Here is a 57,671-nt window from a genome sequence, read left to right on the forward strand (position 1 = left end):
TTTCCAGCTCAAAATTCCGGTAATTGTTTGGAATATCAATCCTCCCCATATTAGACAAGGTGATATCATGTCCTCCATTACTTGATTTTAGCATGCTGATCATTCGTTCAACAATCGGATGCATCTGCTCACCCATCCATAAAAGTTCGCGCGCTTCTATTTTGTCTATTTTCTCAAGAAGTTCTTTTTTAATATGCCCTGCCTGATCAAAGAGATCCTGTTTGTCTTTTTTTAAAGAAAGCTCCACCGTAGGCGCAAAAGCAAATACATGGTCTTGCTTAATTTCCGGAATAAAATGACGGACATCTACAGGGCTGATCACCTTTCTTTTGGCCTGTGCGCCCTGTATGTCCTGAAATGCCTGCATAAATGAAGCACACAACAGGGAATGTACAGAAACACCATGAGCTTTACACTGATCTGTAATATGTGCAGTGGTTTCCGGATTCAGCTTCCAGTGAATGACATAGTTTTTTCCAAGATTTCTTTTCCTGCTTTTTCGCTGCATTAAAAAAAAGAATCTGGCCATAAGCAGATAAAACCTTGCTTTACGCACCTTTTTTTTCGCATTAAAATCTACAGGAAGAAAATCGTCAACTGAACTGAACGCCTGATAAGAATCCAGCTCTAAAGCAGGATCATCCAACAGACTGAGCAGCTCCCGCATTAAGGTTACAAGTGAAGTCCCATCACAAATACAGTGAGGAAGCACCCAAAGGATCTCAGAAACATCGTCTCCTTTCACCCATACCAACTGTGCCAGCGGTTTTTTATGATCTTCAAACAATCGGAACCATTCTTTTTCGGATTCCGAAAGCCAATCTTCATCGGTTTGCCGCTGAACTATACGAAGCGGAATAGCTCCCATTTCTTTCTCTTCTATAAAAAAAGGATACTTTTCAGTATCGATATCAATCCTGGATCTGAGTAAAAAATGCTTCTGCTGAATTTTTTCTAAGGCAACTTTAAAGTTTTCTTCCTGAATCGTTCCCTTAATTTTTGCGGTAAATACACAGTTTAATGGCGTCTTGGAATCAACATACATGATTCTTTCCACCATCATTAGTTTTCGTTTCATCATGATACTGCTATATATTCCATTTTTTGTTTAATAGACTCAACGATTTCTTCACGAATAGCCAATGCCTCTGAATACTTTAAATATCCTTCGCTGCCAATGAACGCAAAATCCATTTCTCCATTGAATGTCGACACCACAAATCCAGTAGTTTGGCCTAAAGGACCCAGTGCTGAAGGACTAAAAACAGTATCCACCGTAAATTTACTATAGTCACGGGGAACCTGAATAAGTCCCAGATTGGAAAGCATACAATCGTTGGTCGACTTTCCATTCCTTAATATATTGGTGAAACTATCCAGCGCATAATGCCACGACTCGATTACCATCATCTTTGTGTAAGGATCTAGTTTCGCCGTTTTACGTTTTACGGTCTTTTGCATCAGACGGACGTTATCAATAAAACTCTTTTTTTCATTAATAGAAACTTCGACCATCAATCCGAACGCAAAAATATGATCCTGCTTGATTTGGGTTGTAAGACGGCGGATATCGACCGGACAACAAATTTTATTCAAAGCCGTTTTTCCTCTTATTTTTTTAAATGCCTTAAGAACGATTGCGCACAAAAAAGTATTAACCGTAAATTCATTAGACTTACAGTAAGAAATAAGCTGCTGTGTGGTTTCTCTATCAAATTTCCAGTGGATCATATAATCTCTCTCCCTCTCCACAGGCTTTTTACCTACAGGAGCATATTTGATTATGGTAGACGCCACCCTTCCTATAAATTTTGCTTTCAGTTTTTGTCTGCGACTGTTTAGAATAGCTGCCGGAACAATATCCTGAAGTCCCAAGATCGGTTTTTCAATACCAATATCAGCTAATGGATTATCCAAGACCTGTAAAAATTCATATAAAAGTGTCATAGCAGAACCACCATCACATAAACAATGGTGAAACGAGAAAAACATATCTGATAATTCTTCTCCTTTGATCCATACAAATCTGATCAGAGGAAGTTTTTTATGATCAAAAGGCATATACCATTCCCTCATAGATTCTTCCTGCCAATCATCCTCTCCTTTTCTCTGGACTTCTCTAATAGGAATTGGCACTACTTGTTCGGGAACTTCAAACCAGGGAATATTTTGTTCATCACGGACCACATGTGCCCCAAGCCATGGATGTTTATTCTGAAGCAGGGCAAGAGCCTGCCGGATCTCTTCCAATGTGAAGTGACCTCTTAATCTGAACGGGATAATACCATTAAAAGCCTCTGTTCCATCTCCTAATATCATACGTTCACCAAATAATAATTTTCTTCTCATGGTTATATTAAAATTAATTTTTGATTCTTATTATATAAAATTTTCCTGCCTATCCAATGATCTGATAAATCAATGATTTTAGCTTAAGGATGATACTGCCGTATATTCTGTTTTCAGGGTAATAGATTGAATTAATTCATCACGGATCGCCAGAGCCTCTGAATGAGGTAAATAGCCTTCGCTACCCATGAAAGAGAAATCCATTTCCCCTCTGTACGTTGAAGCCACCATTGTTGTAGTATTTCCTAAAGGACCAATCACGGAAGGACTAAAAATAGTATCTACTATAAACTGCCTATACTCGTGGGGGATCTGAATACGCCCAAGGTTCGAAAACATACAATCATTGACTGACTTGCCTTTTTTTAACAGCTTTGTGAAATTTTCCAATGCATCATGTCCCGATTCCATCACCATCATGGTCATATATGGATTGAGCCTGGAAGTATCACGGTCTACAGATTCCTGCATCAAAGGTAAATTATCCGAAAAACTCTTTTTTTCGTTGGATGAAATAGTAATCATCAGTCCGAAAGCAAAAATATGATCCTCTTTTATCTGCGTTGCAAACCGCCTAATATCTACCGGACAGGAAACTTTATTGAATGCTGCTGTTCCTCTTACTTTTTTAAACGCCTCAAGTAACGTTGCACTTAAAAAAGTATTAACAGTTACCCCCATTGATTTACAGTAAGAGATCAGTTGCTGAGTAGTTTGCTGATCGAACTTCCAATGGATCAGGTAATCATTTTGCCGGTCAATCGCTTTTTTTCTCATAGGAAAATATTTAATTGCCGTTGCTGCAATCCTTCCTATAAATTTCGCTTTCAACCGTTGTCTGCGGTTCGTTAAAATCGAAGATGGAACTACATCTTCAATTCCCAGTATTGGATTTTCAATACCTATATCTGCAACAGGGTTATCCAATACTTTCAAAAATTCATATAAAAATGCCATTGCAGAACCTCCATCACTTAAGCAATGGTGAAATGCAAAAAGCATATCTGATATTCCTTCACCCCTGATCCATACGAATCGGATCAGGGGAAGATTTTCATGATCAAAGATCGTTTGCCATTCTTTTCTGGACTCTTCCTGCCAGTCATCTTCTCCTTTTCGGGTGACTATCCGTACAGGAATAGGAACAGCCTGTTGAGGGACTTCAAACCAGGGTAAGTTTTTTTCGTCCCGGGTAATGAGTGCCCTTAACCATGGATGCTTTTCCTGAATCCGATTCAGAGCATGCCGGATGTCTTCTTCTTTGAAGTCACCTCTCAGCCTGAAGGCAATAACCGCATTGAAGGGTTCTGTTCCATCCCCCAGCAACATGCGTTCGCCAAATAACAATCTTCTTCTCATAAGTCTAAATGGAAACTACTACTGATTGTTCTTGTTGTACAAAATTTTCTAACAATTCCACAGCCTTATCATTACCCCCAGCTGTAAGGAAGGTGGTTTGAACCTCTTTGGCTGCCATCCGGTATGCCGGATCCTCAAGCAGTTCAAATACTGTTTCGCGAAGCGATTCTATGCGTAATCGTTTGTATCGGATACTTTTCCCACAACCTGCCTGCTCTATAAGTTTTGCAATATGGAAATGATCATAGGCAATAGGTGTAATCAGCATAGGCAATCCATTACGGAATGTATCATTAACTGTATTAAACCCTCCATGACAGATCACCATATCCATATGAGGCATTAGAGCTGACTGGGGTACAAAACTGTTGACGATAAAATTAGAAGGCCATTCTTCAAAGATATCCGGTGGAGTTGCCGCAACAATCGTTACAGGCTGATCCGCAAATGCAGCAATGATCTTTTCAAAGAAAGCTTTTCGGATATCTACTAATAATGTTCCTAATGATACAAATATTTTAGGTGTTGTAGAGGCATGCAAACGGTCCCAATCAAAAGGAACATCGTTTGGACGTCCCTTTACAGGACCTACAAATTTCATATGTGAAGGAACGGTTTCAAAACCGGCAAAAGCCTGTGATGTAAACACAAGATTCAATTTATGAGAGTGGATAAAAATACCCTCATCATCAATCCCTACTTCTTTCTGAAGGTCTTTGATCAGATTCTGTTGCCATTCAAATATTTTAGGGGCACTTTTCTCCGTATCTCCCATTACATCAGGAGGGACGGGTGTGGTCGTTACACAGGGAATATTATGTTTATGAGCAAAAAGCGCTCCTCCAAAACTGATACAGTCATTAACGATAACATCGGGCTTCCAGCTTTCTGTAAGACGGCTTAATCCCGGCATCATCATTTTAGCAAACGGAACATAAGTTTCTTCTAATGCCAGTTTCATCACTTCAGGCCCTGAACATGCAGGTCCGTCATCCTGTCTTTTCAAAATGCGTTTTATCTCATCCTGATAAGGAATAAGCTCTTCTTCAGGATAGAAATAAGACCCTCCTTCCGGAATATGTTCATCAGAAAGCGGGGTAATTCCAAACCATTTAACTTCATGGCCTCTTGCGATCAGACTTACTCCCACGCTTAATGTCGGACTGATATGCCCGAAAAACGGAGGGATAACAAATAAGAATTTTGAACCTTTCTTCACCAGTTGTGTTGCCGTAACAATAGCGTTTTCAAGCAAATTCGCAGCCGTCGCTGTACCTCCTGCATCAATGAAGGACTGACGAAGCTCTTCTGCAGCTACACGATAGTCAGGATTATTTAAGATCTGATGTACGGCTTCTTTTAAATGATTTGATTTAAACCGGTTAAAATTAAGACGTTCACCCGCTCCAGTCCGTACCACTCGTCCTGCTACATGCGACTGATCATAAGCAATCGGAATAACAACCAGCGGCAGACCATTCGAAAGTGTTTCGGATACGGTATTATGTCCTCCATGGCATACGACTCCATCCAGATGAGGTAATAAATCTAACTGGGGAACCTGTTGGTACACCATAAAGTTTTCCGGCCAGTTATCGAAGAGCTGAGGATCTGAAACCACTACAACGGTTAAATCTTCATCTCTGAATGCATCAACAACTTTTTGAAAAAAAGCCTTTTTATGGTCATGATCGAAGGTAGTCCCGATACTTACAAGAATCTTTTTCCCGGTACTGCTATTTAATCTGTCCCAATCAAATTCACATGAAATACGTCGTTCTGAAAGAACAGGACCTGTGAACTGATAATTGGATGGCAGGTCCATTTCACCAAAGAAATCCCTTGAGGTTAAGACCATGGTTAACAGATCCGAAGAAGCCAGGGAATGGTTTTCCGTTATCCCCAATTCTTTTTGAAGTTCAATGATTTTGTTTACTTCCCATTCATGAACCTTTGGCAATTCATCCATCATTTTAATTGCAGCCGGTGCTGTAACGGTGGTACTATAAGGAAGACCTAGTTTTTTTGCCGCAATAGCAGCGGAAAATAGCTGATGGTCACCGATTACAAGATCGGGTTTGAAACTAGTCAGTAACTGAACAATACCATTATAACAATGTCTGTTCAAAGGAATCAGCACATCATCGTAAAGAAATTTAATGCTGTCGATTCCATACACTACTTTTTTAGAAATAATATCGAGATATTGTTCACTTTCCTGTTTTTCTTCATCGGTTTGATCGTACTGAATAAGTAGTAGCTCTCCCCCGACAGGAAGTTTCGTATTTAAATTTTTGTCAAGACTGATCCATGCCACTTCATGCCCTCTTTCCAATAATTCGGCCCCGATACTCAGGGTTGGATTGACATGACCTGTCAATGGCGGAACAACAAATACAAATTTAGCCATGATTTTGTGTTAATGGTTTAGATTTAGATAATGATTGAGATAAAAAATTATTAATAGCCTCTGCGATCTGGGCAGGTTCCTGAATAGGAATATTATGATCTCCGGGAATAAGTTCAAGTTCTGCATTATTAATTTGTGACTGAAGCCATTCGCCAGTAGGTTTACAGTTGGACTGAGCACCATAAAGCAATAGCGTGGAAGTCTCTAAGCCTGTCAAATTAGTTTCTGTAAGGAAATCAGTTTCCCTGATCATATCGGCTTTAATGCTCGTCTGTTCAAATAGGAACTCATACATTCTATGGTTCTTTTCCATTTGCCTTTTCCCCATTTGAACTTTTGTCGTATCTGTAAAATTAGCAACATAATGTTCCAGAAATTCCTTACTGTATTGATCAATAATATCCCGGGTTTTATCATCCCTGGGATCAGGTGCTTCCATTACAACCAGCTGATCTACACGATCAGGAGCTTTCAGTGCCGTTTTCAGAGCAATAAGCCCTCCAAAACTATAACCGACCAGATGTACCTTCTTAAGTTCCAGAAAGTCTATTAATCCCAACAGATCAGAATACATGTTTTCCAGATCATAGCCTTCCAGAACACGTTCGCTCATGCCATGACTTTTTAAATCATACATCACCACATGGTAATGCTGTGCGAGAATAGGGGCAATATTAAAATAGTAAATAGATAGATTACTAAACATCCCATGGATAAGCACCACTGTTTGTTCAGCACCTTTATTGAGTTCCTGAATATGAACTTTCCTATTATTAATTGTAATTATTGGCATTCGTATATATAATTGATGATCATACGGAGATCTAAATTGATCAACTGGTCTAAGTCCATAGAAGATAACCAACCTGTAAAATCAATCTGATCACCAAAATGGGCTTTGATTTTCTCAGAAAAAGAAACGATTTCTATACTATCCATTTCTAAATCTTTGGTAAATGAACTGTCCGGAGTGATATCCATCTCTTCAACAAATTCTTCCCCTATAACTTCAGTAATAAAGCCTTTTAAAAGAGTAAACAGTTCTTCGTGATTCATTTTTAGTGTGTTGTTTATAGTGTCCATCCGATAATATAATTTTTATGTTTTATGATTTTAATTTCAGTTTGTTCGATCCACATACGATCTCCCTCTATTTTATTTACTTCAAAAGCTTTTGGATTTCCCTTCAGCCCTGTTCCAAGAAACTTTCCGTAAGCTTCCTTGGCTACCCAAAACCGGGTAGTCCATTCCGCCTGATCTCTGTTTTTTAATAATGCTAATTCAGCATCTGTAAATACCAGATCGTAAAATCCGGAGCTGCGCTCCTCTATGATTTCCATGTCTATTCCAACAGGGCTTCCTTGGCGTGCAATTGCTACAGCTTCTTTTCCTTTATGAGCTAACGAAATATGAATATCTTCAGTAATATCGCCGATGAGATAAGGCTTACCTACTTCATTCGAGCGTATTTCAAATGTAATAGGGAAACAAGCATGATCCTTTTGCTGGCGAAGAAGGTTTCTTACAGCGTCTTTTGCTGCTACCCTGCTGACCATCCAGTTTTTCTTCTTATTAGGCAATAGCTGCTGATGGTATTGTTTTTCAGTTTGGTTGAAATATCGTTTAAGAATAAAATCCCACGAAGCGACCCTTGTATAAGCCTGATGAAAGAAGAATACCTCAGGTGCAATTTCTTCTGAAAGACGGTTATGCAAAGGGGACATGGAAACACTCCATAATGCCGCATCGATTTCCAATCTCCTGTTCTGCCAACCGGTAATAGCACACCAGACTTTTCCATCTCTTTTTAGGATAATATCTGCGATGGCAAATTCATCGTTAAGCTCCGTAAGCAAACAGGTACATTCAAAAAGTCCTTCCTGATCGTGCATATCACCAAAAAACTCGATGTCCCTGATTTTTACAGGAAAAGCAATACGGTCTTTTGTTAAAGTAAGCTGTAGCCACAACCCGAATAATTGTCCGGCATTATCAAGTAAGGAACCTTTCCCTCCGTTTCCTTTGATCTTTCCTACAATACCTTTGGTTCCCACTTCTACTATTTCAGTGATCCCCTGATATTTTTCTCCATGGAACATGTGCATATCGTAGATTTCCTCAGGAGTTCTCTGAATAGGTAAAAGCTCACCCACTGATAGGTTAATGACAGGAGCCTCTACAGAGGTTGGTTTCAATACCACTTCAGCATTAACAAAGTTCTCGATATCCAGATAAGCATGATGGGATGAGCGCCATTCTCCCTTAACGGTTTTCTCAAAAGGTTTGGCAACATTCATCCACTGAAACACACTCACATTCATGATCTTGTGTACTTGAGTACCTGGTATTTCTGCTTCTGCAATTTCTGCTAACTGCTCAAAAATCATGGTCATAGGAATAACCGGTTCCATATCCGCAATATCCACCCACCCTGCAGGCTGTCTTAGCAAACTGTGATCAATAAGATAAGGATGAGTATCCAAGTTAACATGCAGTAATCTTGAGAAATTCACATCCCGTGGCTTTTGAACTGCCACCGGGTTTGAAACTGTAACTTCCGGACGATTCTGGAATAATGTTAACACTTCTTCCTGCATGCGGATCATATCAGCAATATTTTCCTGAAATGCCTGAACGAGCGGATGTCCTGTTTTAACCACAGTAGCTGAAATATTATTTTGCTTCGGCTCAAAAGACTGAGCTAAAGACTGTACTTCTTTAAAATCACGGATAATCGGTGATCCTAATTGCAGCTTAATTCCTTTGCCTGATGCCTTTTTCAAATTGCTTTCTATTTCCAGAAAATCAAGTGCTACTGTTTTTCCTTCTACGAATAAAGCAGCTACCACACGTTGTAACTGAGCTAAAGCAGACCGCGTAGGAATACTGGAAGCAATCGTACTGAAAGCTTTTCCTTTTAAAGTATCATCGATAAATCCAATCAATCCTCCTGTTCCTATTTGAATAAAGAATCTTGCTCCTTCTTCATACAGTTTATCAGTAAGTTCACGGAAACGTACGGGCTGAACCAGATGTTCTGCACTGAGTTTTCTTATAGCCTGCTGATCTGAAGGATAAGGTTCCAGTGTCGTTGCAGACCACAATGGAATCTTTGTTTTTTGAAACTGTGCCTTTTCCATTCCTTCTAAAATCACATCGAGCTTATCCGCAATAAAAGGTGAATGGAAACCGGATTGGAATGGTAAGATCTGATGAAATATCTGTTTTGATTTTAACAAAGGTACCAGCTCATCCAATGCCGTATTACTTCCACAAAGAATCACCTGATTTGGACAGTTGTCATTAGAAATATATACCTCCGGGATTTGGGCAATAAGAGGCTTAATGGTATCAATTCCAGCACCAATAGCAATAAACCTGGAGTCTTTTAATTCAAAAGTTTCAGGATTAAGCACATCGATCAATGCCTTAACAGAATTTACTTCTGCCAGCTCGGACGAATATCCGGCCAGCCACTCTCCTAAGCTGTGCCCGGCATTCATATCCGGTACAATTCCCAGCTTTTTCAATGCACCATCCAATATGCTGCACTTATTGAAAACACCTAACGCATCACTTAATAAACCTTCCCCTTCTGTTTTGATAGGCTCAGTTAATCCAAAGTAACGGCTGACAGTCTCCACTTCTCCTTTTGCGAGACCATCTAATCCTGGAAATACAAAGGCTATTTTATCTCCATTCTTCAATAAAGGAATATTCGTATACCAAATATCTTGTTTGTTTCGCCAAGGTTTACCCTTGGATACAATTTTAATTGCTTTTTCTATTCTCTCTGGTGTCGGATCAAACAGGGCAATCCTATAATCCCCTTCACCTAACTGACTTTCATTATGATGTAAAGCAGAAAGTAAATCTTCATTCGTATTTCTTGCCAACAGCAAAACACGGTCTTTTTTAGGCATATCATACCCTTCAAGCACTACATGGGCATTGATCCCCCCAAATCCAAAAGCATTGACTGCCGCAATCTTTGGCAAACCGGCTTTTGACCAGCTTTTAGGTTCCTGCACAGGTGCAAATCGGGTTTGCTGCATATCCGCTATTGGATTTTCACAATATAAAGTAGGCGGTAATGTATCATGATGCAATGCCAGACAGGTTTTTATCAAACCTGCTATACCTGCCGCTGGCATAGCATGCCCTATATTGGACTTTACAGATCCAATACCAGCGATTGGACTCACTTCTTCCTTGCCAAAAAACTGGGCAAGAGTCTGCAGTTCTGTTTTATCTCCAAGAGGAGTTCCTGTACCATGAGCTTCAAGATAGCCAATCTGTTTTTCATCGAGGTCAGCATTGTTCCATGCCTGTTGCAAAGCTTTTAACTGCCCTTTAACAGAAGGACTCATTACACTGGTCCCATTACCATCACTACTTACTCCAACCCCTTTTACAACAGCATAGATTTTATCCTGATCACGGACTGCATCTTCTAATCTTTTTAAGACCACAAAACCGCATCCTTCTCCAATTAATAATCCATCAGCATCTGCACTGAATGGCTTGATCTGCTGCTGATGTGACATTGCTCCCAATTGTGCAAAAATGCTCCAGAAAGCAGCATTCTGTCCGGTATGAACCCCACCTGCAATCACCATATCACAGCGTCCACGGTTAAGTTCCTGCACCGCATGATCTACGGCAAGTAAAGCACTCGCACAGGCAGCATCCACTGTAAAGGCAGCGCCTCCCAAATTAAACCGGTTGGCAACAAGAGAAGCAACGAGATTTGGAATTAATCCCATCGCTGTATCAGCAGCAAAACGTCCTTTACGTTCCTGAAAAGCTTTTTTAACTTTATCAATATCTGTAGAAGATACTTCAGGAAGCAGTTCCTTCAACAATGAAGAAATCTGCTCTCCAGTCCGTACAATCTCTATAGCACGTGTTGCACCCGGTCCCGTATAGTTTCCTTTACCTATGATGATCCCTGTTTTCTCCAACGAAACTTTTTTCTGAAATACCCCTGCATCTTCGAGGGCTTTCTGAACCAAATCAAGCGTTAGCAAATGATCAGGCTCTGTTCCTTCAACAGCCAGTGGTAAAATTCCAAATTGCGTCGGGTCAAATTCATAATCAGGAATAAATCCTCCACGTTTACAATAAAAACGATCGACAGGACTTGTTGCATCACTAAAGTGAACCGGATCGATACGATCAGCAGGAGCCACCTGAGTCGAGTCCACTTTATTGACAATATTTTCCCAAAAAGCTTTGGCATCTTGTGCCCCGGGGAAGACACAGGATAGTCCAATTACAGCAACATCTGTTTTTTTCATAACAATTTTATACAGGGTTTTACCAATTGCTACCTGACATGATTAGTACCTGACTTTCAGTTCCATATTTTATCTCATTAAGAAAGGTTTCCTTTCCCTGATCTAAAGGGATCAAAGAAATACCTCTACGCTCATATTCTGTTTCTAAGGTTGAAGACACCATTCCTGCACCTTTCCATGGTCCCCAGTTAATAGAGATCACTTTCCCTTTTAGCTTTTTATCCAATGCGTTGGCATAATCATCCAGTACACTATTGGCTGCAGCATAGTCTGTCTGTCCTTTATTTCCATATACTGAAGCAATGCTTGAAAACAGAACCACGAACTGACAATCTGTACGCAATTGTTCAGCTAATACACGGAGGGGTTTTACCTTAGTATCAAAGACACGTCCAAAGGAGCTGGTTGTTTTTTGTTTAAACAGCTTATCTTCCAATAAACCTGCCCCATGGATAACTCCGTCCAGACGGTCATATTTTTCATAAATCGTATTGATTAATTCACATAGCCCATCTTCGTCACAAAGATCCAACGACTGGTAAACTACAGTACTTCCAAGTTGTTCCATATCCCGGATTGTTCTCAGGATCTGATTATTTTTGAAAACTCGGATCGTTTCTTTTTCTATTTCAGATGGTGAAGTGAATTTTCCGGATTCGATCAGAAAACTTCTTATTTCATCCTTGGTTTTCATCTTCTCAAATTCCTTTAGACTATGTTCTTCATTTCTAGGATCTGCAGATCGGCCCACGAGGATATAAGTACAAGGATATGCTTCTGACATATGTTTAACAAGTTCAGAGGTAATTCCCTGTGCTCCACCCAGTACCAGAACTACAGACTTCTGATCCAATTGAATATTTGCTTCTCCTAAACTCGTTGATAATGGTGATGGAATAATATCAACCTTGTGACGCTGATCATTTTTATAAATGATCTCTGCCGGTTTATCTGTGGTTAATATTTCTTTTAAAGCTATTTCTGCAATATGATCCATCTCCTGTGGAGTACTTAAACTGATCAGTCTGCATGTTGTATTATCAAATTCTCTTGCCAGGCTTTTGAAAAGTCCCGGATATCCCTGATGATGACGTAGTACACGAGCATCAGTGATCTCCTGAAGATGGGCAGGAATATCAGATATTAAATACACCCATTTGGCTTTATCAAAATCAAGTCTTTTAATAAGATCCACATGATCAATAATGCTGTGCTTCACAGAAGATGAGAATATATCAAGCATAATTAATCCGTCAAAACTTGTAAGATCTTTTTCTGTATCTACCAATTCAACAATAGCCCCATATTTTTCCAATGCATTCTTAATGACCAGTGTCTGTTTGCTATTATCTTCAGTAATTGCGAAACGCTTTCCTTCCAATATCTCAGTATTTTGGATTAAAGAATCATCCGTAGGAGTAATATCAAAACGTAAACGGGATAAAAGAGCCTGTTCCGGCTCCGGTTCAGCAATACTCGTCTCATTCTTTACCTCCTTTACTTCAGCATCACCATTCATTTCACTGATCCAGACAGCCAACCCATTCAGTGTTTTAATAGCAGCCAGTTTTTCCATAAGGTCATCAGCCTGCTCTAAATCTTCACCAAATCCGATCTTAGTTTTAAGATCTCCAATAATTTCCATACGCTTGATGGAATCTATACTCAAATCAGCTTCAAGATCCAGATCCAATCCAAGCATCTCTTTTGGATATCCTGTTTTTTCACTTACAATATCCAGAATTGCTTTTTGGAGTTCTTCCAGTGAGAAGGCAGATGTATTGGATGCTTGTGGAGTTGTGCTTTGCACTGATCCATTTTTTTCAGGTGCTGCAGTTGCTCCCGTGTATTCCGTCAGCCAGTTTACTAAACTGTTTAAAGTTTTTATTCCAGCTAACTGCTCCATTACTGTATCTTCATCTGCATGTCCATTTGCAAGAATACCCAATTCGTTACGGAGTGTTCCTATAATCTCAACTCTTTTAATGGAGTCAATACTTAAATCTGCTTCCAGATCCATTTCCATTCCTAACATTTCCTGAGGATACCCAGTCTTATCACTAACTACCTGAAGTAATAAGGATTTGATATCTTTTGTTGGAGTCTGCTGAGCCGGTAGAACAGCTGTCGGTTTCTCCTGATGAACCGGAGTTGCAGGAATTGCAGCCAAACGTTCATTAACCGGAGAAGGGATCGGTGAAGTATATACAGGAGCCGGATTTATCTGAGGATTCTGTCCCATAAAGGAAAGCATCACATCCCGTTGCGCCTGTATCATGAGTTTCATACTATTTAGATATTCCTGCAGCATACGTTCAGCCGTAGACTGATTCTCAGTTGCAGGTGCTTGATTATTGGTAAAGTTGTTCATTTGAAGAGGGTTTAATATAGGTAATGCACCATTGGCAGGCAGCGTACCAGTAGTAGGTAATGCAGCTTGTCCATTAACACGCCAAATGGCAGGATTCTTTTTATAAAGCTCAGGCTGATCAATGTGGATCAATTTGGCATCACGACCGTCGAAAAGTTTTTCAACATTAAAATTACGGCCTGTACCAAGGTATTGAGCAAACATACAAAGGAGGTGAGTCAGCTTATTACGGCTGCTATCTTCTACATAGAGTGTTACCTGATCTTTGTCTAAACAGGATTTCGTTAATCCGGTAAGAATTTTTCCAGGACCTACCTCTATGAATATTCTCGCTCCATCGTTATACATCGCCTGGAGCTCTTCCACAAACCTTACGGGTTGTACCAAGTGATTGGTTAATCTTTCTTTTATTTCTGATTCTTTCGTTGGATATACAGATGCTGAGGTATTCGACCAAACCGGAATCTGCATTTCCTCAAAAGCAACATCTTTTAGGACATTCCCATATAATTCTTTGGATTTTGCAACCACCGGACTATGGAACGCACAGGCTACTTCTAATTTTTGTGCAGAAATACGTTTCTCTTTAAGAATCTCCATCAATTTCTTGATTGCAGGCGTGGTTCCCGCTACCACACATTGAGATGGGGTATTATAATTTACAGGATAACATCCTTCCACCTGTGAAAGAATAGATTCTAAATTTTCTTGTGTTGCATTTACAGCGACCATCGTTCCGGGATCTCCGTCCTCTACTGAATCTAAGATCGCCTGTGCTCTTTGTGTACTCAACTCTACAAGTTTTTCTTCTCCAAATACACCTGCAAAACACAGAGCTGGTAATTCCCCATAGCTGTGACCTGCCAACATATCAGGTGTAATTCCCATTGATTGAAGGAATTTAGCCAATGCAAGATCTACGATTCCTAAAAGAGGCTGTGCTAATCTGGTATCTTTAATGGTATCTTTTTGCTTTTTCAATGCCTCAGCATCAAAAGTAGCAGAAGGAAAAACTACTTTTTCGAGTTCCGGATATTCATCTATAAGGTTTCGCATACTAGGAAAAACTACGAAAAGGTCACGGGCCATATTGATTCTTTGGCTCCCTTGTCCAGGGAACAAAAAGGCAACTTTACCTTCCCGCTTATTTACTATAAAAGTATCTTTGCTTTCAATTCCGGATAATAACAATTCAATTTTTATCATTAAATCTTCAGCAGTATCGGCAACAATACTTACCTGAGCCGGCTTTTCAGATCCAATGATCAAACTATAGGCAATATCTTTTAAGGAGATATCATCATTGATCTCCAATAAAGATCTGATCTGACCTAGTTGACCTAAAGCTTCTTCATAGGTATCGCCACGGAATACAAACAGCTCCGATGGCCAGGACTGTAATACAGCGGAATCTTCCTGTTTTGGATGATTGGCAATAACTGTATGAAAGTTAGTTCCTCCAAATCCAAAAGCACTGATTCCGGCATAACGATTTTGTTCAGCCCACAAACCGCTTTCTGCATAAAATGAGAAAGGACTGGTTTCGGCATTATAATAGGCATTAGGTTTCTGTAAATGAAGAGTCGGAGGTTTTACACCATGGTACACGGCCAGGGAAGCTTTAATTAATCCTGCTAATCCCGCTGCACATTTGGTATGCCCGATCTGGGTTTTTACTGAACCTAGGTGAGTCTGACCCGGGATAGCCCCTGAACGGCTAAATAAATTAGTCAGTGCACTAAGCTCTGTTTTATCACCAACAACGGTTCCTGTACCGTGTGCCTCAATAAGCCCAACTGATGCAGGACTAATACCAGCTTGGGCATATGCGCGCTCCAATGCTCTCACCTGACCAATTTTTCTTGGTGCAGTAAGTCCCAGAGCCTTCCCATCACTTGATCCGCCGACACCTTTAATAACCGAATAAATACGATCACCATCATTCACGGCATCTTCATATCTTTTTAATACAAGAATGGCAATCCCCTCTCCCAGGGCAATACCGTCTGCTTCACTGTCAAATGTAGCACATCTACCCTTACGTGAAAGTGCATGTGTACTGGAAAACATAAGATAATCATTGATCCCGTTATGTAAATCGGCACCACCAGCCAAAACCATATCTGATTTGCCCAATACCAATTCCTGACATGCCAGATCAATAGCAGCCAAAGAAGAAGCACAGGCAGCATCTACCGTGAAGTTTCTTCCACCAAGATCCAGACGATTGGTAATCCGGCCTGCGATAACATTAGCTAATATACCAGGGAAAGAATCTTCCGTAGTATGTGGAAATGCCTCTTTTACTTCTTCATGAAGCTGTCCAAAAACCTGTTTATAATATCCTCTGAAACTATAACTATTGGCAAGGTCATTCCCCCCTTCAGCTCCAATAATTACAGAAATATTCTCTCTGTTAACGTGTTTCTCACCATACCCTGCATCTTCCATAGCCCGCTTTGCAACCAACAGAGTCAGCAACTGTGTAGGCTCAATAGCAGCCAGAGACTGTGGTGGAATTCCAAAGGCTAACGGATCAAAATTGATTTTTGGAATAAAACCACCCCACTTGGAATGAGAAACATCTGAAGCATCAGATTCCGGATCATAATACAGATCTTTATTCCATCTTTCATCCGGTACTTCTGTTACACTATCTTTTCCTAAAATGATATTACGCCAGTATTCATCAAGATTTTTTGCTCCCGGAAATATACATTCCATTCCCACAATAGCAATATCCAATGGTTTTTCTTTGGATGAAGGTGCTTCCGGCAACATTGCATTCTGAATATATTCATAATTATCTACCGCTACATTCTGATGTAAATCGGCAATTGACATAACACGGTTTTGCATTGTTGCTACCTGCCCGATCATATACATTCCCAGATCCAGCTGTTCGCTTTTAGGAATAGTTACAAGTTGATCCCCCTGACGGTCCACTCCTTTCGCAGCAATCCGTAAACGGCCAACATTTAATTTTTCAAGTTGTTCCCATACCTGCTTTTTATCCATTCCGGCAGCCAGAAGTCTTGCTTTTTCCGCAATAAAATGCTGAGCAAATACGGTATTCAGACAGCGGGTTTCATGTCCCGGTGCAGTTTCTAACAAGACGGTATCTTTTGCCTGCATAGCCTGCAATTGGAATTCTTCCTGAATTGCACCATCATTCACCGCTTCCTGAGTATAAAGATAGGCTGTTCCCATAAGTACCCCTACTTTTACACCTCTGGCGGCCAAAGGAGCTGCCATGATAGAAACGAATGCTGTTGAGAATGCATCGTGGATCCCTCCTGCAAAAAACACACTGATGTTTTCAGGATGATCTTCTTTTAAGATGCGTTCAATTTGTTTTTCCCAAAGGACCATACTTGAAAGCGGACCTACATGTCCCCCACACTCACGGCCTTCAAAAATGAAATTTTTTGCTCCTTCTTTCAGGAAAATATCTAATAATGCGGGAGATGGAACATGAAGGAAAGTAGTTATCCCTGCTTTTTCAAACACCTTAGCCTGCGCCGGTCTTCCACCAGCGATAAGGACTACAGGAGGTTTAGCTTCCAAAATATAAGAAGTTTGTTCTTCTCTTAATTCCTGTGGGGCAAAACCTAAAATTCCAACACCCCAGGTTTTTTCGCCGGCCAGCTTTTTGGTATCCATTACTAAAGCTTTTGCCTGATTACCTTTCAATAAAGACAAGGCAACAAATGGAAGAGCTCCCGCTTCAGCTACGGAATTTGCAAACAAAGGTACATCACTTACACGTGTCATAGGTCCCTGTGCAATAGGATACCGTAAGCCAAGTTGTTTTGCCAGTATATTATTCTCATCAATAACCTGAAGAGTTTTAGCCTGCTTAAGATGTCCGTACATGGATTCCCTGAATCCAAAAACCAGTTTCTTCAAAGTTTTGAAATCCTCATACAGATCTATTGCCAATGAAATATCCTGCCCCATTGGAATATAACTTTTAGTTAAATCTAAATCGGTAAAATATTTCCTAAGATCTTCACTATTGATATGATCTGATAGTGCAGGTGAGTTAGGTCTCACCAATACCCGGTGATTGGCTATTATTTTAGTTTCTGTTCCATTCAGTTTTGAGCATAGATCTTTTACCTCCTTCGGAACCGAGCTCTCGGGAAACAAGGCAAGCTGGCTATCCAATATGATACCCGTTGCTCCTAATGCTTTTACTGCAGCCGCAGTGTGAAGTCCTATTCCACCCTGCACCCACACAGGAATATCCCTGATCTCTTTGATAACACGCTGAAATAAAACAAACGCTGATTCATAACCGACAAGTCCACCTGCTTCATTTCCTTTTATAATAATACCCATAGCTCCCAACTGCTCTGCCTGTATCGCTTCTTCTAAGCTACACACCTGATAAATAACGGATAATTGGGAAGGAGAATTAATTAAAGTACCAACCGGAAGGATGGCAAAATTTACTTTTTCTGAAAATTGAAGTGATCCAAACTGGTCGTTAGGAGAGTAAATACCATAAGAAGGTATATCGATCTGATCTAGTTGATCCAATGCCTCCTGCGCAATTTCTGGTTCACACCCAAGGCTTAAGACAGGAAACGCACCTGCCTGATGCAGTTTAAGCATAAGACTTACATCAGGTTTCTCAAATGGTGTTAATCCAATAATAGTTAAGTTTTTCATAGCATTCATGGTATTGAAATGGTAAGTTTTTCCGCAACAAAACAACTAAACCTTTCGGCATAAAGAGTAATTGATCATTACGAAGGAATAAAAATAGTAAATTTATGTTATATATATAACAATAAAGGCAATTTAGTGATAATTCTTTAATATTGGAGCGATTGACTGTTTCAATATTAGTAACCAAATGGTGATTAAATACACAGTTGTCATCTGGCTTTCAACAGGCTTTAAGCCAATAGTCATTAGTTTTTTCATGGCATTTATGATTTAAAACGATAAATAGGAAATGGGCACAGCAAATCGCTACACCCTTCGGCGTATAAAGCGATTGCTTGTTATAAAGGAATAAAAATAAATAAATCTACGACATCTTTAATTATAAAGGCAATTTGATAATGATTTCTTAACAAAGGGATCATCAGCTATTCAAATACCACTCATAACCTGTAGTTTACATTTTTATTCTTAGAAATAAACTAGTACAATCTGTGTGATTATAATTATAAATTTTTATAATTATTTAATAATATCTAGCAAATATATGAATAAAAATGAGATATTTCATTATATGGAGATTTGTTTTTCAATATTACAAAAATATAACATATCTAAAGGACTTAGACTGTGCTAAAGAGAGGAATTAAAAAGACTGTACAAATCCCTTAACATTCAGTTTTTAACAAAAAGTATATCATACAAAAAAGTCCTCCCAAATCAATTATTTAAGAGGACATTCTGATCAAAATCACAATCTATTTTTTTTGATAAACAGTCACGGGACCTACCAACCCTATGGACTGCAAAGGCTGGTCTTTCTTTTTCAGATTTGTCCAGTACTGGGCTACAGTATTGTCTTTAAGGGTTTTCATATAATTGACCATAACGGTCACTACTTTGATTTCGATTCCATTCATCCCTTCATGAAGTAAACCATCCAGAGCATAAATCCTTTGCCCAAACCATTTTGTGCCAGCTACTTTTCCGTTAACATACACTTCACAAATCCCATACACACTACCGAGGTTTAAGAAGTATTCTGAAGCATCTCCTATCACATTAAATGTATTACGATAAATGATGGTTCCCGCAAAATTAGCATAACCTGGAAGTTCTTTAAGATCAGTAAGATGATTCAACTCTTCTTTTTTAACAGAACCATCATAATGCCTGAATTCAACATTCCATGTATTATTGAACTCTTTTGTATTCTTTCCTGTCGGGGGATTGAATTTCCAAAGATCTCCCCTCTTTTCATGATCAAAAACAATCAATTTGGAATCTGCGGTGCCAAGATCAATCCGAAGGTGCCCATCCGTTACCTCCAACCTGAACCGTTGGCCCGTTACGGCATCCCATAACCAGGGCTTCTTGTGTTTAATAACTTCTTTATCAAATGCAATATCCAATGACGCATCATGCTTGCTACTGGAATTAACAAATAAGAAAAGTTCTGCTTTATCTGTCTGGTACCGAACCTGTGTAATAAACGTCTTTGGTTCTTCTATTTTTACATAAGGCGTGAGCATATATTTTTCCTGAATACCTTTATACCAACTCATAAAATCAGAGACAGGCTTGCGTAAGAAAATAAACCGATCAGGGAACGCTTGCATTTTTTTAATCCATTCCTGTACTTCCAGGTCTCTTTTCTCATAATTATTCCAGCCCGTAGATTTTTCCGGCAGAGCTTCGATACAAAAAACTCTCCCGCCCCCACTTACAAATTCATGTAACTTGCTCGCTGTAGAAATGTCCAAACTCCGTACTTCGATCAAAAATAAGGTATGATACTTCCTTTTCCCATAAACGAGGAAACCTTTGTTAACCTCCGAGCCGGTAATCACACGTTCCGATACGTAATCGCATGCATTACCGTTCTGATGAATGGATTCCCATATTAAAGCCTGGTATGCCGGGGACACTACAACCGGGAAAGGTTCGTTTTGTGCACCATACTCAGACCATTGATCTGCAAAGGGTGCTAAAAGAGCGATGTTAGCGAACATAGTCGCCTGCTGCAATACAGCAGACAGTCTTGCGCGGTAATCTGTATAATGTTTAAAATAAGGCCAGATCGTATTTTTCTCATTAAAATATCCACCATAAGTGATCCAACCTGGAAATGGTGCATCAGGTGGCGAATAATTAAAGCCATGAAAAACAGGATGGGTAACTCCGGATATCGTACTCTGATCACCTACTATCTTAAGTATTTCCAGGGCTTCATTAAATACCATATCCGTATTGGTAAGCTCTTCAGAACTGATCAGTTTTTTATCCTTTAAGTGGGCAGCCGAGGACACCAGTTTATTGATCATGGTATTCCCCCTACCTAAATGCCACGGATATTGCATGAATTTTTCTTCAGTGACATCTTCTCCTATTCCATATTTCAACCAGGTTTCACATTCTGGAATATCGATATCGAAACTTCCTTCCAATGGAAAATAGCCGCGCCCATATGCCTGTGCCCTTGATTTTATTTTATTGTCTTTACACCACTGTACGAAAGTATGCACAAACCTTTCTTCAAAAATTTCTGCTTTGGTCAGTTCAAAATCATACCGCATCCGGTCAATCATCTTTTTGAACTCTGGACCTGTTTTTACCGGGTAAAGAATATTCTGACCGGTAGTATTTCCCATACCTCCTATTTTAAACAAAACAAAAGGCAAATAAGGATAAAGATCATATCCTCTCCTTTTTTTGAACTCACTCATCATATCACTATTCCAGTTTGTCCCTTCCGTCTCGAGACTGTCGATAAAGAAAGATCTGATATTTGGAGCAAGTGGTCCTATTTTTTGCTGAATGGCATCACTCATTCTGTTGAGGTATTTCTTTACAGCCTCCACATTATAATGATTAAGTACAGGTCCCATACCTCCCGGTGCACCCTGGATCACACTCATAAAACGTTCTATCTTTACCAATCCATAAACTGCATACTCTCCTTTTGGTACTGAAACTTTGATTATTCCATTTTTAATCTGGTCTGACAAATTCACCACTTCATCCATATGATTGAGTGGATCAGGCACCATTTTAACCTCCAGCATTTCCATCGTTCTTCCGCTATAAGGACTGGTAATGGCAGGATCGGCTTCTTTATAAAGATCAAAAAGGGAAAATTCTGTTGTAAGAGGGCCTTTCAATTTCTTTACCGCTATCACCACAATCTGTGAACACTCTTCTTTTTCCAGAAAATCACCCCCCATAGGAAATCCGGTACCGACAAGTAAATCGCAGGTCATATCCAATGATTTAGCTTCTTCAAGTGTAAATTTCAACAAGTCAATCCATTCATCACTTAGCCAATCCACACTCGTCTTCCCCATGTCATCCGTTCGTAAAGGAAATGATATCGGATTGATCTCAACACCACCGATGCCGGCATCTTTCAAGACTCTGAGCTCCCTAGCAAGTTCGGCTTTTTCTATTTTATCTCCATTCCACCACCATCGGACAAACGGACGATAAGAATTTTCCGGATTACTGAATATTTCAAACAGGGACTTACGATATGGTGAACTACCAATTTTTAGCATTCCATATGCATACGATGGCAGCACATTCAATAAAACTAAACCGGAGGCCGCAACTGAAGTCTGTTTCAGAAATTCTCTTCTTTTCATGAATGATCGATGGATTAAAAGTTATAATGCCTTTGCTAGAGGTTCTTTATACTACTAAACTCTATAGGCCTACGGACCAAATTTAATAGATTTGTTGATAATATCACACCGCTGTACAGAAAATAGTGTGAAATGTTCTTTCTCGACATTAAGCTTTTAGCCTATGTTTATAATTCTGAATAATAAAAGATTTTATAATCCATAATATTCTATAGCTGATTTCTTAATTAAATTTTTACTCCAATCTTCCCATTCACCGCTATAAGGATGATATCCGCATAACCTTTTGAAAGGTCTTATTTTTTAAGTAGATCAACCATTTCTCACACTTATTAAAGTTTTCTTATATTTATATACTATGAATGTTAAATTCCCTCTATTTCCAGCTTTAGAAACTGAACGTTTAGATTTAAGAAGATTATCCCTTGCGGACGCTCAGGCAATCTATGAACTAAGATCTGATCATGAAGTCGCCAGATTAACGGGGAGAGAACCTGCAAAAAGCATACATGATGCGACTGCTTATATCCATAAAATTGAAAAGCTATTTAAGGAAAATGCATGCCTGTTCTGGGTAATTTCCTACAAAAACGAATCTGCTTTAATCGGTGCCGTATGCTTTTGGAATTTTGATCTGTCTAATAAGTCCATAGAAATCGGATACGAACTGCTTCCGGAATTTCAAAAAAAGGGTATCATAGGAGAAGCCGTAAAAGAGATCATCAATTTTGGGTTTGAAATCATGAAAGCTGACATCATCACAGCCTTCCCATCTGCCCATAACCCCCAATCAGTTGGCATATTGGAAAAATTAAATTTTAAATTGGGAGGCGATACATTTCAACACGACCACGAAAATGTCGAAGGAATGCTTACGTATGTTCTTTATAATTCTGGATATTCATCGGTTTCTGATAATAATTTTGGCTGAGAATTGTTATCCCATTTATTAATTTAACCCTAAAATATAAAGTCCAACATCACTATGATATTGGACTTTTAAATATTGTTTTAAACCAAGCTAGTTAAACACCTGTGTTTTAATATAATTTACATCAACATCTCTGAGATAATTAACCAGATTGGTATACTGCGAATGGAAATTGTAGCCTCCCTCCTTCATCTCTTTCGTAGCATCTGCTTTACTCCAATTCTGAAATACGATACGATACATGGCCAAAGTAACTCCGGTTCTGTCACTCCCATGTTGGCAATGTATATCTATTGGCTTGGGAGCTGTTCTTATGATTCTTAAAGCCTGGATAATCTCTACATCCGAAACATCTGAAGCAACCATAGGAACATGATATAAAGTACCTGTGTAATTAGTTCCGCTAATATTGTCGGTATGACCTGATCTCAGATTAAGAATTGATGCAACATTTTTTTGCTGAAGAAAGTCATAGCCTTCACTATCAGGCTGTTCACTTCTATAAACATCATTATTAACTTTATACAGATTATCAAAAGGTGATCCTGTAACTTTTTGAGCCCAGTTTTGAGGTCTTGAACTTTTAGAAGTAATACCTAGTTCAGCATTTTTGGAGCTGTAAGCGGATTGAGATTGTAAATCTTCAGAATTTTCAGGAGCACAAGCCAGCGTGCTCAATGCTAAAATAAAAAAAATCGTTTTTTTCATGTTTTGTACTATTTTTTGTGATACACTTGCTGTTGATTACTATTATTTTCCATTAAGTTTTATGAGGAAACAACCCCTCTGCTTTATGTAAAATAATGCCAACAAATGTATAAATAAAAATACTTATTTCATCAAATAGAGAAATATTTATTTATTACATTCTTATTCAACTTCGTTTATATTGAATTTACTTTCAATATACTAGCCTACTCTCTTCTTTTTATCAGCAGCCAGAATCCGATTGTACTCTTCTCATCATTTACAGTATATCTATTAGCATGTAATCAGTCGTGGCTTATAAAAACAAAACTGATTTTGGATTTTCTTCTGACCTATTTCTTATTTTTGTAAAGAATTAAAATATTCATTCCATATTCTACCTATGAACAATACATTTTCTGATAACAATCAAATTGGTCTGGTTTCAACTTTTCCTGAACTCGTTAACACCAACTTTCAGGGAGCGATGAATGCTATTTGCTGGCACAGAGATTGGGATGGAGATTTTAAAGAAATTGTTTCTAAACTTCAATTGAAGGATAATGTTACGGAAGTTTTCACCGAAGACCTTTTAGCACTACCATTATCAGAAAAAGGAATCAGGGCAAGAGAAATTATTCTAAATGACTTACAACTGCTAACAGATTTTGGTGCGCAGCCATCTCTCAATTTACTTAAAAGCTACGAACGAGATGAGGAGCTGGATTTCATTTCAACCGACGTATATTCTTACCATGTAGATCGTTCGCCTGTCAGTACTGATACTTTTTTGTGTACCTATCATGGTACCGCCAGTGAATTTTTACCTAATGATCAGGTCGAACAAAAAACTCTGATTCCAGAAATCCGGGAAAAGCTTAAGGAATTACATGATGGTCCGGAAGCAGAATTTGAAGCTTTTCTGAAAGAATATTTTTTCGATCTGCATTATCAACCTAAGCCTAATGCAGAGCCTATCAGTATGGGATCAGGGCATCTTTGGCGTCTTGCAGTGGATCATCCTTCACAGAAGGTCCTGCCTTGTGTTCATAGAGCTCCGGTTGAAAACGATGGTGAGTACCGACTGCTTTTGATCTGTTAAATTATATAATCTGTTCAAAAACCAATATATAACGAGACCCCTATTTTTCTTGCATTGCTTTATAATTTTGGGTACATTACTATACATTAATATTTAATACACATGGCTGATACAGTTATACTGTCCGAAGGAGCAGAATTTGACCACGTTATACAGGAGGTTTCAAAATACATCCATCTTTATGTAATGGCATTTGAAAAAGACGAGCGAACTATTACCCGAGTAGATAAACGTGAAAACATGTACGGTGGAAAAGGAACGGTCTATATGATACAAATGTTCGATCACCAGGAATTAGCCAATAACCGTCTGGCTGCCTATATGGTTTTATTAAACAAAGGGGACGAGTCTGGTTTTCATACACACAATCAAAGAAATGAAGAGGAACTATATGTCGTTGTCCATGGAACCGGAGAGTATCGGGAAAGAACCGGAACCCAGGGAGCAGAGCGAAAAAAGATTCTTCAAAAAGGAGACATTACAGCCATCAGTTCCATAGGCTATCATTCTATAGAAAATATAGGAGACGAACCTTTAATCATGTTTGTCATTACCACAAATAACCCCTCATAAATCAACATAAAGTAAATCATACAGCTGCTTTCAACACAGGTCTGTTATATTTAATGCACAGTCTAAGATAGATAGTTTCAATTTTGATTTGGTAAAATTTATAATTAGATTTATCCTCTAATATAGAAGTTATCATTATGAAGTATTCAAAAGAATATGTAGCTAAAGATGAGCACATTGATGTACAAGAAATTATGGATGGCTTGTACTATCCATTTTACATGGAATATTGCAGACATGAATATATTGATGAAATTTTAGGCTTTAATCTTGAAAATGAAGCAAAGAATGGAGTGAATATGGTTTTGTCGGAATACTCTATCAGTTTTCTCCGATCCTTAAAAAAGGGAGATACTTTTACGGTAACCTGTGAATTATTCCGTGATAAAAATGGAGCTCCTAAACTGCACTTCAAGCAATCAATTATTTTGAATGGCAAGATCACGACAAAAGCTGTTTTTACAGGCACCTGTGTTCCAGCGAAAGGGGGCAGACCATTCCTTCCTGAATCCCTGAAAGCAACCATTGAAAATGCACCGGTTTTAGAAGACTAAACAATCAGAAAATGCAATAACCTGAATTAAAATTCTGAATGATTGCATTACAATATTTAATACAAAAAAGCGGGTTTTAGACCCGCTTTTAATTTTTGTAATTATTTTTCTGTCTTAAATCATTTTGCCTTGATTCTCCTTCTGTGTTTCAATCCAAAATCGAGCAAAGCCTCAATGACAGGTATTGTTTCTTTCGCATATTCGGTAATTGTATAAGAAACCGTAATGGGCTTTGTATTATTGACCTTTCTCGTAATGAGCAGGTTTTGTTCAAGATCATACAACATCTTTGACAGTACTTTTGGTGAAATACCTGATACCGTTTCCTGTAAATCTTTAAACCTCATCGTACCAAAATATAGGTTACGTAGAATACAAATTTTCCATTTACCTCCTAATAAATCGAGTGTATCTCTTAATGCTAAAGTGCGTTCTTTTAAATTTTCTTTATCACTGCAATTCATAATCTCATATAAAACTTACTTTCCTAAAGGTAATCAATAATAAACATACCGTCGGTATATCTTAATTTTACGTCCATAATCAAAACATTCTAATCCAATGAAAGTAACCATAATAGCCAACATTTCAGTTAATGGACGAATATTATCATCCGATAATCCACACCATCAGCTGCCAAAAGAAGCAATGGAGTTCTACATTAAACTGGCAAACAAAATAGGAAGTCTCATTATTGGGGTTAAAACTTTTGAAAACTTCCAAAAATTCCCCGATGAAGTAAAAGAGCATTTTAAAAGCATAAACATTATAATACTATCCGATAAACCCTATTCAGCAGAAGGTTATCAGACATTTGAGAGCCCTGAAGCCATTCTTGACTATGCCATATCTGAAGGCTTACAGGAAATTGCTATTGGAGGTGGAATAAATACCTTTAACGCTTTTATAGACAAAGATCTGGTCACAAACCTCCACTTCAATATGAGCCCTTTGATCACAGGAGATGGAGGGTTTTTAGGAAACAACAAAGAGCTTGATACAAAATTTGAGATCGCAGAACATACAATTAATGAAGGTTTTCTCCAACTTCATTTGACAAGGAAATAGTGTATCGCCAAATAAACAATTAAAAATATAATCAGGATATCCCTAAAAATGTTTGCTCTTTTTTTTAAACTAAAGACTGGCCAATGACCAGTCTTTTTTTTCATTTTCTTCAACTCATTTTATTACGGACGGATACGAATAATCGTTTTACCTGTGAGATGCATGTTGGGAGCGAAGGTTGCCACGGCATCTTCAAGTGGTGCAACTTTACCAATATTTGTTTTAAGGTATCCATCCCGAACACGCTGAGCCAGTTGAGTTAATTGATCACGATTGGCTTCGACAATGAAATCTATTGTACGTCCCCCCACAGGCCTTGCATCAATCGGGCCTGCAATAGTGACCAATGTTCCTCCTTCCCGAATCACTCCTGCAGATCGCGTCGCGATTTCCCCACCCAGAACATCGAAAACAAGATCAACATGGCCAACATCCTCTAATCTGCTATTATCGAGATCAATATATTCATGCACTCCAAAGTCGTGAGCCGTTTGACGACCGCTTGCTCTCCCCGTACCAATGACATATGCACCAACTTCACGAGCCAACTGAACTGCCATTGAACCCACGACACCTGCCGCTCCGTGAACAATTACTCTTTGTCCTGATTTTAGCTGCCCATGGTCGAATATCCCTTGCCAGGCAGTTAAGCCAGGCATCACCAGCGCTGCACCTGTCTCAAAATCAACATCACCCGGCAAAGGAGCCAGATTCCTGGCCTCAATGGTTATATATTCTGCGAGTGAGCCATCGCGGTACCAGTCAGCAAGACCAAATACGCGCTGCCCCACTGATAATCCAGTTGTACCGTAGCCCATCTCAGTAACGATACCTGAAAATTCATGTCCCGGGATAGAGGGTGTCCGGCTTACATCATGACGATCAGTCCAGGTCGATGGCCACTCAAGCTCATTGAAAGTGAATCCTGAAGCATGAACCTGAACGACCACTTCATTCATCGAAGCGATCGGTTCAGGGCTTTCCGTTAGTTTCATGCCGGCTGTTCCTTCAGCCTCATTTGTTACGATAATTGCTTTCATAATTTATCTACGTTTTTATTAATAAAGTTACACATAGTAATCTTGTATGTGGTGTGATTGTAATAGGTAAAGGTTAAAATAAATTTAGCTTTCCTCTACCTTTTAATCTTCTTCTCAAATCATCCCTGCAGGCACGACTTGCGGGAAATCTTTGTCAGGATTAGATACATTATTGATAAAATTGGTCAAAGAATACATCGTCACCAGGCCAATTATCTCCAGTACATGAGCATCTGTATATCCGGCATCTTTTACCGCATTAAAATCAGAATCACTGATATTACCTCGAGTCTCTATCACTTTACGTGCAAATTGAACAGCTGCATCGCGCTTTGGATCCGTGGCATGTCCCTTTCGGGCAAGGATGATTTCCTCCGGGGTAAGTTTTGCCATATGCTCTGCCGTATAACTGTGAACGGTGAGACAGTAGTTACAACCATTGACTTCAGAAACTGTGAGTCCAATACTGTCACGTGTTTTTACATCAAGCGCTTTGCTCATGCTTCCTAAGAATGTGGCCCAGGTGTTAAATGCAATGGGACTTGCGGCAAATGTTGCCATCATATTTGGAGTAAAACCCAGACTATTTGTAAACGCATCAAGGGTTGGTTTTGAATCAGCCGGTACATGTTCCGGCTTTAATGCTTCAATTCTAGGCATAATAAATTCTTTACTGTTTCTATTTAATAATTACACTAAATCAAGTACTTCTTCAAGCGGGCGACGTGGCTTCTGTATCCAGTTACCAGGACGTTGCGGGCCCACAGATAACAACATAGCCGGCACTTCATCTTCTGCCAGTCCAAACTCTTTAGCTACCGCATCAAAATCAAACCCGATCATTGGTGTTGAACCCATATTCAGAGATCGGGCTGCATAGATTATGGCAGCAGCACCGAAGGTAGCAGTCCGTATTGCTTCATCCCTTCTGCGCTGAGGGTAAGCCATATATAAATCACGTGCAGGAATTTCCCATTCCGGAACCATACTTTCAGGCATAACACCCGCTTTTACCAATGGCTCAAGACGACTGGGTATCACACTGGTATCAACCAATTGGCCGATCACAATGAAAGTCACAGCTGCATCTGTGATGGCGGGCTGATTCCAGGCAATCGGACGTAACCTTGCTTTGGCCTCAGGGGTACGTACTGCGATAAACCGCCAGTTTTGTAAGTGAAAAGATGTAGGTGCAGTAGTACCAATTTGTACCAACTCACGGATTTGATCGTCGCTCAATACAGCGGTAGTATCATAATACTTAGCTGCGCTGCGACTTAAAATGGTTTCGATGACCGGATTTGTCATAATTTTCAATGTTAGGATTATAGAATGGATTTTTAATTTTCAGGTAAAATTATATCATAATTTGGCTACCTTTATGGGCCAAATTTAAAATAGACAAGGGTCCAGTTATGATAGAAAAGCTTCTTGAAATTACATTTAACAAGGAAGGTCAGCACAGACCTTTATATCAGCAATTGGAGTCTTCAATTATCCAATTGATATGCCAGGGAATATTAAAACCCGGGCAGATGCTTCCCTCTTCACGTGCACTTTCTGAGAGTCTTCATCTCAACCGTAAAACTGTTGTAGCAACTTACGACGAATTGAATGCACAGGGATGGGTAGAAACCAAAGACAGAAGTGGTGTTTATGTTTCAAGCCAACTGCCTGAAACATCAGCACGCATGGCCGATATAAATAGTAAGAAGTTAAAACGTAATCCACAGCCGGGTTATCCTCTTATCACAAAAGAGCCTTTTAATTATACAACGGTTGATGATCAAAATAGTAACATTATTACCCCCGGAACACGGATGCCATTATATAAATTTGATGACGGTTTTCCAGATCCCAGAATTGCACCCATTGATCAGTTGGTCAGAGAATACAGAAGGCTTGGAAAAGGACGCCTGGCCAATCAATTCCTCATGTATGGCTCAGAATATGGTTCACTCAGACTAAGAGTTGAACTTGCTAAGTTTTTAAACCGCACCAGAGGAATGCAAGTCACAGAAAATGAAATACTGATAACCAAGGGAACCCAGATGGGCATTTATTTAACAACCCAGCTGCTGATTCGTCCCGGTGACACTGTATTTGTTCCGGAACCGGGATATTTCGACGCCAATCAAATCTTTAAGCTGGCAGGGGCAAATCTTGTATTTATTCCTGTGGATAAAGACGGAATGGACGTGGACAGGATTGAACAGTTGTGTCAACAAAAAACACCCAAAATGATCTATATCATTCCCCACCACCACCGCCCTACCACGGTCACACTGAGTGCGGAACGGCGTATGAGGCTCATAAACCTGGCCAGCAGGTACGGATTTGCATTACTGGAAGATGATTATGATTTTGATTATCATTTTACAAGCAATCCGCTTCTGCCTTTGGCCAGTGTAGATACAGGTGGTCACATTATTTATGTAGGCTCCTTTTGTAAAAGTATTGCTCCAGGTATCCGTATTGGTTTTATGATTGCTCCTGAAACAGTAATTAACGAAGCGGCTGCAGTCCGACGATTAATTGACCGGCAAGGAGAGCAGTTACTTGAAGAAGCAATGGCTGAACTTTTAATCGCAGGAGATATTTCCCGGCACATCAAAAAATCATACAAAATTTATCAGGGTCGACTGGAAAATACCTGCCAGCTGCTTTCAGAACATTTAGAAGAATATATAAAGTTTGACCGTCCAAACGGAGGGCTAGCCATCTGGGCAAGCTACAGGCAAGGTATAAGTGCCAGCGAGGTAGCTAAGAATGCGGATAAATTAGGATTGAAAATCAGTGATGGCAGCAATTACTTTTTTGAACCCAATACATCTACATCCAATAACTTTATCCGTATGGGCTATTGCTCTGTGGATGAAACAGAAATGGCTCATGCTATTCAAATATGGAAACAGGCTCTTATATTGTCTACCACGAAACGTAATCCGTAAAACAATAAGGGACACAGTATTGAGTGAGCCTTACCAAGAGTATATATCACAAGTTTATTTTAATTTGGCCCCCAGGCTATATTACAATTGGTCCCCAGAACTTATTAACGGCCGTTTTATATTTGCTTTTTAAACATACAATAAAATGAAAAATATTAGGGCAATAGGCCAGCTTTTGTTACGATTGGCTCTTGGCGTTGGTTTTTTAATTCCTGTCATGGACAGATTAGGATTACTTGGACCTCCCGGTTCCGGAGCAGCATGGGGTGACTGGAAACATTTCATAGATTACACCAATACACTCATTCCTTTTGCGAGCAGGTCAATAGCCAATATAATGGGCGGTTTTGCGACCCTTGGAGAATTTGTATTTGGGGTACTGCTTATTGTAGGCTTTAAGATTAAAGAAGCTTCATTAGGTGCCGGTATACTTACTCTTATTCTTGGTCTCTGCATGGCAATATTTGTAAGCATAAGCGCCCCATTCAGTTATCCTGTATTTGTTTTTACCGGCGGAGCATTAGTCCTTTCCGGTCTCGATCATTATCCATGGAGTATCGATGAGTATATTAAAAAAAGGTCGTTGTAAACTGATATGTGGCAATACTTTGTTTTTGCCACATTAATGAAAAAAAGGGTTTAATAATAATTCTTAAAATGTTCCATGCAAACCAAGCATATTAGGCGACATACTTAATTTCCAGGAAAATTTTTGTTCTTTTTTCTCATGATTCCTTTGCATATATCGATAGGTACCATCTACAATGAAATAGCTGATCGCAGTACTAAGAAATATATCTGAAAAAAAGTGAGCCCCCTCCCACATTCTTGATAAAGGGGTTATAAAACCTACACCGTAAATCCCTGCCTTCACCCATGGATTTGAAAACTGTTTGGCTAAAGCAAACATCGTCGTAGAAACTAATACGGTATGTCCAGATGGAAATGACCGGTATTCAGCCTCACCACTGAAAGGTTTAAAATAAGATTTTCCCACACCTGTTCCCGGCCTTGCCCTTCCCACTAATGTTTTAGATAATGTTTGAATCAGTCCCGCTGTTGTCGCAGAAGAAATCATAAGAACTCCGGTATCTCTGATTTTGTCATTTTTAGTAAAAAGTCCTGTTAAATACACCACACTGGTAATGCCATAATTATTCTGTGGACTTCCAAAATAATATCCGAACTTTTTAATGACCTTAGGGACTTTAGGACTTTGATCTATAAAATACTGACTGGTATTGTTGTCTACCGTATACAATAACACCGTTCCTAATGCCACTCCCCCTACATCAAGCCAATTGTCCTTTTTCCATGATAATGGGCTCAAATAGCTATGCCCTATATTATTGAATATTTGTTTACCATCCACTACTAACTGTCTGCCAATACTATTTTTTTTAGAAATGAGTACGGTATCATTTGTTGTACCATTGTTAAGTGCTAAACTATCAACCTCTTGCGAAAAAATAAAATTAAAAAGTAAGAACAGTAGTAATATAAAAACCTGCTTCATTATTCTTTTTTTGAGAGATGCAAAATTACAATATTAAAGAGGCGAGTTTTTTTTCAAATGATAGAAAAAAACAATATCCATTATTATGTTATATCCCTAAAAAATCTGACTTTAAACACTAATATTCATTTAAATTAAAATATAAAAGCGAGTTTAATAAACTCGCTCTAATTTTTATAATAAACTTATGAGTTCTAAGAGAAGAACAGCTATAAAGTTGTTTATTAGATTGTTTCTCCTTTCGACTTGCAATAACAATTACTTCCCGATACAAAACTTAGAAAAAATATTCCCCAACACCTCATCATTCGTAACCTCTCCCGAAATCTCTCCTAAATGTTCCAAAGCATTACGAAGTTCGTAAGCTAATAATTCCGTTGAAATTCGGAAGGAGATAGCTTCGTTTACTTTGTGTACTGCGTTTAAGGATTTGTGCAATGATTCAAAGTGTCGCTGATTGGTGATCACGACATTACTTTCCTGGGATTTCATTTGTTCCACATAGGAAGACAATTCATTTTTGAGATCCTGGATATTTTGGTTTTCAACGGCTGAGATGGTAATAAAATCGAATTCGTGGCTGATCTCATTTCTAAACACGTTTTCAACATTTTCATATTTTGTTGGAATAACCTCATCAATCTTTGTAGCACAGATGATTAATTTTAAATCATCCCTTACCAATGATTGGATCATCTGAATATCTTCTGTAAAATCTTCTGTAGCCGCATCTGCCAGGTATACCAGGATATTAGCATTTTCAACTTTCTCTTTGGCTTTTTTAACCCCTATTGCTTCGATCTCGTCAGCTGTTTCACGTAATCCGGCAGTATCAATCAAACGGAATGCGTGCCCTTTAATATGTAAAACTTCCTCAATGGTATCTCTTGTGGTTCCGGCGATACTGCTTACAATTGCTCTTTCTTCTTTTAATAAAGCATTTAGCAAAGTTGATTTTCCGGCATTGGGTTTACCGATAATCGCCACAGCAGTTCCATTTTTAATGGCATTACCGTATTGAAAGCTCTCAATCAAGGAATTTAATTTGAGTTCTATTTTACTTAGTAACTGATTCAATGCTGAACGGTCTGCAAATTCCACATCTTCTTCAGCGAAGTCCAGTTCCAGTTCGATCAATGAAACAAAGTTCAATAAATCAGTTCTTAGAATTGATATTTCATTGGTAATCCCCCCTTTCAGTTGATTAATGGCTACTTTTCGGGAAGCTTCATTTTCAGAAGCAATGACATCCGCAATCGCTTCAGCCTGTGAAAGGTCAATTCTCCCATTAATAAAGGCACGAAGCGTAAACTCCCCGGCTTTTGCCATTCTTGCCCCGTTTTTGGTCAGGGTTTCAAGAATACGTTTTCCAATATGTGGAGATCCGTGGAATGCTATTTCTACAGAGTTTTCAGTGGTAAAGCTTTTTGGTGCCAAAAAAATAGATAACATCACCTCATCAATGGCTTCGTCTCCATCCATGAAATACCCATAATGAATGGTATGAGATTTTTGCTTCTCAAGATTTTTACCGGGAAAAGATTTCTGAACGACGGATAAAGCATCGTTACCCGAAACCCTGATAATGCCTAAAGCTCCTATTCCATTGGCCGTAGCCAATGCACAAATGGTATCGTTATTCATGGGGCAAATTTACGGTTTTTAATGGAAATTGTTATAGTAAATGGTTATACGGATTGTCTATAGCACCGATTGAGATCAGAGTACATTTTCTATTTCTTTTTAGATTTAAAAAGATCATCCAGATGTTTAACGTAAGAAAGCTGCATTGTGATAGCGGTCAAACTCAATTCTTCTCTTTTTACAGGATAAACCATTTTATTATTGACGATAACCGCTAAAGAAATACCCCAGTTGTTTTTATGATAATTTCCTGCAATTCGGGCAAACGCTGTTGGATAGACTTCAACTTTTCCTTTTTTCAATAATTTGGGAGCATTTCCAAAATTCGCACCGGCCTGAATCGTACCCGTCATCATCCAACGCTTACTCACCACCCAGGAATAAGCATAACCTCCATTGATTCCCAATTGGAAGTTTTCCAATCCATAGGTTCCATCAGTGCCGCTTCTTTCCATTCCTTTCAATTGATAATAATATCCACCACCCCCTACGAGCCAGCTTCCTTTGGAATGCAACTGGATTTCATCGAGATCAAACGCAGCTTTAGATGAAAACTGCTTTCCATTAAAGAGATAGGTCCCTTCCATACCAATCTGTTTCACCGACATACTCCGGAACATTTCCGGATCTTCATCTTTTCCTTTGTCTACATAAAAACCTCGGTAATCCTGAAAAAATATATCGAATATCATTTTCCTGCCGTAATGATGGATCTGAAAGTCGCGGGTTTTTGTTTTCCCATACTTCTTTTTAGCCGTTAAAGGAATAAAGCCGTAACCCAGCTGCACGCCAACAATCGTATTTTTGATTGCGAAACCTATACCGGTATTCAATGGATAATTGGGAGTATAATGCCTGTCTGTGTCGTCCACTTCCAGCGAACTGGTAGAGAGATATCCGGATATCCTGTATTTTTGAGGATACGGCTTAATATAGGTGGTGTCTATTTTCTGAGCACGAATATATGAAACGGATAATAGTAGTATTAAACCGATTAAAAGTTTTTTCATATCCATGAATTAAATAACTCCATTATATGTAACCATCTGTTCATTATGACATCTTAAACAGAAAGCAATTTAAGTATTATTTCCATTTCTAATGAATAAAAAAATACAAAAACCAAAATTTATAAAAAACATCAATAGCATTCAGCCATTTTTATTAAATTCTATAATTCGCATGGTTAAACGATCACTTTTGCTTTTGTCCTAATACCCATATTTTATTAAGCCATTTGGAACGCTGCTCTTCATCTGAAGTCTTTATAATTCCAACATAAGTAACCTTAACAGGTTTTACCCCACAAAATTTCAACGTTGATTTACTAAGCTGATTAACACTGGGACGACCATAGAACAGCCGGTAATACCAACCCGGCTGATCTAAAGTTGTTATAATACGAGCTGTTTTTCCCTTTAAAAGCTGATCCCACCATACAGAATTTTCACGGTATTTAAATGCCATTCCGGGAAGAAAAAGCCGATCAATAAAACCTTTTGTAATGGCTGGTAAACCACCCCACCAAATAGGATGAATCCAAATCAGATGCTCAGCCCATTGAATAATCTCCCAAGCCTTAAGCAGATCAGGTTCCAGTTCTATTCTTTTTTGATATCCAAACTGCAGATTAGGATTAAATTGCAAATCTGCAATAATGATCTCTTTAACCTCAGCTCCTGAGTTGAGAGCTCCCTCTTTATACGCTTTAGTCAATCCACAACAAAATGAGCTCTTATTAGGATGTCCGTTGATAATTGCTATTTTTTTCATTCTATGGTTTGTATGTTAATGCTTTCATAAGCGTTCAGTCCCGCTAATAATTTACCCGGCTGATGCAATTGATGACTAAAGTAAATACGATGATCAAGTGTATTTTTCAGCAGTTCTTCAGCATGCAAAACAGCAGACAGTGCGGTTAATTCTGCCTGGCCTCTGGCACTTTTCAGGCTGATCGTTTTAGTTCCTTTATTTCCTTTGATCACAATATCAAAAACAGACTGGTCACCCTTACCACTTGAACCAAAAATCATTCTGCGTTCCTTTAAAGATAAAATATTGAAAATCCTCAGTGATTGAAAAGCACCCAGAAGCCAGGTAATAAACTTTGAATTGTAGGTCATTTTAACTGTTACATCGGGAACTCTTTCAATTTGATTTAAAATATATAGATCCGGTACATCAAAATTATAAGCTGTCCTTTTTCCTATTCCAAAAGAATAAGTAAACAATTCTGAATCTAAAAAGTGTTTTACAGAAACTGGTTGGTTATTTTTATACATTGAAAAAGGTTTTGCTACATTTTCTGCCATAAAATGGGCAGAACTTTCCCCTGCAAGATCCTTTACAGAATAATAAACGAAAAGCTTCACCTCTTTTATCTGTTCTGAAAATGTGTTGACCAACCCACTGACAATCCCACCCATCCATCCGGAACTGAAAACGATTCGGCTGTTGACCTTTTGTTGTTTAGCCAATTCATACGCATTCATTAAGTCTGGGGTTGGTTTGGTAATATCCAGGTAATCGATCTTGTTTTCTATAGCAAAACGAAGGATATAATCTTCCTTATCATTCACTGAGAGAATGATCAGCTGGATATGATGATCAAGAATAGTCTGAAAAGTATCAGGTTTCGTAACATCAACAATTAAATCGTTTTCTGTTGTTCCGGCTCTGCGGCTTCCAATAAAAATACGATGTTGTGGGTTTCTGGACCTGAAAATACGGGCAATGGTCTTTCCTACCATTCCATTCCCACCGATAATTAAAATATTTGACTGCATCTCTAATTTTTTTGACAAAACTAGAGCGATACAGAATCATTTAACAGGACAAATGTCTAAAAAGTAATCTCTTTTCGGATGCGGCTTAAATGCCTTTGGGTAATCCCCAGATAGGAAGATAAATACTGAAGTGGGATATCCTGAATATAGTTGGGCTGATTCTTCATTAAGGAAAGATATCTTTGCTTGGCATTATCTCTTTGCAGTTCAAAAAAACGTTTTTCAAGTTCAAGATATTCCTGCTCAGCGATCATTTTCAGGAACAAGATCCATTTGGGATTTTCATCTGCTAATTTTTCTATTTTCTCTTTTTTCAGAACCAGAAGATAAGCTTCAGAAATCGCCTGCATACTCTCAACACCAGGATTTCCTGAAATGAATGAAGAATACGAAGCTATCCACACATTAGGAAATCGAAAACAATAGGTCGTATCCTTTCCCTCGCTGGACGTATAAAAGGATCTGAAAATACCTGATTCTATAAAAGCGATCTCTTTACAATGATCTCCTTCATATACAAAATAATCGTTCTTATGCAGTTTTCTTCTTTCAAAAAGTGGCAATAAGTTTTCTATTTCACTTTGAGAGAAAATTTTAAAGCTTTGGAAGTACTCTTCAATCATTGAGCTATATTATCATTTTAGTTTAGGGATCAAAATTAAACAAAACTATGTTCTTAATGACCCATAAAAAAAATCATCCCATTACTGAGATGATTTACCGTTTTAAATTTACTAAATGTATATATGAAGATATGAAATGATGTCTGTTTTGTTATACAAATATAGTTTCCATCATTTTTTTGTACCTCAGGGGAATCCCTATAAATATATCCGGGAAAATACGGTAGTGTAATTAAAAAATTATTTTATATTATCCGAAATACTTGTTTAAAACAACGAAATCATTTTTTTATACAAAAAATCATCCCAAAATTGAGATGATTCAACTGTTTGTGTTTTGAAAATATATAAAATGAAGTGGTGTCTGTTTTTCTTGATACAAAAGTAGATGATAGGATACAATGAGTTTTCAGGGTAATCCCTAGAAATACACCCGGGAAAATACGGAGAGTTGTTTTTTGGGCTAGTGAATGGCTAAAAGGTTAAAAAGACAAATCGCTCAATTGTTAAGCTGTAAAACTGCTTATTATCATGCAGTTATTGATTTAATCAAATCTGTATTTCTTAAAAATCTTTGATTTTTAAGAAACTTATGTATACCTTTTATCCAGTATACATTCAACTTAAACTTACTAAAGCATTTAAAAACTTTTGTGGCTTTTGACTGCGTCGAACCTTCGGTTTGTGATCAAATTTTTATTTCTACTGATAGTTCAGATCGCACAGAGGTTTTCGATTATTTTAGTTCTCGCATATTAAGATGATTAAGCAGATTTTTATCGTTATGGAAAAAAATCTTTGATTTTTTAAAACTTAGGTGAACTTCTTATGCAGCATGAATTAAACTTAAACTCACTAAAGTGTTTAAAAACTTTTGTAGCTTTTGATTACGTCGAACCTTCGGTTTGTAGTTTAAATTACTTCGCGAGATTGCTTCGTCGCTCTGCTTCTCGCAATGACCAATAAAAAAGCCCCATAAGTATAATTTACAGAGCTTTTAAATTTATCTAACAATTTTTAAATTAAAGTGGACTTACTAATTGTAAGAACCATTCTTTAATGTCACCCTGTAAATAAGGTGACAATTTCTGTTCACAGGTATTGTGATATTGGTTAAGCCATTCTATCTCTTTTTCAGACAGAATTTCTTTTACAATCGTATCTTTAAAGAAAGGGCAGAATGTAAGAGTTTCAAATTCATAGAAAGTCCCTGATCCAGTCTTTTCAGCTTCTTTTACAGCGATAAGGTTTTCATGACGGATTCCGTAATCTCCTTCAAGATAATACCCCGGCTCATTTGAACAAACCATTCCAGGAAGAAGTTCTTGTGGGTTGAGATCTTTTCTGATATTTTGAGGTCCTTCATGTACATTCATAAAGCTTCCCACGCCATGTCCTGTTCCATGATTGAAGTCTTTTCCTTCCATCCATAACGGAAGTCTTGCAACAGCATCCAACTGTACCCCTTTTGTTCCTTTCGGGAATTTCACCATAGATAAACGGATCAATCCCTGTAGTACTAAAGTAGAATTTCTCTTGAAATCTTCAGAAACTGTTCCTAATGCAAAAGTTCTTGTAATGTCGGTTGTTCCTTCCAGATACTGACCTCCCGAATCTACCAGGATGCTCGCATCATTCGTTACCTCTTTACTTCCTTCACTTTTTGCTGAATAATGCATGATAGCTCCATTATCCTTATATCCGACAATACTACCGAAACTTTCTCCTACAAAATTTTCTCCTTCAGCACGGAATCCAAACAATTTCTCACCGATAGAATATTCTGTCATCGCTTCTTTTCCGGCATTGTGAGTCAGCCAGTAAAGGAATTTAACCATTGCTACCCCATCTCTCACCATTACCTTTCTGAAACCTTCCAATTCAGTCTCATTCTTCTGAGCCTTCATTAAATTCCCAGGAACCGGAGCTTTTACAAATTGATTATCAGCTTTTAATGTTTCGAAAATAGATTGATTACTGTTTGGAGAAATCAGGATCTTTTCATTCTTAACAGTCTTCAGATGGTTATAAAATTCTTCATAAGGCATCATTTTTACGAAAGCATCATCTAATTGTTTTCTTGCTACAACTTCCAGTTTTTCAAGATCGGTAAAGAGAATCGCATCATTTTTTGTAATGATGATATATCCCAAAAATACGGGATTACTTTGTACATCACTCCCTCTAAGGTTGAGCGTCCACGCTACATCATCAAGGCTGGAAATAATATGATAGGTAACCTCCTGCTCCTCCATTTTCTGACGAATAGCTGATAATTTATCGGTAACAGATTTTCCTGCTCTTTCTACAGGTTGGATATAAATTGGATTCTTTGATGGTGTTCCTCTTTCTTTCCATACTTCCTTCAATAAAGGAGCATCTACAAGATTGATATTTTTATTTTTTAATTTTTGAGAAAGCAGCTCCCAGTTAGCATGAGAAGTTGCAACAGCATTAACGGCAACTTTTCCATTAGCCGGAATTTCTGAAATGATCCAGTCAATATAGTTGGGTGTCCCTTCGATCCCGTCTTTAAAAAGGTCAATCCCGGAATCCTGCAATTCTAATGCAGCCTGTGTAAAATATCTTCCATCTGTCCAAAGTCCTGCTTTATCTTTGGTAACAACGACAAAACCTGCTGAACCCAGAAATCCCGAGAGCCATGCTCTCTCCTGCCATTCTTCCGGTAAATATTCACTCATATGCGGATCTGCAGAATATATTATAAATGCATCAACATTATTTTTCTGCATTTCTTCGCGAAGCGCAGCTACTTTTTCCTTTGAAGTCATTTTTCAATTTTTTAAAACCGAAAGTTACAAAAAATTTGAGGTTTCAGATTCAAATTATTCGCCGTTTTTTCGTGAATTGATGGTTATTTTATTTTTTCAAAAGAGATCAATCTTTAGTAGTTGTAGTTGCGAGAAGTAAAGGGAACAAGTAATCTCATGAGAGGCAGTTTAAACCACAAACCGAAGGTTCGACGTAGTCAAAAGGCACAAAAGTTATTAAACACTTAAGTGAGTTTAAGCTTACTGCATAAGAAAGTACACATAAGCTTTTTAAAAATCTTTGATTTTTTGGTTCCTGATATTTTACTGACTTTGTTATTATGAATGAATATGAAGCAATTTCAATCGATAACAGCAGCCTTATAGAAAAGTACATTCCGAGAAATAATGATCTACCGTCAGTTCGAGTGTTTTTCTTTATGAAATAAAGAAAAATGTATCGAGAACCGCAGTAAACTTAACCACAAACCGAAGGTTCAACGTAGTCAAAAGTCACAAAAGTTTTTAAACACTTTAGTGAGCTTAAGTTTAATGCATACTGCATAGAAGTACACATAAGCTTTTTAAAAATCTTTGATTTTTTGGTTCCTGATATTTTACCGACTTTGTTATTATGAATGAATATGAAGCAATTCAATCGATAACAGCAGCCTTATAGAAAAAGTACATTCCGAGAAATAATCATCTGTCGTCAGTTCGAGTGTTTTTCTTTATGAAATGAAGAAAAATGTATCGAGAACCGTAGTAAACTTAACCACAAACCGAAGGTTCAATGTAGTCAAAAGGCACAAAAGTTTTTAAACACTTTAGTGAGCTTAAGTTTAATACTTACTGCATAAGAAAGTACACATAAGTTTAGAAAAAATCAAAGATTTTTTTTAGTAGATAAGCTTCATCAGCGAAGCTACTCTTTGCTATCTCAGTTATCGATTATCATTATTAATCTTTGCGTTAAAAATAAGATCACAAGATCATTAATAACAATAGAGTTACCTTTTTACATGAATAACATTTAGGTCAACAATGACAGCCATTTAACAATTAGCTAATAAATTAATCGTTTAACCATAAAAATCATATTTTAATACCTGAAATTTTGCAATTATTGTTAAAAATATTACGTTTTGGAAAGATTCTTGCTACATTAGAATTCTATGGGAAAACAGAATTATAAAAATCACAGGAAATTTTATCCACCTCATCATTTTATTTACCTTCCGCTTTTGCTCATATTAGAAGGAATAGGAATGTATAATATCTGGAATGATTCTGAAAACAAATTGAGTTGGATTTTATTTTCGATTGTTATTTTTCTGATCCTTTATTTAGCGATCATGTGCGGCAGCATTATGCATTGGGCAACCAAAACCGTATTGTGAGACTGGAATTCAGACAGCGGTATTTTGAGATTTTTAATAAAAGATCGGATGAAGTTTGTGAGAAATTAAATTTCGGCCAGATTGCAGCATTACGATTTGCTTATGATGATGAATTTAAAGAGCTTTTATATCAAGCATTAAATGAAAATATTTCCGGAGATCAGATTAAAAGATCAATTAAAAACTGGAGACCTGATAACCATCGAATTTAAATAACACTAAAATAAATTAATATGAAAAAGTTACCCTTATATAGTACTGCAGTATTAAGTTTATTACTATTAACAAGTTGTGAAGCCGTCGAAACCATCTTTAAGGCTGGAATGTGGTGGGGAATCCTGCTGGTTGTAGCAGTTGTCGTTATTCTATTACTAATTTTTTCGAAGGGTAAAAACTCGTAACCATTTTTCATCATGGATAATGACGACTTTGATTTGATCTCCCACCTTAAACCTTCTAAGATTGTTAAGATCATGAAAGATCCGGTGGCTTCTGCAAAGGCTGTAAATCTTATTTACACCTCCGATACAGAAACCGCCGGAATTATTCGTAAAAGAAGAGGAAAAAAATATTCCTATTTTAAAGATGGAGAACGGCTTAAAGATCAGGACGAAATTACCAGAATTAATAAACTGGTAATTCCCCCGGCATGGGAAAATGTATGGATCTGCGCCTTAGATAACGGTCATTTGCAGGCAACCGGATTTGATATAAAAAAAAGAAAACAATACAAATATCATTCACTCTGGAGCGCATTGCGAAACCATACCAAATTTTACCGGATGCTTCAGTTTGGATATGCTTTACCTGAAATTCGCCTGCAAGTGGAAAAAGATCTGGCATTGAGAAATTTTGAAAAAAGAAAGATCCTTGCCTTAATTGTAAGTCTTATGCAGCGCACCAACATCAGAATTGGAAATAACGCTTATGAAAAACTGTATGGATCTTTTGGACTCACTACCTTAAAAGACAAACATGTTAAGATCAATGGACAGAAAATGACCTTTTCATTCAAAGGAAAAAAAGGCGTCATGCACAATGTTGATCTTAAAAGTAGAAAGCTGGCAAGACTTGTGCAGAAATGTAAAGATATTCCCGGAAAGGAACTTTTCCAGTTTTATGATGATGAAGGAAACCGGCATTCTATAGATTCAGGAATGGTGAATGATTATATCAAAGAAATAAGTGGTGAAGATTTTACGGCAAAAGATTTCAGAACCTGGTCCGGGACGGTAAGTGCTTTGATCGCCTTTAAAGAAATTGGTTACGCTGAGAACAATACAGAATATAAAAAGAAAGTAAAAGAAGCACTGGATATTGTGGCTTCACATCTCGGTAATACCAGTACAGTTTGCAGAAAATATTATGTACATCCCTTAGTTATCAATCTCTACGAAAACAATACCATTAAGAAATATCTTGACGAGCTGGAAGACATTGAAGTAAATGATGGCCGGGCAGATTTAACCCAGGAAGAAAAACTGGTATTAAAAATCCTTGAAAACGAAAAAATGTAATCAGCCAGTTCTAAATGGCTGCTGGTTATGTTGTAAACATATTAAATATGGTTATTCTGATCACAAACTCTTAATGCTATCCGGATTTATCTTTCTGTAAAAACTGAACCCTATATTCTTTTGGAGTCATTCCCGTTATCTTTTTAAAGAGCTGGGTAAAATGAGAGGCCGTATGAAAATTAAGCTCGTAAGCTATTTCAGCAATATCTTTACTGGAATGCAGTAATGCTTTACTGTAATTGATATCAATCTCATTGATCCATTGTTTAGGAGAAATCTGCGTTACATTCTTTACACATTTATTGAGATAATTCTCAGTAACCGATAACTTTCCGGCATAAAAAGCTACTCTTTTTTCTGCGACATGGTATTTAAATAAAAGGTCTCTAAACTGCAGGGAAATCTCCATAGAGCGGGTTGCCAATCTCTGATGGCTGTCTAAATCCGTGCTTAGCATTTTAACCAGAATAAGATGAAGCATGGTAATTACCACATCATTCACATTAAGATTATTAAGCCATAATTCCTGTTCCATAATTGGAAGAAGCTGCGTAATCGTTCCATACGTCAGGCTATCCAGCTTAAGGAAAGGAGTCATGAAAAAAATACTGGTTTTATGTTTGGGTAGTTCCTGTTCTGATAAAATACTGTTCTCATAAGCCAGGAAAAAACCTTCTGCATCATCGGATAATTCTATGGTTGCAGTAATCGTTCCCTGTTTAATAAAAATAACTCCACCTCGTTCAGCCTGATATTCTTTATTCTCCAGATACTGTTTGATATGTCCATTGGTAATAAAGATGATAAAATTAAAGGTGGTTCGGTATGGGATTACCGGCATCAGAATCCCTTTAAGGTAATTCTCAAGCCGGTAAAGCTGTACATCCGCATTATTAGCCAATATTTTCTCGGTAATATTAGGGAGAAAAAGTTTTTTGTACTGAAAATTGGATAATACTTCCATATCCTGATTATATATTAATTAAAATTAAACAAAATAGAATGATAATGAGTGTTATTAATGTAACAATATAATAGTGTAATAATGTAACAATATAACAGTGTAACAGTGTAACAATACATGAGAATCTCATTTACTAAAATTTCTCCGCAACTCTAATACTCTAATACTCTAATACTCTAATACTCTAATACTCTAATACGCTCAAACCCCACCATTCACACTTTCAACTCTCCATTTTTAACTTTCAACTCCCTAAAACTTATAATACACCCCAACCTTCACTCCAAAAGGACTTCCCGGCGTATAAGTAAGATCGGTAGTTGATTCTGTTTCGTTTTTCAACTGAGTTTCAGTGGCAAACTGAGCTTCATTCCATTTTACATTGAAGAGATTATTCACCTGAATATTTGCGCCCCATTTTGCCTGATTGTAAGAAAGCATCAGATCATTTACAAAATAAGCTTTTGTCCGGATACTGTTATCTTCAACTGCTGGTCTCGCTCCCAGATAACGGTATTGAATTCCCAAAGAGAAGCCATGTAAAAAGTCCCAGTTCACAGAACCAGTACTGGTCACTACCGGTGCTAAAGGCACATAATCTTTACCTTTTTCTTCTTCCGTAAATCTGGCATGTGAGTAATTAACATCTGCATTCAGATAAAAGTTTTCTAAAGGCTGGAAACGAATTCCCAAATCAGCTCCCATCCGTTGAGATTTTCCTGAAGGTTCCACCACTGCATCGTCTCCCACGTATACAAATTCCTGTTGCAGGAACAAATACCATACTGTTGGAGTTATGATCAATGATTTAAAAGGATGTAAACGCAATCCGAAATCTCCACCTACTGAATAAGGAAGGGTTTTCTGTCCCTGCTGCTCAATCACCACCCTCATATCATTGGAATGAAAGCCCATTCCGGTTTTTAAAAACCACATCACATTGTCACTGGCAGCATAGGAAAAATTAAGCTTAGGACTTAATCTTGTACTCTCCGAAGATTGTCCGGAAGGTAATTGTTCAGGATTTAGCAGATTATGCATATTAAAAATAAAATGATCTACTCTTAAACCTGGGTTGATGGTCCATTTTCCTGTTTTCCAAACCAAACCAGTATAGGCATGAAGATTGGTTTCAGTTCCATTCACATTAGATAATCTGTCCAAAAGTAAATCCCTGTGATAAACATGATTCAGCTGAAGCGTATTGATATCATCATTTCTGAAACCGACTCCTGAAATCCAGTCTAATGTTCCATTAGGTAATGAAAAATTCTTAGTATACTTTATTTCCGAACCATAAATATTTCTTCCGTCTGTCTGCTGAATTTCATCACCATGATCTTTATCTTTTAAATAAAAAGTAAAGTCTGAATACAGATTAAAATCATATTTCGAATACCACGCCATTGCATCGATGTGTTCCGATGGTGATATGATATGTTTATAATTCATCTGGAGATTGGTTCTTGAGGTACTTCCTCCTTCTGTAGGATCAATACTTCCCCATCTTCCGATAATCCCTTCATTTACTGCCCGTTCAGGAATCTGACCCGACGCATTCCACGAAGAATTAAACGTGGAAAACTGGATATTAAAATAATCCTTATCCGTTAACCATTGATTGTATTTACCGAAAATATTGACTCTGTTGAAATTTTGTTTTACATCGAAAGGACCATCCGTATAATTGTATTCTGCCGCCAGATAAGCACTTTTTCTGCCAGCCGGATCATTCAGGATATTGAACATTCCTAAAATTCTTTTGCTGTTAAAAGAGCCTCCTTCCAATTTAATCATACTGTTACTTAATCGGTCGTAGGTTTTAAAATCTACATATCCTGAAGTATTAAAATCTCCACGATCCATATAATATGCTCCTTTTCCAAAATCGATATTATTAACCGTTTCAGGAATCACAAAGTGCAGATCAGAATACCCCTGGCCATGTGCATGAGAGACAATATTAACAGGCATTCCATCAACATTGACACTTACATCCGTTCCGTGATCAGAATCAAATCCTCGTAGGAAGAGCTGTTCAGCTTTTCCACCTCCTGCATGTTGTGCGATAAATAACCCGGGAACTTTACGCAATAAATCCTGTGCAGAATTAACAGGAAACTTATTCAGATCCACTTTAGTAATCGCGGATAAAAATGAACTGTGGTTAATCGCGACCTCCGAAATCTGAAAAGGCTTATGCTGCATAAAAACAACCTTGTTCTTTTCATCATCATTGGTGATCACCCATTTTACATCATCATATCCTTTATGACTGATGACGAGGGTATCAGGATAGGAAGCGATATTCAGCCTAACTGTTCCATCGGTTCCTGAATGAGCATGATTATTTCCATGGTCAAATGCAACCAGTGCTTCTGAAATAGGAAAATGATCATCAAAATCTTTAATTAACAATTGTTTTTGTGATCCGGCCTCCTGTGCTGCTACTTTTGCATTCACCAACACTGCCAGGAAGACGACCATTACTTTTGTTACTTTCATTGAATTAAAATTGATATTTCTTTATTTATTTTTTTGCCTTTTTATAAAAATTTTCTGTATCACCAATGTGATCCATGTTCCCACGACAAATGGGAACGTAAGAACTCCACCTACTTCATTAAGGACATTATAATCAATCAACAGATCATCGATCACCACAGTAAGGAATACAGCGATAAGTACCCACAAACCATCCGTTTTTTTAAAACCGGAGAAAGCAATAGCGGAAAGAACAGCGTTAAACCCAAATAATCCCATGTGAATTTTATCAATCGGCTCGCCATTTAAATGAGAGAGATAAGCTCCTATTACTGAACCTGCCAGGCCATACAGCGCAGCTGCCGGGGAACTGATAAAAACGGCGATGAAGAAAATAATTCCTGAGAGGATGCCTCCCTGAAAAATCACTTCACCAAACCCATTGGTACAGGTTAAAAAATCGTCATAATCAATAGGATCCATTTTAGCAGTCATCATTTCCGATGGCGGAATCTGTGTAAAATGGTGAAGCAGACAAATGCTGATCCACGTCACTATAATGAACGGAAATGTAAATACCGGGATTTTTCTCTGAATAAAAAAGTGCTGAATGATTGTTGCCAATGCGCCTCCTATTGCAATAAGAATCCAGATAAGCAAAGTCGTCTGAAATACAAAAGACAATGCGACACCTACCAGAGCAGCACTAAAGCCATACAATCCTGCATTAATTTCTGATTGAGCATACTTTAGTTTCATGGCTGTAAACGTACCAACTGCTGTAGATAGCAAAACAGCTACACCACCCTGCCAGCTTCCCATAAAAATACCGATCAGAAACAGAAGCCCGGTCCATCTGCTTTCCTGAAGCATGATCTGTCCGATTCCTTTTAAAACATTATCTATAAAAGGGAATTTTTCAAAAAATTTGTTCATAGTTTTTTTTTATTTTTTTTGGTGTGAGATAAGAGATCCGAGGTACGGGTTAAAATTAATACTCTTTGATTTTCAGATGTTCAATTTCCATTAAATTAACCGAATTACATTTCAAAAATTCTACAACCCGAATCCCGTATCCCTAAACTTATAACTCGAAACTCTCAAACCCCGAAACCCGTAACCCGAACCTCACCTACCATCCCAGAAATACCATTCCAATTCCACATACAGTAACTACAGCACCACTTATCGCTCCCATATAGCGTTCCAGTTTTTCCGTATTGAATAATCTGGAATATCCGTAACGTCCTAATAATACCATCCCTAGCATTGTTAAAACAGTCGTTATTGTAAAAGAGGAAACGAGTACAAAAATTTCATATGTGGAGTGCTTTACTCCTGAATAAAATAAAAGCGGAATTAAAGGTTCACTCGGTCCCATAACGAAAATCATAAACAGGACCAGTGGGGTCACTTTAATTCTCTTTTGGGGCATCACCATTTCAGTATGATTATGTTCATAAACATATACATCATCGCCCATTACGTCAAAATGTTTATGTGGTTTATTTCGTATAGCCTGAATTAATCCATAGATCAGATAGATCCCACCTACAATAAGTAAAGCCCATCCTGAAAAATTACCTCTCAGATCCTGAAACCAGGAAATTTTATTTAGCTGCCAACCTAAGAATACCCCAATAAATCCTAATACCAAAGAGCTCATTACATGCCCAAAACCACAAACTATTGTTAAAATAGTAGTTCGCATTCCGCTCCATCCCTTTGATTTTGAAAGCACGATAAACGGAAGGTAATGATCTGGTCCGGATGCCGTATGTATAAAACTTATAGAAATTGCACTGATTAAAAGCGCCCAAATCGTCGTGTCCATTGATTAATTTTATTAAGGTTATCTATTTATAACCTTTTATGTTTTGGCTAAAGCCTTTGTATTTGTCTTTATTATATTGAGCGGGCTAAAGCCCACTCCTGTTGATATAGATTCTTTATTTTTACTCTAGAGCCCAAAGTTTTTCCTGTACAAAAAGAAAAAAATTATACATCATCTCCCCTCCATGACCTAAAGCTCTAATGATAAATCCATTATTTTCCATCGCCGAAATTCCGATTTCCATCCCTTCATTATGAGCTTCTTCTGAGTTTAAAATAGATTCTACTAAAGCTTCTTTATCCACATTTTCTTTCGTACTGTAAAAAATCAAGGTTCCCTGATGCGTAAACTGTTCCAGGTTTCCAATCCCATTGATAGGAATCAGATCCGGCTGAATAAGCACATTGTCTTTAATCATTAATTTACCTTCATGATAAATTTCCATCAGATTCTGGAAGCGTTTCAGCTTAAAAACCTCTCCATAATGCTTTCTTCCACAGGTAATAATTTCACTGATGATGATCTGACTGTTTTTGCCAATAGTAATCTGTGCCTCACTTTTAAAATTAGAGCTCTCATGGGGAACAATCGGATGCGGAACATAAGCAAATGAAGTATTATCCTCCATCTTTACATTCAGCAACTGAACCGCCTTATCTTCCATATTGAATAATCTTTGGTAAGATTGTGATTGCAGTTGCAGGGATGAGCCTTTTTCTAATGATACTTCCAAATGATAACGGTCTCCATCCAGGATTCCCGGAGAAGAACTCATCACCATCTGGTAGAGTTTGTTGTCATTTTTACGCTGCCCAACAGATACAACTCTGAAAGGAAGGGAAACATAAAGATCTTTGACATAAGATTTCCCTTCCTTGTATCCGGCAACGAGTTCTAAGCGACTATCCATCTATCGTACAAGATTCGGTTCTTCACATTCCTCCAGCAATGCATATTTTTTAATCCACCCGATCACTTTTTCCAACCCTTCATCTGTTTTAAGATTGGTAAAAACAAACGGACTTCCGTTTCTCATTCTTCTGGCGTCTCTTTCCATCACCTCAAGACTTGCTCCAACATGAGGCGCCAAATCTATTTTATTGATAATTAAAAGATCTGAACGGGTAATTCCAGGACCTCCTTTTCTCGGGATTTTCTCTCCTTCTGCCACATCAATGATGAAAATGGTCACATCTGCAAGATCAGGACTGAATGTTGCTGATAAATTATCCCCTCCACTTTCAATAAGAACCAATTCAATATCAGGAAAACGCGCTGCTAATTCATCCACTGCTTCCAGATTCATACTCGCATCTTCTCTTATGGCAGTGTGAGGACATCCTCCTGTTTCCACCCCAATAATTCTTTCATGAGGTAAAAGGCTGTTTTTTGCCATAAACTCTGCATCTTCTTTCGTGTAAATATCATTGGTGATGACACCAAGATCATAAGTTCCGAACATTTTTCTACTCAAACGTTCCAACAATGCTGTTTTTCCTGAACCCACAGGTCCTGCAACACCTACTTTTATATACTTTCTATTTTCCATTTTTTTATTTTTTTTAAGCGAATGGGCAAATAAGCAAAAAGGCAAATTTGCGATTCAACCTTTTCGCCCTTCCGCGATTTTACAATTTTACAATTCAGCGATTTTGCCTTTTCGCTTTTCAGCGATTCCGCACTTACGACATATACAACCTCGAATACAACCTCTCATGCTGCATACAATGAATATCAAAAGATGTATTGCATATTCCCACAAGATCCCGGTCTATTTCCATTGTTTCCTTAGCTGTTCTTTCCATTACAGAATAGAGATCGAATAAGATATCCTGTCCATCCAGCTGTCCCAGAGGTACCAGCTTTACAGCATTGGTAATCATTCCGGCAACTGATGTGTAGTAAAATCCCAAAAGCGCTTCATACAGAGGAATTTTCATCAGGGCAGTATAAATACCAAACACGATACAATAATGAGAATTGACTTCACCCTTCCTGATTACTTCTTCGTACTTTTCCATAAAAGGGAAATGCTCTCTTCTTTTAAAGATTTTAATCAGACGTAATCCCAGTTTTTGACTGGCCTGGCGGATCTCCTTCGGGCATTTGAGCGCGTTGCACTCATGATCAAGTTTGATGATTGATGTTAAATCTTCATTCTGCGTTGCCTCGTAGGCAAGCTTCATCAAAGCTCCATCATTGTATTTCAGGTTGTAGATCAGCATATTTTCTACAAACTCTTTTGCCGTTTTCACATTATTTACTATTCTTTTCTGCACATACGTTTCCAATCCGTTAGAATGGCTGTACCCACCAATTGGTAATGTGGGATCGGCAATGTGCAGCAAACCTGCCAGAAAATTTAAGTTTGTATTATTCATCCTTTGGCGCTGCCATTTTTAGTATTTTAGTAAATAAGGTCGATCCTAAACTTCCGTGCCCATGTGGCTCTACATTGGATTTAAGAAGATTCAGAAGTTTTACATTCTGTTTTTCAGGAGAAAAACCGCTTGCTTCCAGCCATCTGTACATTGGCATTTCAAAAGGCAATAATACCTCATCATTTTGAATAAACAGGGGAATGTGTTTGTTTCCTATCTCATAACATATGGTTCCCATTTCCAGCATAGATGCCGGCTTCATGACAATAGCTTCTGTTTCTACTACATTAACGACGATAACTTTTGTCTCATCATCATAAAGAACGTCCCCTTCACGCAAACGCTGACCTTCCCGAAGGAATTTTATGGCAAGATCAATCCCCTGTCTTGTTTTCTTACGCTGAATTCTTTTGGTCGTTTCAAACCATTCCAGATCCAGGTAATCAACATTCTTTCCCTGCACAGGATAATCGATGATATTACCTATGGTTTCATTAATAATCATTCTTTTTTTCTTTTTTTCTGAAATCGATATTTTTAGAGATCCCTACCCCAAAAGTGGATGCACTGATTCCGGCAACATAGGTCTTCGTCCAGCCTTCCTGTTTTGTTTTTGTCTGCAACATGGAAAGCTCTGCAAATTTGAATTTAAGCGCCCATCCGCCACCCAGAAAAATGGCAAATAAGGGATAGGCACGAAGGCGGTATCCGGTAAAATCATTCATGGCATCGGAAGTCATAGACAATTGCTGCCCCCAAACATAATGGGCATCGATCTGACCAATTAAAGCAAAATATTTCCCAAGGGTTACAGACGGACTGTACCAGATCCCGGCTTCATTTTGTTTGTAAACGGTACGGTGATCTGAGACATTCTGTGCATAGGCGTAATTAACTCCAATCACATCGTTATTATTGAAAAAATATCCTATACCAATAGGGACTCCTGCATTAGCACTTGTTCCCACAGAACTGTTACTGCCGGAAGGAGCATTGGTTTTTGAATAATCAAAAGAACCATACACCATAAACTGTCCTTTTGGCCCTTCTTCATCACTTTTCAGTCTTCGTCCCCCTAGGAATTGGGCATGCAGCTGGGCAGACATCAAAGATGTTCCGACTACTGCTAATGACAATGCTTTTTTATTAAAATATTTCATCTGATCTTTAGATTTAATTGATATTCTTTGAAAGAGCCCGGAATTCCACCGGGCTTTATAAAAAGTTTCATCTTTAGAACAGATAATACAATTGGGTTAAAGGAAGCTTCTCAGCCGGTTCACAGGTAATATACTCTCCATCTACGGTTACTTTGTAGTTTTCCGGATTCACCTCAATTAAAGGAGTTTTGTCATTATGGATGAGGTTTGCTTTAGAAATATTTCTGCAGTTCTTCACTGGAAGGATCATTTTCTCAAGTTTAAATTCAGCAATAGAACCGTTATCTATAGAAACCTGGGACACAAAAGTAGCACAGGTCCCATATTTTGCTCTTCCATGTGCCCCAAACATATTTCTGTAAATTACAGGTTGTGGTGTTGGAATAGAAGCATTAGGATCACCCATTTTACTCGCGATGACCATTCCTCCTTTATAGATCATCTCCGGTTTCACTCCAAATAAAGCAGGTCTCCAGATCACCAGGTCTGCCAATTTACCTTCTTCAATAGAACCTACATACTCAGAAATCCCGTGAGCAATAGCAGGATTGATCGTATATTTTGCTACATATCTTTTTGCACGGTAATTATCATGTTCAGAACCTTTATCTTCTTCAAGCTGACCGCGTTGGTCTTTCATTTTGCTGGCTGTCTGCCATGTTCTCGTAATGACTTCTCCTGGTCTTCCCATTGCCTGTGAATCGGAACTCATGATGCTGAATACTCCCATATCATGCAGAATATCTTCAGCAGCGATGGTTTCAGGACGAATACGTGAATCAGCAAAGGCAACATCTTCAGGAATATTTTTACTTAAATGATGACATACCATCAGCATATCCAGATGTTCATCGATGGTATTGATCGTATAAGGGCGTGTCGGATTCGTAGATGCCGGTAATACATTAGGATACATTGCCGCTTTAATGATATCCGGAGCATGACCTCCTCCTGCTCCTTCCGTATGGAACGTGTGGATCACTCTTCCGTTAATGGCACGCATGGTGTCCTCAAGAAATCCGCCTTCATTTAAGGTATCAGTATGGATAGCTACTTGAACATCATACTTGTCAGCAACCTTCAGTGCAGCATCTATCGTCGCAGGGGTTGCTCCCCAATCTTCATGGATCTTCACTCCCAAAGCTCCTGCTTCTACCTGCTCTTCAATAGGCTCTGTTGCTGAACAATTTCCTTTTCCGAAGAATCCAAGATTCATAGGGTATTCTTCTGCCGCCTCGAGCATTCTCTGCATATTGAATCTTCCCGGGGTAACTGTGGTTGCATTGGTTCCGTCATTAGGACCTGTCCCACCACCAATCATGGTTGTAATACCACTGTATAAAGAAGTTTCGATCTGTTGTGGGCAGATGTAATGAATGTGTGTGTCTATTCCTCCTGCGGTTACAATATATCCTTTTCCGCCATGTACTTCTGTAGAAGCTCCAATGATCATGTTGGGAGTTACACCATCCATCGTATCAGGATTTCCGGCTTTTCCGATCCCGACGATCTTTCCGTCTTTGATTCCTATATCTGCTTTTACAATTCCCCAGTGATCTATGATGACCGCTCCTGTGATACAAAGATCCAGCACCCCTTCATCTCTTTTACGGGTCACATTCTGTCCCATTCCGTCACGAACAGTTTTACCCCCTCCGAAAACAGCTTCGTCTCCATAATGTGTAAAATCTTTTTCGATCTCAATAATCATTTCAGTGTCCCCTAAACGGATTCTGTCTCCAGCTGTAGGGCCTAATATATTGGCGTATTGTTTTCTGTCTACGTGTAAACTCATCTTACTGATTTTTAAAATTTAACTGAATTGCTTTTGCAAGGCTTTCTTCTTTCTGAGCATCAGAATTCACAGATCCATCCACCAGATTATTAAACCCTATTGCCTTTTTATCTCCTCCAATTTCAACAAGCTCGACTTCTTTTTCTTCCCCCGGTTCAAAACGGACTGCAGTACTTGCGACAATATTCAGTCGCTTTCCAAAAGCTTTTTCACGATCAAAGCTCATTGCTTTATTCACTTCAAAAAAATGAAAGTGTGAACCCACCTGAATAGGACGGTCTCCGGTGTTTACTACTTTTAGTTTTACAGTTTCTCTGCCTTCATTGCAGATAATTGTTCCTTCTTTTACAAAAATTTCTCCTGGTATCATAATAGGTAAGGATTAACGGATTGGATTATGTACGGTGACCAACTTGGTTCCATCTGGAAATGTTGCTTCGATCTGAACATCATGGATCATTTCTGCCACTCCTGGCATTACATCATCCTTGGTTAGAATCTGTGCTCCTTCCTGCATCAGTTCGGCTACTTTTTTACCATCTCTTGCTCCTTCCAATAAAAAGTGGCTGATAATCGCTATCGCTTCAGGATAGTTGAGTTTAAGTCCTCTGGCTTTTCTTTTTAGAGCTAACTCACCTGCCATATGCAGCATTAGTTTCTCTGTTTCTCTGGGTGTTAAGTGCATTGTATGTTATTTAAAATTGAACATGCGTTATCCTGTCTGCCTTTCTGTAAAGACAAATCAAAATGCTTTTATTTCGAAAAATTTGAAAATGAATCAGGTGAACCTATATTCAGCTACAGGTTATCAATTCATAGATCGGAATGAGAAAATTAACAGAAGTTGATCTGTAAAGAATGATATAGAATATATCGGGGTGTTGTTGTAACAACAGGATGAAGTGCCGCTATCTGCGGAGCTTGGTAATAATAAGACTCGAAGAAAAACTGCAGACACTGTTGAACAGGTACAGTATAATCAAATTTTACTTTTTCAACATCATCAAGATCGGGCTCATCCATGTTATCAGATAAGGTATATCCCTGCTCTGGATTCTGATGATCGTATTTTTGTGAAAGTTTATTTTTGGAAACGGCTGCTGAATACGATTGTACCTCCCCTTTAAACACAAAAAGAGATGTGCATAAAGCAAAGAAAAACAGTACAAAAGAGAACAATATGATCTTTTTATTCATAGCCATAATTGATGGGGTAAAATTAGACCAATGAAAACTCTCTGCCTATCAAAAACATTATTTAAAATGTTCAAAATCGTGACAAATAGAAATTTTATTTTGAATTTTTCCATAAGTCTTTTACTGATAGGATCTCCACAGCATTTTAAAATAGGACAAAGTATTTTTACCTGGATATTAACTAATATTCAAATTGGATACCTGATATCTTTAATTATAAAATTTAAATAAAAACATTCAAAACACTTTATTTTCAATCATAAACAATGGCATTTATTATAGACTATATTAATGTAAATGATATTCTATAAAAACAATGGTTTATTTTTTCTTTGCCTGAATTATCGTAAATTTGTAGTACAGACTTAATTAAAAACAATTTAAATATATGTCAAAAGCAATTTCGCAAGTTCCACTTGCAGTGAATGAGCCCGTAAACTCTTATGAACCAGGTTCAGCTGAAGTAAAAAGCCTTATTGCCACATACAAAAAAATGTGGGCTGAAAAGATAGAAATCCCAATGGTCATTAACGGAAAAGAAGTAAAAACTGACGAAAAAGTTCAGCTTCAGTCTCCTCAGGATCATGCTCATGATTTTGGTTTTTATTATAAAGGAACGATGCAACATGTGGATGATGCGATCAATGCTGCATTGGCTGCAAAAAAAGAATGGAATGAGCTTGGATGGGAGCAGCGAGCTGCGATCTTCTTAAAAGCGGCTGATCTTTTAGCAGGACCTTACAGAGATGTGATCAATGCTGCTACAATGATCGGACAATCTAAAAATGTACACCAGGCTGAAATTGACTCAGCTTGTGAATTCATAGATTTCTTAAGATTCAATGTTGAGTTTATGACAGAAATGTATTCTGAACAGCCAATCTCTGATAACGGGATCTGGAATCGTGTAGAATACAGACCATTAGAAGGATTCTGTTTTGCAGTAACTCCATTTAACTTTACCGCAATTTCAGGAAACCTGCCAACTTGTATGGCAATGCTTGGAAACGTAGTGGTTTGGAAGCCTTCTGATAAGCAGGTTTATTCTGCTAAAGTAATCATGGATGTATTAACTGAAGCAGGTCTTCCTGCAGGGGTAATCAATATGATCTTCACAGATGGAAAAGATACTGCTGAAAAAGTATTGGCACACCGTGATTTTGCAGGACTTCACTTTACAGGTTCTACAAAAGTTTTCCAGGGAATGTGGAAAATGATCGGAGATAATATTCATAACTACAGAACATACCCAAGAATCGTTGGAGAAACTGGAGGTAAGGATTTCGTTATTGCTCACCCTTCTGCAAACGTTGAAGCAGTAGCTACAGGTTTGGTAAGAGGTGCTTTCGAATACCAGGGGCAAAAATGTTCTGCAGCTTCAAGAGCATATATTCCTAAATCGCTTTGGGAAGATGTGAAAAAAGTAATGGAAGCTCAAATGAGTACCATTAAAATAGGTTCTCCGGAAGATCCATCAAACTTTGTCAATGCAGTAATTGATAAAAATTCTTTCGAAAAATGTAAAGGATATATCGAAAGAGCTCAAAACTCTGGAGAAGCTAAAATTGCAATCGGCGGAAACTGTGATGATTCTAAAGGATGGTTTGTAAGCCCAACAGTGATTGAAACTACTAACCCTCAATATGAAAGCATGGTTGAAGAAATCTTCGGTCCTATCTTAAGCATCTATGTATACGAAGATAAAGACTGGAAAGAAACATTACAGGTAGTGGATTCTTCTTCTCCATATTCATTAACAGGTTCTGTTTTTGCCCAAGACCGTTATGCTATAAATGAAGCTTTCAAAGCGTTAGAAAATGCATCAGGTAATTTCTACATCAATGATAAACCAACAGGTGCTGTAGTTGGACAACAGCCTTTCGGTGGAGGTAGAGCTTCAGGAACAAATGATAAAGCAGGTTCTAAAATGAATCTTCTTAGATGGACTTCTGTAAGAAGTATCAAAGAAACTTTTGTTTCTCCTAAAGATTATAAATACCCATACTTGGGATAAGATGATAAATGATTGTTGATCAATGATCATTGATAAGCTCCGGAGTTTTACTTCCGGAGCTTTTTTATTGATAACATAAAGTTAAAACAGGCTTTTGTCATTCTGAAGGAATCTAAGTATACTTATAAGAAGAGTTTAAAAAAATTTTGTTGCTTTTTGACTATTAAAATGTTTTCTAAATTTAGATTGTTTCACATTCGTTCGCAATGACAAACCATGCAAAAAAGGAGATTTTTAATTAGTAAAGAAAGTATGTGCACTTCTACGAGTAAATGCTAAACTTAAACTCACTTAAGTGTTTAAAAACTTTTGTGACTTTTGACTACGTCGAACCTTCGGTTTGTGGTTAAGTTTACTACGGTTCTCGATACATTTTTCTTCATTTCATGATGAAAAACACTCGAACTGACGGTAGATCATTATTTCTCGGAATGTACTTTTTCTATACTGCTATGGTTATCGATTGAAATTGATTCTCCTTCACTTACAATAACAGAGTGGACAAAATATTGCGACCAAAAAAATCAAAGATTTAAAAAAAACTTAAGTGTACTTTTTTATGCAATAAGTATTAA

44 protein-coding genes and 1 pseudogene (1 of these 45 running past the window's edge) are annotated in these 57,671 nt (G+C 38.0%); 11 read left to right on the top strand and 34 right to left on the bottom strand.

Annotation, left to right across the window (positions count from 1 at the left end; genetic code table 11):
• The 9 genes from CEY12_RS07845 to CEY12_RS07885 form a co-directional block, all read right to left on the bottom strand.
• Positions 1 to 1,081, bottom strand: partial view of a condensation domain-containing protein gene (locus tag CEY12_RS07845; RefSeq protein ID WP_089027164.1) — the 5' portion only. It extends 179 nt beyond the left edge of the window; 1,081 of the gene's 1,260 nt are visible here — the first part of the coding sequence; it begins with the start codon at positions 1,079 to 1,081; the stop codon falls past the left edge of the window.
• Positions 1,078 to 2,349, bottom strand: coding sequence for a condensation domain-containing protein (locus CEY12_RS07850; protein WP_089027165.1), 1,272 nt, complete (start codon positions 2,347 to 2,349; stop codon positions 1,078 to 1,080). Before CEY12_RS07850 ends, CEY12_RS07845 begins: the two co-directional genes overlap by 4 nt.
• A 78-nt stretch (positions 2,350 to 2,427) precedes the next feature.
• Positions 2,428 to 3,708, bottom strand: coding sequence for a condensation domain-containing protein (locus tag CEY12_RS07855; RefSeq protein ID WP_089027166.1), 1,281 nt, complete (start codon positions 3,706 to 3,708; stop codon positions 2,428 to 2,430).
• Positions 3,709 to 3,712: 4 nt separating this feature from the next.
• Positions 3,713 to 6,118 carry a glycosyltransferase gene (locus CEY12_RS07860; protein WP_089027167.1) on the bottom strand — a complete coding sequence of 802 codons (2,406 nt, stop codon included), beginning with the start codon at positions 6,116 to 6,118 and terminating at the stop codon, positions 3,713 to 3,715.
• Positions 6,111 to 6,911, bottom strand: a complete 801-nt coding sequence (locus CEY12_RS07865) for an alpha/beta fold hydrolase (RefSeq protein WP_089027168.1) — start codon at positions 6,909 to 6,911, stop codon at positions 6,111 to 6,113. Before CEY12_RS07865 ends, CEY12_RS07860 begins: the two co-directional genes overlap by 8 nt.
• Positions 6,902 to 7,174, bottom strand: a complete 273-nt coding sequence (locus CEY12_RS07870) for an acyl carrier protein (RefSeq protein WP_228409819.1) — start codon at positions 7,172 to 7,174, stop codon at positions 6,902 to 6,904. The genes CEY12_RS07865 and CEY12_RS07870 overlap by 10 nt, the downstream gene beginning before the upstream one ends.
• Before the next feature lie 14 nt (positions 7,175 to 7,188).
• Positions 7,189 to 11,418: a type I polyketide synthase gene (locus CEY12_RS07875; protein WP_089027170.1), complete on the bottom strand. Its 4,230-nt coding sequence runs from the start codon at positions 11,416 to 11,418 to the stop codon at positions 7,189 to 7,191.
• 19 nt (positions 11,419 to 11,437) lie between these two features.
• The gene (locus tag CEY12_RS07880; RefSeq protein WP_172821021.1) at positions 11,438 to 18,466 is read right to left on the bottom strand and encodes a type I polyketide synthase; all 7,029 of its coding nucleotides are present in this window, start codon (positions 18,464 to 18,466) and stop codon (positions 11,438 to 11,440) included.
• A gap of 755 nt (positions 18,467 to 19,221) precedes the next feature.
• Positions 19,222 to 22,104: a glycosyl hydrolase gene (locus CEY12_RS07885; protein ID WP_089027172.1), complete on the bottom strand. Its 2,883-nt coding sequence runs from the start codon at positions 22,102 to 22,104 to the stop codon at positions 19,222 to 19,224.
• A 358-nt stretch (positions 22,105 to 22,462) separates the two neighbouring features.
• On the opposite strand from CEY12_RS07885, the gene CEY12_RS07890 reads away from it, so the two are divergent.
• Positions 22,463 to 23,035: a GNAT family N-acetyltransferase gene (locus tag CEY12_RS07890; protein WP_089027173.1), complete on the top strand. Its 573-nt coding sequence runs from the start codon at positions 22,463 to 22,465 to the stop codon at positions 23,033 to 23,035.
• A gap of 90 nt (positions 23,036 to 23,125) precedes the next feature.
• Here the strand turns inward: CEY12_RS07890 and CEY12_RS07895 are convergent, their stop codons facing one another.
• Positions 23,126 to 23,743 (bottom strand): fused DSP-PTPase phosphatase/NAD kinase-like protein, encoded by a 618-nt coding sequence (locus tag CEY12_RS07895; protein WP_089027174.1) that lies wholly within the window; start codon positions 23,741 to 23,743, stop codon positions 23,126 to 23,128.
• Positions 23,744 to 24,125: 382 nt separating this feature from the next.
• Between CEY12_RS07895 and CEY12_RS07900 the strand changes: the two genes are divergently transcribed.
• The 3 genes from CEY12_RS07900 (at position 24,126) to CEY12_RS07910 (ending at position 25,951) form a co-directional block, all read left to right on the top strand.
• Complete coding sequence (locus CEY12_RS07900) at positions 24,126 to 24,824, top strand: DUF1826 domain-containing protein (RefSeq protein ID WP_089027175.1); 699 nt, start codon at positions 24,126 to 24,128, stop codon at positions 24,822 to 24,824.
• Positions 24,825 to 24,926: 102 nt separating this feature from the next.
• Positions 24,927 to 25,397: a cupin domain-containing protein gene (locus CEY12_RS07905; RefSeq protein ID WP_089027176.1), complete on the top strand. Its 471-nt coding sequence runs from the start codon at positions 24,927 to 24,929 to the stop codon at positions 25,395 to 25,397.
• Between the two features lie 137 nt (positions 25,398 to 25,534).
• Entirely contained in the window at positions 25,535 to 25,951 is a 417-nt protein-coding gene (locus CEY12_RS07910; RefSeq protein ID WP_089027177.1) for an acyl-CoA thioesterase, read from the top strand.
• Between the two features lie 119 nt (positions 25,952 to 26,070).
• On the opposite strand, the gene CEY12_RS07915 is transcribed toward CEY12_RS07910, so the two are convergent.
• Complete coding sequence (locus CEY12_RS07915) at positions 26,071 to 26,415, bottom strand: winged helix-turn-helix transcriptional regulator (RefSeq protein WP_089027178.1); 345 nt, start codon at positions 26,413 to 26,415, stop codon at positions 26,071 to 26,073.
• Between the two features lie 97 nt (positions 26,416 to 26,512).
• On the opposite strand from CEY12_RS07915, the gene CEY12_RS07920 reads away from it, so the two are divergent.
• Positions 26,513 to 27,019 (top strand): dihydrofolate reductase family protein, encoded by a 507-nt coding sequence (locus CEY12_RS07920; RefSeq protein ID WP_089027179.1) that lies wholly within the window; start codon positions 26,513 to 26,515, stop codon positions 27,017 to 27,019.
• A 122-nt stretch (positions 27,020 to 27,141) separates the two neighbouring features.
• Here CEY12_RS07920 and CEY12_RS07925 read toward each other — a convergent pair whose 3' ends face one another.
• The 3 genes from CEY12_RS07925 to CEY12_RS07935 all read right to left on the bottom strand — a co-directional run bounded on the left by CEY12_RS07925 (position 27,142) and on the right by CEY12_RS07935 (position 29,367).
• Positions 27,142 to 28,059: an NADP-dependent oxidoreductase gene (locus tag CEY12_RS07925; protein WP_089027180.1), complete on the bottom strand. Its 918-nt coding sequence runs from the start codon at positions 28,057 to 28,059 to the stop codon at positions 27,142 to 27,144.
• 114 nt (positions 28,060 to 28,173) lie between these two features.
• Positions 28,174 to 28,719 carry a carboxymuconolactone decarboxylase family protein gene (locus CEY12_RS07930; protein ID WP_089027181.1) on the bottom strand — a complete coding sequence of 182 codons (546 nt, stop codon included), beginning with the start codon at positions 28,717 to 28,719 and terminating at the stop codon, positions 28,174 to 28,176.
• A gap of 30 nt (positions 28,720 to 28,749) precedes the next feature.
• Positions 28,750 to 29,367 carry a nitroreductase family protein gene (locus tag CEY12_RS07935; RefSeq protein WP_089027182.1) on the bottom strand — a complete coding sequence of 206 codons (618 nt, stop codon included), beginning with the start codon at positions 29,365 to 29,367 and terminating at the stop codon, positions 28,750 to 28,752.
• A 107-nt stretch (positions 29,368 to 29,474) separates the two neighbouring features.
• On the opposite strand from CEY12_RS07935, the gene CEY12_RS07940 reads away from it, so the two are divergent.
• Together CEY12_RS07940 and CEY12_RS07945 are read left to right on the top strand one after the other, a co-directional pair.
• Positions 29,475 to 31,010: a PLP-dependent aminotransferase family protein gene (locus tag CEY12_RS07940; RefSeq protein WP_089027183.1), complete on the top strand. Its 1,536-nt coding sequence runs from the start codon at positions 29,475 to 29,477 to the stop codon at positions 31,008 to 31,010.
• A gap of 145 nt (positions 31,011 to 31,155) precedes the next feature.
• Entirely contained in the window at positions 31,156 to 31,599 is a 444-nt protein-coding gene (locus CEY12_RS07945) for a DoxX family protein (protein ID WP_089027184.1), read from the top strand.
• 63 nt (positions 31,600 to 31,662) lie between these two features.
• Here CEY12_RS07945 and CEY12_RS07950 read toward each other — a convergent pair whose 3' ends face one another.
• The 7 genes from CEY12_RS07950 to CEY12_RS07980 form a co-directional block, all read right to left on the bottom strand.
• A complete protein-coding gene (locus CEY12_RS07950) occupies positions 31,663 to 32,526 on the bottom strand; it encodes a phosphatase PAP2 family protein (protein ID WP_089027185.1) in 864 nt (287 codons plus the stop codon).
• Between the two features lie 258 nt (positions 32,527 to 32,784).
• Positions 32,785 to 34,170, bottom strand: coding sequence for a tRNA uridine-5-carboxymethylaminomethyl(34) synthesis GTPase MnmE (gene mnmE / locus CEY12_RS07955; RefSeq protein WP_089027186.1), 1,386 nt, complete (start codon positions 34,168 to 34,170; stop codon positions 32,785 to 32,787).
• An 89-nt stretch (positions 34,171 to 34,259) separates the two neighbouring features.
• Positions 34,260 to 35,180, bottom strand: a complete 921-nt coding sequence (locus CEY12_RS07960) for a DUF4421 family protein (protein WP_157676785.1) — start codon at positions 35,178 to 35,180, stop codon at positions 34,260 to 34,262.
• A 184-nt stretch (positions 35,181 to 35,364) separates the two neighbouring features.
• Positions 35,365 to 35,943: an NAD(P)H-dependent oxidoreductase gene (locus tag CEY12_RS07965; RefSeq protein WP_089027188.1), complete on the bottom strand. Its 579-nt coding sequence runs from the start codon at positions 35,941 to 35,943 to the stop codon at positions 35,365 to 35,367.
• Positions 35,940 to 36,956, bottom strand: a complete 1,017-nt coding sequence (locus CEY12_RS07970) for a saccharopine dehydrogenase (RefSeq protein ID WP_089027189.1) — start codon at positions 36,954 to 36,956, stop codon at positions 35,940 to 35,942. Before CEY12_RS07970 ends, CEY12_RS07965 begins: the two co-directional genes overlap by 4 nt.
• Before the next feature lie 56 nt (positions 36,957 to 37,012).
• Complete coding sequence (locus CEY12_RS07975) at positions 37,013 to 37,579, bottom strand: Crp/Fnr family transcriptional regulator (protein WP_089027190.1); 567 nt, start codon at positions 37,577 to 37,579, stop codon at positions 37,013 to 37,015.
• 1,022 nt (positions 37,580 to 38,601) lie between these two features.
• Positions 38,602 to 40,371: an aminopeptidase P family protein gene (locus CEY12_RS07980; RefSeq protein WP_089027191.1), complete on the bottom strand. Its 1,770-nt coding sequence runs from the start codon at positions 40,369 to 40,371 to the stop codon at positions 38,602 to 38,604.
• Positions 40,372 to 41,525: 1,154 nt separating this feature from the next.
• Here CEY12_RS07980 and CEY12_RS07985 point away from each other — a divergent pair.
• From CEY12_RS07985 to CEY12_RS07995, 3 genes and pseudogenes are all read left to right on the top strand, one after another.
• Positions 41,526 to 41,962: pseudogene (locus tag CEY12_RS07985) on the top strand (DUF6526 family protein).
• Between the two features lie 21 nt (positions 41,963 to 41,983).
• Positions 41,984 to 42,151, top strand: coding sequence for a phosphatidate cytidylyltransferase (locus CEY12_RS07990; RefSeq protein WP_089027192.1), 168 nt, complete (start codon positions 41,984 to 41,986; stop codon positions 42,149 to 42,151).
• Positions 42,152 to 42,163: 12 nt separating this feature from the next.
• Positions 42,164 to 43,267 (top strand): DNA topoisomerase IB, encoded by a 1,104-nt coding sequence (locus tag CEY12_RS07995; RefSeq protein WP_089027193.1) that lies wholly within the window; start codon positions 42,164 to 42,166, stop codon positions 43,265 to 43,267.
• Positions 43,268 to 43,343: 76 nt separating this feature from the next.
• On the opposite strand, the gene CEY12_RS08000 is transcribed toward CEY12_RS07995, so the two are convergent.
• The 13 genes from CEY12_RS08000 to CEY12_RS08060 all read right to left on the bottom strand — a co-directional run bounded on the left by CEY12_RS08000 (position 43,344) and on the right by CEY12_RS08060 (position 55,082).
• Positions 43,344 to 44,231 carry a helix-turn-helix domain-containing protein gene (locus CEY12_RS08000; RefSeq protein WP_089027194.1) on the bottom strand — a complete coding sequence of 296 codons (888 nt, stop codon included), beginning with the start codon at positions 44,229 to 44,231 and terminating at the stop codon, positions 43,344 to 43,346.
• Positions 44,232 to 44,483: 252 nt separating this feature from the next.
• Positions 44,484 to 46,736, bottom strand: a complete 2,253-nt coding sequence (locus CEY12_RS08005) for a TonB-dependent receptor (RefSeq protein ID WP_089027195.1) — start codon at positions 46,734 to 46,736, stop codon at positions 44,484 to 44,486.
• Between the two features lie 21 nt (positions 46,737 to 46,757).
• A complete protein-coding gene (locus CEY12_RS08010; protein ID WP_089027196.1) occupies positions 46,758 to 47,651 on the bottom strand; it encodes an urea transporter in 894 nt (297 codons plus the stop codon).
• Positions 47,652 to 47,847: 196 nt separating this feature from the next.
• Positions 47,848 to 48,549 (bottom strand): hypothetical protein, encoded by a 702-nt coding sequence (locus tag CEY12_RS08015; protein ID WP_089027197.1) that lies wholly within the window; start codon positions 48,547 to 48,549, stop codon positions 47,848 to 47,850.
• 121 nt (positions 48,550 to 48,670) lie between these two features.
• On the bottom strand, positions 48,671 to 49,459 hold the full coding sequence (locus CEY12_RS08020; protein WP_089027198.1) for an urease accessory protein UreD: 789 nt from the start codon (positions 49,457 to 49,459) through the stop codon (positions 48,671 to 48,673).
• The gene (ureG, locus tag CEY12_RS08025) at positions 49,460 to 50,098 is read right to left on the bottom strand and encodes an urease accessory protein UreG (RefSeq protein WP_089027199.1); all 639 of its coding nucleotides are present in this window, start codon (positions 50,096 to 50,098) and stop codon (positions 49,460 to 49,462) included.
• A gap of 133 nt (positions 50,099 to 50,231) precedes the next feature.
• The gene (locus CEY12_RS08030; protein ID WP_089027200.1) at positions 50,232 to 50,930 is read right to left on the bottom strand and encodes an urease accessory protein UreF; all 699 of its coding nucleotides are present in this window, start codon (positions 50,928 to 50,930) and stop codon (positions 50,232 to 50,234) included.
• On the bottom strand, positions 50,923 to 51,435 hold the full coding sequence (gene ureE, locus CEY12_RS08035; RefSeq protein ID WP_089027201.1) for an urease accessory protein UreE: 513 nt from the start codon (positions 51,433 to 51,435) through the stop codon (positions 50,923 to 50,925). Before ureE ends, CEY12_RS08030 begins: the two co-directional genes overlap by 8 nt.
• A complete protein-coding gene (locus CEY12_RS08040; RefSeq protein WP_089027202.1) occupies positions 51,425 to 52,090 on the bottom strand; it encodes a hypothetical protein in 666 nt (221 codons plus the stop codon). The genes ureE and CEY12_RS08040 overlap by 11 nt, the downstream gene beginning before the upstream one ends.
• A gap of 73 nt (positions 52,091 to 52,163) precedes the next feature.
• Positions 52,164 to 53,885 carry an urease subunit alpha gene (gene ureC / locus CEY12_RS08045; protein WP_089027203.1) on the bottom strand — a complete coding sequence of 574 codons (1,722 nt, stop codon included), beginning with the start codon at positions 53,883 to 53,885 and terminating at the stop codon, positions 52,164 to 52,166.
• A gap of 1 nt (position 53,886) precedes the next feature.
• Complete coding sequence (ureB, locus tag CEY12_RS22570; protein WP_089027204.1) at positions 53,887 to 54,255, bottom strand: urease subunit beta; 369 nt, start codon at positions 54,253 to 54,255, stop codon at positions 53,887 to 53,889.
• Positions 54,256 to 54,267: 12 nt separating this feature from the next.
• Complete coding sequence (gene ureA / locus CEY12_RS22575; RefSeq protein ID WP_089027205.1) at positions 54,268 to 54,570, bottom strand: urease subunit gamma; 303 nt, start codon at positions 54,568 to 54,570, stop codon at positions 54,268 to 54,270.
• A gap of 149 nt (positions 54,571 to 54,719) precedes the next feature.
• Positions 54,720 to 55,082, bottom strand: a complete 363-nt coding sequence (locus tag CEY12_RS08060; RefSeq protein ID WP_157676786.1) for a hypothetical protein — start codon at positions 55,080 to 55,082, stop codon at positions 54,720 to 54,722.
• A gap of 388 nt (positions 55,083 to 55,470) precedes the next feature.
• Here CEY12_RS08060 and pruA point away from each other — a divergent pair, with 388 nt between their 5' ends.
• Positions 55,471 to 57,096, top strand: a complete 1,626-nt coding sequence (gene pruA, locus CEY12_RS08065; protein ID WP_089027207.1) for an L-glutamate gamma-semialdehyde dehydrogenase — start codon at positions 55,471 to 55,473, stop codon at positions 57,094 to 57,096.
• The last annotated feature ends 575 nt before the right edge of the window (positions 57,097 to 57,671 follow it).

This window comes from Chryseobacterium sp. T16E-39 (assembly GCF_002216065.1).
In the GTDB taxonomy this organism is placed as follows: Bacteria; Bacteroidota; Bacteroidia; order Flavobacteriales; family Weeksellaceae; genus Chryseobacterium.

Bases quoted from the DNA above. Each gene is read 5' to 3' on its own strand.
- CEY12_RS07850 (WP_089027165.1), bottom strand. From the start codon at position 2,349: ATGAGAAGAAAATTATTATTTGGTGAACGTATGATATTAGGAGATGGA.
- CEY12_RS07855 (WP_089027166.1), bottom strand. From the start codon at position 3,708: ATGAGAAGAAGATTGTTATTTGGCGAACGCATGTTGCTGGGGGATGGA.
- CEY12_RS07860 (WP_089027167.1), bottom strand. From the start codon at position 6,118: ATGGCTAAATTTGTATTTGTTGTTCCGCCATTGACAGGTCATGTCAAT.
- CEY12_RS07865 (WP_089027168.1), bottom strand. From the start codon at position 6,911: ATGCCAATAATTACAATTAATAATAGGAAAGTTCATATTCAGGAACTC.
- CEY12_RS07870 (WP_228409819.1), bottom strand. From the start codon at position 7,174: ATGAATCACGAAGAACTGTTTACTCTTTTAAAAGGCTTTATTACTGAA.
- CEY12_RS07875 (WP_089027170.1), bottom strand. From the start codon at position 11,418: ATGAAAAAAACAGATGTTGCTGTAATTGGACTATCCTGTGTCTTCCCC.
- CEY12_RS07880 (WP_172821021.1), bottom strand. From the start codon at position 18,466: ATGAAAAACTTAACTATTATTGGATTAACACCATTTGAGAAACCTGAT.
- CEY12_RS07885 (WP_089027172.1), bottom strand. From the start codon at position 22,104: ATGAAAAGAAGAGAATTTCTGAAACAGACTTCAGTTGCGGCCTCCGGT.
- CEY12_RS07890 (WP_089027173.1), top strand. From the start codon at position 22,463: ATGAATGTTAAATTCCCTCTATTTCCAGCTTTAGAAACTGAACGTTTA.
- CEY12_RS07895 (WP_089027174.1), bottom strand. From the start codon at position 23,743: ATGAAAAAAACGATTTTTTTTATTTTAGCATTGAGCACGCTGGCTTGT.
- CEY12_RS07900 (WP_089027175.1), top strand. From the start codon at position 24,126: ATGAACAATACATTTTCTGATAACAATCAAATTGGTCTGGTTTCAACT.
- CEY12_RS07905 (WP_089027176.1), top strand. From the start codon at position 24,927: ATGGCTGATACAGTTATACTGTCCGAAGGAGCAGAATTTGACCACGTT.
- CEY12_RS07910 (WP_089027177.1), top strand. From the start codon at position 25,535: ATGAAGTATTCAAAAGAATATGTAGCTAAAGATGAGCACATTGATGTA.
- CEY12_RS07915 (WP_089027178.1), bottom strand. From the start codon at position 26,415: ATGAATTGCAGTGATAAAGAAAATTTAAAAGAACGCACTTTAGCATTA.
- CEY12_RS07920 (WP_089027179.1), top strand. From the start codon at position 26,513: ATGAAAGTAACCATAATAGCCAACATTTCAGTTAATGGACGAATATTA.
- CEY12_RS07925 (WP_089027180.1), bottom strand. From the start codon at position 28,059: ATGAAAGCAATTATCGTAACAAATGAGGCTGAAGGAACAGCCGGCATG.
- CEY12_RS07930 (WP_089027181.1), bottom strand. From the start codon at position 28,719: ATGCCTAGAATTGAAGCATTAAAGCCGGAACATGTACCGGCTGATTCA.
- CEY12_RS07935 (WP_089027182.1), bottom strand. From the start codon at position 29,367: ATGACAAATCCGGTCATCGAAACCATTTTAAGTCGCAGCGCAGCTAAG.
- CEY12_RS07940 (WP_089027183.1), top strand. From the start codon at position 29,475: ATGATAGAAAAGCTTCTTGAAATTACATTTAACAAGGAAGGTCAGCAC.
- CEY12_RS07945 (WP_089027184.1), top strand. From the start codon at position 31,156: ATGAAAAATATTAGGGCAATAGGCCAGCTTTTGTTACGATTGGCTCTT.
- CEY12_RS07950 (WP_089027185.1), bottom strand. From the start codon at position 32,526: ATGAAGCAGGTTTTTATATTACTACTGTTCTTACTTTTTAATTTTATT.
- mnmE (WP_089027186.1), bottom strand. From the start codon at position 34,170: ATGAATAACGATACCATTTGTGCATTGGCTACGGCCAATGGAATAGGA.
- CEY12_RS07960 (WP_157676785.1), bottom strand. From the start codon at position 35,180: ATGAAAAAACTTTTAATCGGTTTAATACTACTATTATCCGTTTCATAT.
- CEY12_RS07965 (WP_089027188.1), bottom strand. From the start codon at position 35,943: ATGAAAAAAATAGCAATTATCAACGGACATCCTAATAAGAGCTCATTT.
- CEY12_RS07970 (WP_089027189.1), bottom strand. From the start codon at position 36,956: ATGCAGTCAAATATTTTAATTATCGGTGGGAATGGAATGGTAGGAAAG.
- CEY12_RS07975 (WP_089027190.1), bottom strand. From the start codon at position 37,579: ATGATTGAAGAGTACTTCCAAAGCTTTAAAATTTTCTCTCAAAGTGAA.
- CEY12_RS07980 (WP_089027191.1), bottom strand. From the start codon at position 40,371: ATGACTTCAAAGGAAAAAGTAGCTGCGCTTCGCGAAGAAATGCAGAAA.
- CEY12_RS07990 (WP_089027192.1), top strand. From the start codon at position 41,984: ATGAAAAAGTTACCCTTATATAGTACTGCAGTATTAAGTTTATTACTA.
- CEY12_RS07995 (WP_089027193.1), top strand. From the start codon at position 42,164: ATGGATAATGACGACTTTGATTTGATCTCCCACCTTAAACCTTCTAAG.
- CEY12_RS08000 (WP_089027194.1), bottom strand. From the start codon at position 44,231: ATGGAAGTATTATCCAATTTTCAGTACAAAAAACTTTTTCTCCCTAAT.
- CEY12_RS08005 (WP_089027195.1), bottom strand. From the start codon at position 46,736: ATGAAAGTAACAAAAGTAATGGTCGTCTTCCTGGCAGTGTTGGTGAAT.
- CEY12_RS08010 (WP_089027196.1), bottom strand. From the start codon at position 47,651: ATGAACAAATTTTTTGAAAAATTCCCTTTTATAGATAATGTTTTAAAA.
- CEY12_RS08015 (WP_089027197.1), bottom strand. From the start codon at position 48,549: ATGGACACGACGATTTGGGCGCTTTTAATCAGTGCAATTTCTATAAGT.
- CEY12_RS08020 (WP_089027198.1), bottom strand. From the start codon at position 49,459: ATGGATAGTCGCTTAGAACTCGTTGCCGGATACAAGGAAGGGAAATCT.
- ureG (WP_089027199.1), bottom strand. From the start codon at position 50,098: ATGGAAAATAGAAAGTATATAAAAGTAGGTGTTGCAGGACCTGTGGGT.
- CEY12_RS08030 (WP_089027200.1), bottom strand. From the start codon at position 50,930: ATGAATAATACAAACTTAAATTTTCTGGCAGGTTTGCTGCACATTGCC.
- ureE (WP_089027201.1), bottom strand. From the start codon at position 51,435: ATGATTATTAATGAAACCATAGGTAATATCATCGATTATCCTGTGCAG.
- CEY12_RS08040 (WP_089027202.1), bottom strand. From the start codon at position 52,090: ATGAAATATTTTAATAAAAAAGCATTGTCATTAGCAGTAGTCGGAACA.
- ureC (WP_089027203.1), bottom strand. From the start codon at position 53,885: ATGAGTTTACACGTAGACAGAAAACAATACGCCAATATATTAGGCCCT.
- ureB (WP_089027204.1), bottom strand. From the start codon at position 54,255: ATGATACCAGGAGAAATTTTTGTAAAAGAAGGAACAATTATCTGCAAT.
- ureA (WP_089027205.1), bottom strand. From the start codon at position 54,570: ATGCACTTAACACCCAGAGAAACAGAGAAACTAATGCTGCATATGGCA.
- CEY12_RS08060 (WP_157676786.1), bottom strand. From the start codon at position 55,082: ATGAATAAAAAGATCATATTGTTCTCTTTTGTACTGTTTTTCTTTGCT.
- pruA (WP_089027207.1), top strand. From the start codon at position 55,471: ATGTCAAAAGCAATTTCGCAAGTTCCACTTGCAGTGAATGAGCCCGTA.